This window comes from Glutamicibacter uratoxydans, assembly GCF_050753455.1.
GTDB lineage: Bacteria > Actinomycetota > Actinomycetes > Actinomycetales > Micrococcaceae > Glutamicibacter > Glutamicibacter uratoxydans_A.
Genome location: NZ_CP192736.1, coordinates 741,483 through 799,153 on the forward strand (window position 1 = coordinate 741,483; position 57,671 = coordinate 799,153).

Below are 57,671 nucleotides of genomic sequence, written 5' to 3' on the forward strand. Positions count from 1 at the left end.
GATTCTTGCTGTCCACCGCGGGCGATGCCTTCGAACTGCCCGCCTTAGTATTCCCGGGCAAGACCAGCAACCTGGTGATCGGCGTGCTGCTGGTTGCCGCCGCCGGTTATTCTTGGTTCCGTCGTTCTAAGGGGTTGGTGACACAGCGTTGGATCGTGATCATCTTTGCGATCCTCTTTGTGCTCTCCTTCTTGATTTGGGTGGTCTCCGGGGCCACCGTGACTAGCATTTCGTTAGCCGCACTCCTGGCCGGTGCCGTGGTTTTGGCGGTGCCACTGGTTTTCGGTTCGCTCTCCGGGGTGCTGTGTGAACGTTCCGGCGTGGTCAACATCGCCATTGAAGGTCAGCTGCTAGCCGGCGCATTTACCGCCGCCATCGTGGCCTCCACCACCGGTAATGTCTTCGCCGGGCTGATCGCCGCCGGTGTAGCCGGTGCACTGGTCTCGCTGGTCTTGGCAGTCTTCTCGATCAAGTACCTGGTCAACCAGATCATCGTCGGCGTGGTGCTGAACGTGCTGGTTTCCGGGGTCACTGGGTTCCTGTTCACCACCGTGATGCAGCGCGACCCGGAACTGTTCAACTCCCCGGGGCGCTTGCCAATTATCGAAATCCCCGGTTTGAGCGCGATTCCGGTGATCGGCCCGATCCTGTTCAAGCAGTCGGTGGTCGGTTACCTGATGTATATTGCGGTATTCCTCGTCTGGTTCGGGCTGTACAAGACCCGCTGGGGACTGCGCGTGCGTGCCGTGGGTGAACACCCAAAGGCCGCCGATACGCTCGGCATCAAGGTCAACGTCATGCGCTTCTGGAATGTTACCCTCGGCGGCATCGTGGCCGGTGTAGGTGGGTCTTTCTTCACCCTGGTGGCGATCGACTCCTTCACCAAGGAAATCTCCGGTGGTCGTGGATTTATCGCGCTGGCCGCGGTGATCTTCGGACGCTGGAACCCGATCGGTGCCTTCATGGCCGCACTGCTTTTCGGTTTTGCCGATAACTTGCAGGTCACCTTGACCATCATTGGTACCCCGGTACCGAGCCAGTTCATGGCGATGATGCCGTACCTGGTCACCATCTTCGCGGTGGCTGGTCTGGTGGGTCGTTCGCGGGGACCGGCGGCGGTCGGCGAACCGTACCACAAGGAATGACGACGATGAGCGATGCCCAACCCTGGCCGCGGCTGGAAGCCGCGGCCCGCGCCGCCCTGTCCAACGCCTACGTACCCTATTCGCGCTTCAGCGTCGGTGCGGCCGCACTGACCAGCGACGGGCGGATTGTTTCGGGATGCAACATTGAGAATGCGGCCTACGGGGTGACGCTGTGTGCCGAATGTTCGATGGTCGGCGAGCTCTTCGCCACCGGCGGGGGCACGCTAAGCCATTTCCTATGCTTCGGCCGCCTCGAAAACGACACCGAGCAGCTCATTACCCCCTGTGGGCGCTGCCGTCAGTTGCTCTATGAACACCGTGGGCAGAACCTGCAGATCAAGACCGCCAATGGCATCGTCGGCATCGAAACCTTGCTCCCTGACGCATTCGGCCCACACAACCTCAGCCTCTAAGCAAAGAAAGACCACTTCATGGCAATCGAAGCATTTGATGCAGTCCAGGTTATCCGCACCAAACGCGATGGCGGGGAACTCAGCGGCGAGATGATCGACTGGACCATTGACGCCTACACCCGCGGGGTCATCGCTGAAGAGCAGATGGCGGCCCTGAACATGGCGATTTTCCTCAATGGGATGAACCGTTCCGAAATTTCCCGTTGGACTACCGCGATGATTAACTCCGGCGAACGCATGGATTTTTCCACGCTTGCCGATCCGAGCGGGCGTCGCCTAGCCACCACCGATAAACATTCCACCGGTGGGGTGGGGGATAAGATTACCCTCCCGTTAGCTCCCTTGGTTGCGGTGTTCGGAGTCGCCGTGCCGCAGCTGTCGGGCCGCGGGTTGGGACACACCGGGGGCACCTTGGATAAGCTCGAAGCGATCCCGGGCTGGCGTGCCAACCTCAGTAACGAGGACATGTTCGCCCAACTGTCTGAAGTGGGTGCGGTGATTTGTGCTGCCGGTAGCGGGCTGGCCCCGGCAGATAAGAAGCTCTACGCGCTACGCGATGTCACTGCCACCGTGGAAGCTATCCCGCTGATCGCCTCCTCGATTATGAGCAAGAAGATCGCCGAAGGCACCGGGAGTCTCGTGCTGGATGTGAAGGTCGGTTCCGGCGCGTTCATGAAGCAGCAGGCCCAGGCTCGTGAGCTGGCTGAAACCATGGTGAACCTAGGCACCGATGCCGCGGTGAACACCGTAGCGTTGCTGACCAATATGGACACCCCGCTGGGGCTGACCGCGGGTAATGCTATTGAAGTGGAAGAGTCCGTTCAGGTCTTGGCCGGTGGTGGACCACAGGACGTGGTGGAGCTGACGGTCGCGCTAGCCGAGGAAATGCTGGCCGGCACCGGGGTGAAGGACGTTGATGTGCGTGCCGCCCTGCAGGACGGGCGTGCCATGGATAAATGGCGTGCGATGATCAGCGCTCAGGGTGGCGATCCGGATGCGGCGCTCCCAGTGGCTAAGGAATCACATACCGTGTACGCTCCGGCCGACGGTAGTGTCCTGAAGCTAGACGCCATGGATATTGGCGTCGCAGCCTGGACTTTGGGTGCCGGCCGGGCCCGCAAGGAAGACGCCGTGCAGGCGGCTGCCGGCGTGAAACTACACGTTAAACCCGGTGCTCTGGTGCGTCGTGGACAACCGATCGCGACTCTGCTGACCGATACCCCGGAAAAGATCGAGCGTGCCGCAGCACTGGTCGAAAAATCACTGCTACTCGGTGCCGAAGTGGATCGAGCAGACACCCGGTTAATCTTTGAGCGGATCTCGGCCCAGTAAGTTCCGCCCGATTATCCGTCGTCCAACGGACCACCACTGCCCTCAGGCAACGGTGGTCCGTTGGCTTTTAAGCCTCACGTACATCCCCGGTGTGCGCCGGAACTAATTTCCAGATTCGCTCGTTGAACCGAGTAACTCATCCGCTGGTCTGAGGCTCTGCGTCGCAAAACACCACCGACGAGGGTGTTTAGAACTGCTTAGCTGAGCGACAATGGAGTAAGAGCGTGGAAGTTCAAGCTCCGCGTGAAGTAAGGAAGCGACGTGCGCACTTATGGAATTGGTTAACGAGGCGATCATTCAGGCCGCAACCGCATGGTGGATTTTGCCGTTGCTATTCGCATTTTGCCTGATTGACGGTATTTTTCCCGTTGTCCCTTCGGAAACCTTCCTCGTTTCGCTCGCCGCCGTCGGTGTGAGTAGTGGAAACCCGAACCTCTTCCTGATTTTCGTCATCGGCGTCTCCGGAGCCATTATCGGCGACCAAATCACCTTCCGGATCGGCCGTGGTATCGGCTATCGACAGTATGCGTGGATGCGCCGCGGCAGGGCCAAACGGATCCTCGACTTTTCCTCGCGCAAACTTGAAACCTCCGGGGCGCTATTGATTTTTACAGCCCGGTACATCCCGTTGGGCCGCGTGGCGGTGAATATGACCGCCGGGGCTACCGGATACTCCTACCAGCGGTTTACCTTCTTCGACGTGATCGGGTGCATCACCTGGGGAGCCTATTCGGTGGGGATCGGCGCTCTGGCCGGAAATTGGTTGGCCGATAACAAACTCATTGGGGTGCTGGTTTCGGTGGTGATCGCCGTGGTGCTCGGGGTCATTATTGATCGAGTCGTCAGCCGAGTTCTGGAAGCAGTTCACCGGCGCAAGCTTCGCCAACTAGCCGCCGAACGTGGTGAGGAGCCGGGAAAAGTACTGGAAACCGTGCCGCCGAGGAATCCTAAACAGACTTAACCTCCGGTATCGGTAAACGTTCAAGAAGTTGTGGCCAGAACTTCAGCCGTGGTGGCTACCTGTCAGCCGGTTTTAAGACTAGGCTCAACACTGTGACTGAAGAACTGATTCATCTTGCCTATGATCCCGAATTCGACTTCCGCGATCTACCTAAAATTTCCCTCCACGATCACCTCGATGGTGGACTACGTCCACAGACCATCATCGAACTAGCCGCCGAAATCGGCCATGAGCTGCCAGCTAGCGACGCCGAGTCTTTGGGCGAATGGTTCCGTGACAGTGCCGACTCCGGGTCGCTGCCGCGCTACCTAGAAACCTTTGACCACACTATCGCCGTGATGCAGACCCGTGAGGGCCTCAAGCGAGTGGCCAGCGAATTTGTTGAGGATCTGGTGGCCGACGGGGTCATCTACGGTGAAGTGCGTTGGGCACCGGAGCAGCACCTGCGCAAGGGGCTGAGCCTCGATGAGGCCGTTGAAGCGGTGCAGGACGGTCTGGACGAAGCTACCGAACGCTTGACCGAGGAAGGTCACCTGATTCAGGTTGGCCAGCTCATCACCGCGATGCGTCACGCCGACCGCGGCAAGGAAATCGCCGAATTGGCGTTGCGTCACCGGGGCAACGGGGTGGTCGGCTTCGATATTGCTGGCGCCGAGGATGGCTTCCCACCTTCGCGGATGCGCGAGGCCTTCGACTTGCTGGCAGAGAATTTCTTCCCCACCACCGTGCACGCTGGGGAAGCCGCGGGCATCGACTCGATTAAAGAAGCGATCCTGATCGGCCGCGCCCAGCGTCTGGGGCACGGCGTACGCATCGCCGAAGACATCACCATCGACTTTGGTGGTTTGGACGATGAGGGTGAGCAGGTCGATGAGAATACCGGTTTGGTATCTCTGGGCACCGTGGCTAACTGGGTACGCGAACGCGGTATCCCGCTGGAAATCTGCCCATCCTCGAACCTGCAGACCGGTGCCACCGCTGGCTTCGGTGAGGGTATTGAATCGCACCCGATCGATCTGCTGGTGCAGACCGGATTTAATGTCACCATTTCCCCGGATAACCGGCTAATGAGTGGCACCACCCTGTCCGATGAATACGAGTTACTCGTTGAGGCATTTGACTACGATCTGGAAGATCTGCTGGATCTGACCCTGAATGCCGCCGAGGCCGCTTTCGTTCCCCTAGAAGTGCGCGAGATGCTGGTTGAGTACATCAACGATTCCTACGCCGACCTGATGGATGAGGACGACGTGGACTTTGATGATCTGGACTATGACCAGGACGATGAAGACTAATCAGCGTCACTGAACGGTCGCAGGTCAACGCGTAACCGCCAACACAACAGGCCGGTCACCACCTCCTCTGCGGGGGTGCTGACCGGCCTGTTGCGTGCTAGCTGCGTCGGACTATCGCAGACCGGCGCGGGGTTTTAGAACGGGTATTGTTTTTTCGTGTGTTGTACCCCGACCCAGTGATCGGTGGTGAACTCCTCGATGGCCCATTCGCCGTTAAACCGGCCCAGCCCCGAGTTCTTCTCGCCACCGAACATAACGTGTGGTTCGTCGTTAACCGTGATGTCGTTGATGTGGGTCATGCCGGCCTTGATACCGCGGGCAAAGCGCACACCCTTCTCCAGATCCTGTGTGAACACCGCCGACGACAGACCGTATTCGGTGTCGTTAGCCAATTCCAGAGCGTGTGCCTCGTCGTTGGCCCGAGTGATTCCGACTACCGGACCGAAGATCTCTTCGCGGAACAATTCCATCTGTGGAGTGACATCGGCGAAGATATGTGGTGGAACTACCCGTCCAACCGGATCACCCGCCACCACTTCGCGGGCGCCTTCGGAACGTGCCCGGTCGATTTTCCCGGTGATGGAGGACAGCTGGGCATCATTAATGATCGGCCCGATGAGGTTGGCCGGGTCCGCGGCATCCCCAAATTTCAACTGCTGCACCTGCGCGGCGAACTTTTCGACAAACTCCTCATATACCGGGGCCTCAACAATAATTCGGTTGATCGCCATACAAATCTGCCCCTGATGCAGGAACTTACCTAAGGCGGCGGCTTTGACCGCTTCGTCCAGATCTGCATCGGCAAGTACCACGAACGGGGCGTTGCCACCGAGCTCGAGCGAGACTCGCTTCATATGATCCCCGGAAATAGCGATTTCGCCGACCCGTCGACCGACCTGCGTGGATCCGGTGAAAGAAACCAACGATGGGGTGGGGTGCGCGACAAAATGATCCCCAATTTCGGAACCCGAACCGATGACCGCGTTGAGCACCCCGGCTGGGGCATCGGCCGCTTCAAAGGCCTTAGCCAGCATGAGCGCACCGGTCAACGGGGTATCGCTGGCTGGCTTGAGCACCACGGCATTGCCCAGAGCTAATGCCGGAGCCACCGAACGTGCCGAGAGTAGTAGCGGGAAGTTCCAGGGGCTGATCACCGACACCACGCCCACCGGTTCGCGGTACACCCGGTTTTCCTTGCCCGGAGTGTTGGACGGCAGAATCTTTCCATGGACACGGGTAGGGAAAGTCGCGGCTTCCCGGATCGCGGCAATGGTGCCACCCAGTTCGATGTTGCTCTTGAGCTGGCTGGATCCCGATTCGGCCACCAACAGTTGCAGATACTGCTGGTAATTGGCCTGTAGGTAATCGGCCGCAGCGTTAAGCACCTCCGCGCGTTTGGCGGGGGACAGGGCAGCCCAGCCGGGCTGTGCGGCGCGTGCCGCAGCGTAGGCCGCATCCACATCTTCGGCGGAGGCCTGACGGATTTGCGCGAGTGTGTCATCGTTGAACGGGTTGCGGCTGACCAACGTGGAACTGCTCGTGCCCTCACGCCACTGCCCATCGATGAACAGCTTTGCGGGCAGCTGCTGCAAAACCTCGGGGCGGGAAATGGTGTTCTGCTCGGTCATCGTGATCCTTTCCAGATGGGATAGGGGAGCCAAGAAAACGGATGGTGGACCCCTGGAATCTGTGGCGCTCACCATGGCTCCTACCTGCCAGCCTAGGTCAATTGCGCGGCAGAAACAGGATGTGTCGGACAAGCAGTGGTGAGCCGATAGCATAAAGCTATGAGCACCGCGCCACACGAAACCCAACGACTGCTAGAGATCATCGATAACTTGCGCACGCACTGCGCCTGGACCCGAGCTTTGGACCACGCATCACTGCGCCATTATTTAGTGGAGGAAAGCTACGAGGTAATCGACGCGATCGCCCACGGTGATGCGCAGGCGCTGGCGGAGGAACTCGGTGACCTGCTCTTGCAGATCCTCTTGCATGCCCGGATCGCTGAAGAAACAGGTGCCTTCGATTATGCGGATGTGGTGCGCGGATTGAGCGAAAAAATGTTGCGCCGCAACCGCCATATTTTTGATGCGCAGGGGCAGCTGCGGGAGAACGTAACGCAAGATATTGCAGAAATTATCCGAATTTGGGATGCTGCGAAGGCCGAAGAGCGGCAAGATCAGCGCCCGCGAGCCGGACTGCCGGCCGGGCTACCGGCCCTGAGCCTGTCACAAAAACTGCTTTCGCGCAGGCGCCGAAGCGCAGAATCCGCCGAAATCATCGCCTGGATGCCGACCCCAGAGCTCGAACAGATCACCGACGAAGCCTCGCTCGCTCGAATGCTCTTGGCGGTGACCACACGCGCCTCCGAGTTGGGTTTGGATGCCGAGTCGGTGCTGCGCGATGCCTTGCTGACCGATCCGGTGGGATCCCTCGATGAAACAACGTCGCCCGAAACACCTACTAAGCGCTAGGCTAGGAGGCAGGCAATGGTGCCAACGGTCGATCTAGACCGCTGGATCGACTTGCCCCTAGACCACCCCTTTATACAAGGAGTCCTTACTCATGGCATTGATTGACGCCATCCACGCGCGCGAAATTCTAGACTCGCGCGGTAACCCGACCGTCGAGGTTGAAGTACTGCTCACCGATGGCTCGCATGGCCGCGCCGCAGTCCCCTCGGGCGCATCTACCGGTGCATTCGAAGCGGCCGAGCGTCGCGACGGGGACAAGAAGCGTTACCTGGGCAAGGGTGTGCTGGGCGCCGTTGAAGCGGTAATTGAGGAAATCGCCGACGAGCTCGAAGGCATGGATGCCACCGATCAGCGTGCCATCGACCAGGCCATGCTGGACCTAGACGGGACCTCCAACAAGTCCAAGCTGGGCGCCAATGCGATCCTGGGTGTCTCCCTAGCTGTCGCCGTTGCCGCCGCAACCAGTGCCAACCTGCCACTGTTCAAGTACCTGGGCGGTCCGAACGCTCACGTACTGCCAGTGCCGCTGATGAACATCCTCAACGGTGGGTCGCACGCCGACTCCGATGTGGACATTCAGGAATTCATGATCGCCCCGATCGGTGCCGAGACCTTCTCCGAGGCGCTGCGTTGGGGAGTTGAGGTCTACCACAACCTCAAGGCCGTGCTGCAGGAAAAGGGCTTGTCTACCGGCTTGGGCGATGAGGGCGGTTTCGCTCCAAACCTGCCAAGCAACCGTGCAGCCCTGGAACTGATTACCGAAGCCATTAAGCGTGCCGGCTACACCCCGGGCGAAGACATCGCCCTGGCGCTGGACGTGGCTTCCTCGGAATTCTTCGAGAACGGCAGCTACCAGTTCGAAGGACAGGCACGCTCCGCTAAGGACATGAGTGACTACTACGCCGAGCTGGTTGCCGACTTCCCACTGGTGTCCATTGAGGACCCTTTGGATGAAAACGACTGGGATGGCTGGAAGACCTTGACCGATGCCATCGGTGACAAGGTGCAGCTGGTGGGCGATGACCTGTTCGTCACCAACCCAGAGCGCCTGTCCGAAGGCATTGAAAAGGACATCGCCAACTCGTTGCTGGTGAAGGTGAACCAGATCGGTACGCTCACCGAAACTCTGGACGCCATCACCATGGCCCAGCGCGCCGGTTACACCACCATCACCTCGCACCGTTCGGGAGAAACCGAAGATGTGACCATCGCCGAAATTTGTGTGGCCACCAACGCCGGACAGATCAAGACCGGCGCCCCGGCTCGTTCGGAGCGCGTGGCCAAGTACAACCAGCTGCTACGCATCGAAGAGGACTTGGGTGATGCAGCTCGTTACGCTGGTGCTAGCGCCTTCCCGCGTTTCAACAGCTAATTTTCAGCTCTAAGGATTAAGCTCGACGGTAGGGGACTACCGTCGGGCTGAGTCTTTTTAAAAGCACCGAGCTGGCGGTGCGGAGCAATGAATAAGACCTGAGGAGGAATAGGGGAGAGCATGGCGCAAAAACCACCACGGATGCCACGACGCCCTACTTCGAAGCACTCACCGGCTGACTCCAGCAAGGACCTGCCGAACACCGAACCGCAGAAAAGCTCTCCCAAGGTCATCAAGCTGCCAGCCGAGCAGTCCGCGGCAGCAGCAACCCCGGCCACCGAACTTCCCACCGACGCGATGAACGTCTTACCTGCCACCGATGCGAAAACTCCATCCGGTCGGCGGGCGAAGAACACCGCGCAGCAGCCCGCCAAGAAAGCCGGTCCTGAAAAGGCGGAGCGGCAACGGGTGCCACGTCTAGAGCGTGCCAAACAAAAACAATCACAGCGCCGCAAGGTAGACCGGGTGAAGTTCTCCGCCGCGGTCCGGCGCAAGCCCGGGGAAGCTGCACCGACAGCAGCCAAGGAAGCACACCCCGAGCAGAAACCTGTGGCGGCACATCGTTTTTCTGGACGAGTGGCTGCACTGTTGGTGGTCTTGGCGTTCTTCGCTGTGATGTTAGTCCCGACCGTGAACCACTACCGGCATCAGATGCAAGAGATTAACGAGCTTCGGGCCTCGATCTCGCAGTTAGAAACCGAACAGCAACAGCTGAAGGAAGAGATCGCGCGCTGGGACGACCCGCTGTACATCAAGCAGCAGGCGCGCGACCGGATAAACTTAGTGATGCCCGGGGAACGGGTTTATATGGTGGTCGGTGAGCAGCCTGCCGCCGAAGAGGCCATCGAACCCAACGCCAGCACTTATGAGGTCCGGCAGGAACTGCCTTGGGTTGATGCCCTTCTGGACTCGATCCACCGTTCCGCTACCGACTGACCGCACTTCCACCCCTGACCCCAGCGGAGAGCCTGTACACCATGACTGACCAGCGTATTCACGAAGCCCTAGACGCGACCGGACGCACCCCCAGCGAACAAGATCTAGACACTTTATCGCGCCAGTTGAATCGTCCGGTGCGCGATGTGGTGGAGATCGGTGCCCGCTGTGTGTGCGGCAACCCGTTGGTGGCAACTACCGCGCCGCGACTTTCTTCGGGAATTCCGTTTCCCACTACTTACTACCTCACCCACCCGGTAATTACCGCGGCGGTCTCCCGGTTGGAAGCCGCCGGCGAGATGAACTCGATGAATGAGCGTTTGGCCGACGATGCCGAATTAGCCTCGGCCTACCGTGAAGCGCACGAATCCTACTTGGCTAACCGCCAGGCCATCGGGCAGCGTTCGGGTACCGGCGAGGTCCCAGAAATCGACGGGGTGTCCGCCGGCGGGATGCCGACCCGAGTGAAGTGTCTGCACGTGTTGGTCGGGCATTCTCTAGCTGCCGGACCGGGAGTGAACCCGCTGGGCGATGAAGCGTTGGAAGCGATCAGCCAGTGGTGGAGCAAGGATCAGTGCGCTTGCCCCGGAGCCTGGGACACTGCCGGTGCAGCACCGAGCAATGACCGCTCACGCCATGTGAAAACCCAAGAACGGATAGATCCGGAACTAAAACGAGCCGAACGCGCTCGGAAGCGGGCCGCGGCGGCTGACGAAGAGGCTGCAAACTAGTGGCGGTTGCCGGGATCGACTGCGGAACGAACTCCATCCGACTGCTGATCGCCGATGTGCAGAACCCCGGTAGCGGGGTGCGCCTCGTCGATCGGGAACGCAGGATGCAAATCGTTCGGCTCGGACAGGGAGTGGATGCCACCGGTCAGTTCGCTCAGGCCGCACTGGAGCGAACCTATGCGGCGGTGCGCGAGTATGCGCAGCTGATCGAGCAACACGGGGTGAGCGCAACCCGTTTTGTAGCCACCTCGGCCACGCGGGACGCGGCCAACCGCGAAGAGTTTTTGGATACTGTCACCGAGATCCTGGGAGTACGTCCGGAAGTGATTAGTGGGCAGGAAGAAGCCCAACTATCCTTCGCTGGTGCCACGGGGATTCTTCCACAGGAATCGGGCAGCGAACGATTGGTCATCGATCTGGGTGGTGGCTCAACCGAATTCGTGGTGGGATCCGGAAACACCCCACGTCAGGCCCTGAGCATCGACATGGGTTGCGTTCGCATCACCGAACGTTTCTTTGCCGCCGGAGAACCCGATAGCGCAACGCTGCACCGCGCCGCCGACTTCATCGACAGTCAATTAGCACAACTGGATCTGCTGAACTTGCGGCAACTCCGCGATGTAGTGGGGGTGGCCGGAACGATCACGACTCTCGCCGCCCAGGCACTGGGACTAAGTAGTTACCAGTCCGATGTCATCCATGGGACAGCCTTAAGCTTCGAAGAACTACGTCGGGCCTGCGAGGTAATCACGACCATGAGCCGCGAACATCGAGCTCAACTCGGGTTCATGCACCCCGGACGCGTGGATGTGATCGCCGCTGGCGCCCTGATAGTCCAACGCATTACCCACTACCTCGAAAGGGTCACAGAGCGCGAAGTGAATAGGCTCCGCGTCTCCGAACACGATATTCTCGATGGAATTGCGTTGTCGGTGGCCGCCGCGCAGCGCAACTAATGGCAACGCCGACCCTGAAACTAGGTCCGAGGAGGAGTAGATGACTCCACGTAGCATCACTGGAATCCCACGCTACGTGTTGCTGGTGCTGGCCCTGACGATGAGCGTAGTCCTGGCGCTGGGAAGCAATCTGCTGTTGGCCCCGGCAGCCCGCGCCGACAGCATCCGCGACGCGCAGTACTGGCTGGACTCCCTAGGAATCCACCAAGCCCAGCAAAGCAGCAAGGGCAAGGGTGTGAAGGTTGCGGTCATCGACACTGGCATCGATTCCTCGCACCCGGATTTACGCGGCGCGATTGTTGGAGGGACCGATGTCTCCGGCGCGGGAGCCGCTGGTGGTGCTAAGCCGATCGGTGCCAGCAGTGAACATGGCACCTTGGTGGCGACGCTCTTGGCCGGACGTGGCAATAACGGTCAGGAGATCCGTCGGATCGAGGCCGAAAACGAGAAGCTTAAGAACGCTTGGGAGAAGGCCAAAGAAGAGGCCGAAAAGGAGGACGAGAGCGTTCCGGAGGAACCGCAATACGAGCCTGTCCCACAGCTGGGATCCGGGAATGACGGGGTACTAGGTGTTGCTCCGGAAGCCGAAATACTCTCGGTCTCACTCTGGATGGGAGGACAAAACCCCGCCGGTATCCCGGTGGAGGAACAAATCCCCCAAGCAGTGCGTTGGGCGGTGGACAATGGGGCTCGAGTCATCAACATGTCTCTGGGTTCCACCTCTCCAGCCTGGCCAGAGAGCTGGGATGCGGCGTTTAAGTACGCCGAAGAGCGTGACGTCGTCATCGTTGCTGCGGCGGGCAACCGCTCCGGTGGGATGACACAGGTTGGTGCTCCGGCCACCATCCCCGGTGTGCTCACCGTGGCAGGGGTCGATGAAGCAGGTAAGGCCTCTACGGATTCTTCCACCGAAGGAATTTCCATCGGGGTGGCGGCTCCGGCCGAACCGTTGGTCGGTGGCATGCCCGGCGGTGATTATGCACGCTGGTCCGGCACGTCCGGTGCGGCCCCACTTGTCTCCGGGGTCGCGGCCATGATCCGTGCCAAGTACCCTGAGATGAAGGCTCCGCAGGTGATTAACCGGATTTTGCAGACCGCCAAAGATGCGGGCAATCCCGGGGTTGATAACCTCTACGGCTATGGCATTCTTGATGCCAACGCCGCGTTGAATGCGCAGGTTCCGCTGGCCGAAGCCAACCCGTTGGGAACCATTACCGAATGGATTCGGATTCATCGGCGTAGTACCTCGCAAACCGATGATGACCTGAAAGACCCGGGGATTTCGATGGAGAAGTCCGATCTGAAGCAGGTTGCCGCCCCGGAACCGGTCCGTCAGGATGACCGTACCCCGGCACTGCAACCGGTGGTCGTCATCGGTGGCGTGTCCGTCCTGTTTCTAGTTCTTTGCGTGGGCGGCTGGCAGGTTTACCGAGCCCAGCGCAAGTACCTACGATCGCAACAGATCGACGGAGCTGCCATTAGTGACCTGAAGGTTCCTTCGCGTACCGGAGATCGGGACCTGTTCGACGACCTGCCCGAGTAACCCGAGGTAGGTTCACTATCCCTAGGCTGCACACTGCTCGGCAGCTGTTTGTGCGAGGCTGAAACGGTGAAATTCGCCACCCAAATTCCGCGTCAATCCGCCAGATATCAATAAATACGCCGATCGCTGATCGATGTGCGGCTCAGGCCCGGAAAAAAGTTAGTGAATGTTTTCACTAACTTGGATTTTCCGCGTAGAATCGGCCATATGTCAATCATCGAAAGCGCGCAAAAGCGTCCCCGCATCCTCGTTGTAGGCGGTGGCTACGTCGGACTGTACGTTGCCATGAAGCTGCAGAAGAAGGTCAAGGCCAACGGTGGCATTGTGACCGTGGTCGATCCGAACCCGTATATGACCTACCTGCCATTCCTGCCCGAAGTCGCCGGTGGACAGATTGAACCACGTCATATCGTGGTCTCCCACCGACAGCACCTGAAGCACTCCGAGCTGATCAACGGCCGAGTGACCGGGATTGACCATGCGAAGAAGACCGCGAAGATCGAGCCGGTAAACGGTGAGAGCTTCGAGCTGGAATACACCGATGTGGTGATGAGCGCCGGTTCGGTCACCCGTACCTTCCCAATTCCAGGCTTGGCCGAGGTCGGCATCGGCCTGAAGACCATTGAAGAAGCCAACGCGCTGCGCAACCAAGTTGCCGAGCGCATCGAATCCGCCTCGAACATGACCGACCCGGCCGCGCGCAAGCGTGCGCTGACTTTCGTCGTGGTAGGTGGCGGCTTTGCCGGTATTGAGACGATTACCGAAATTGAAGATATGGCACGTCACGCCATTGCGCTGAACGACCGCATCAATGAGGACGAAGCCCGCTTTGTTCTGGTTGAAGCTATGGGTCGGATCATGCCAGAAGTGACCGAAGACCAAGCCCTCTGGGTTGTGGATCACCTGCGCAGCCGGGGCATCGAGGTGCTGTTGAACACCTCCTTGGCCGACGCTACCGGCGGCACCCTGCAGCTGATCAACATGGCTGATAAGTCCCCAGCTGAAACCTTTGAATCGGACACCCTGATCTGGTGCGCCGGCGTAATGGCTAACCCCATGGTTCGTTCCACCGACTTCCAGATCGAACAGCGCGGCCGCATCGAGACTCGCACCGATCTGCGGATCAAGGACGCAAATGGCGAAGCCCTGGACGGCGCCTGGGCCGCTGGCGATATCTCGGCAGTTCCCGACGTCACCGGCGGCCTGCCCGATGGCACCTGTGTGCCGAACGCCCAGCACGCAGTGCGTCAGGCCAAACTGCTGGCGAAGAACCTATTCGCCAGCCGTTACGGGGTGGGTCGGATCAAGGACTACAAGCACGCGAACATCGGGGCAGTTGCTGGTTTCGGCCGTAACAAGGGTGTGGCGCGCATCAAGTCGATCAAGCTTAAGGGCTGGTTGGCGTGGATGGCGCACCGCGGCTACCACGGGATGGCCATGCCGACCTTCGAACGTAGGTTCCGTGTGCTGGGCGACTGGATGGTTGCTTGGTTCTTCACGCGCGACTCATTGCAGCTGAACAACCTGGACAATCCACGTAAGGCCTTCGAGGAATCGGCAGCACCAAAGAAGTAGTCCTAGCAAGACGATGATTGACCAGTTTCTGGACCGGTACTGCCAAGTGCCGGTCCAGAATCCGTCACGGCGGCCGTCCTGATTTCCTGAAATGGCAAATCATCGCGTAGGATTTTCTTGCTAGCCCCCATGGTGGAATTGGCATACACGGCTGACTTAAAATCAGCTGCCGAAAGGCTTGTGGGTTCGAGTCCCACTGGGGGCACCAAATAATGGCCGCTTAGCAAAACATCGCGTTCTGCTAAGCGGCCATTGTGCTGTCTGAAATCCGAAAGCAGTAATTGCCGACAGGGTTGCCGCATGTGGCCGGAGCAATGACTGCCCTAGCTGCAGGCTGTGAAAGTTCTGAGATTTTGATTCGTATTCGCTGTTTTGGGTCGTTTTAAGCTGCCGGAGGAGGGATCTCATCCCATCTGATGAGTCACTCGGAGCAAAATTACCGTAGGCTTTAACTAAGTACCTGAGGCCACACCGCATATGTGCTTTACACATTGACCTTATGAGGGGAATAGACCTTGAACGGAAACCCGATCTTCGACTCCAAGAACCAGGCACAGACCTGGGGAACACAGAAGTCCCAGAATCCTGTGGGCTTCCACAACGCACCGCAGATGAGCGCTGGCCAGCTGGAAGACATGTACCAGCAGCCCGCAGCCACCGGTGCAGACACCGGCCGCATGACCATTGGCGACACCATTAACAAGACCATCGTCACCTTGGCTTTGGTTGCCGTGGGTGCCGCCTTGGGTTGGATGATGCCAGCACTGATGCTGCCAGGCGCGATCGTCGGTTTGGTTCTTGGTCTGGTGAATGCTTTCAAGAAGCAGCCGTCGCCACCGCTGATCCTTGCATACGCCTTGGCTCAGGGTGCTTTCCTCGGCGGCCTGTCGATGTTCCTGAACTCGCTCTACGAAGGCGTGGCCATTCAGGCGCTGGTCGCCTCGCTGGCCGTGGCTGGTACGACGCTGGCGCTGTACCGTTCGGGCAAGTACCGGATGACCCCAAAGCTGAACAAGATGTTCTTCGTGGCCATGATCGGCATGATCGTTTTCTCGCTGTTGAACTTTGTATTGATGCTCACCGGCGCCGTCGACGGCATGTTCGGTCTGCGCAGTGCCGGTGGCGGCATGCTGGGTCTGATCATCGGCGTGCTGGCCGTACTTCTGGCTACTTACGCTCTGGTCTCGGACTTCACCATGATCGAGGATCTGTCTAACCGTGGCGCACCAGCCATTATGGCTTGGCGCGGTGCCTTTGGTCTGACGATGACCCTAATCTGGATGTACGTCGAGATCCTGCGCATTCTGTCTATCCTGCGGGAACAGTAATAATCATATTGAACGACAAAACCGGAAGCAGTATCTAATTTGGATACCGCTTCCGGTTTTTTGTCACAATAGGTTCATAGATCACACGTCACAGGAAGCGAAAGGGTAGCTTAGAGCCATGAAGAGCAGGAGGTTTTCGTGGGTTCGCAGGCTGAGCGTTAGCCCGCCGACGAGGCCTGTCGCGCAGCTGGAGGATATCGAACCGAATCCTGTCCCCTTCGAACAAAGCGAAGACTTGCCCTACGCGGTGCGTATTGCCGCCTCCTGGGCTTGGCGGTTCTTAGTCATCATCATCGCCGTGGGTGTGGCCATCTGGCTACTGTCCAAGATTTCGCTGCTTCTGATCCCACTGATGATTGCCGCACTCCTCACCGGCCTGCTCGGTCCGTTGGTAGAGCTCCTGCATGGAAAACTCAACGTTCCGCGCGGCCTAGCCGTCGGGATCACGGTCATCGGATTCTTGGCGGTGGTCGTCAGCGGGCTGACCATGGTGGGGCAGCGGCTGGGAGCCGGGTTTAGCGCCCTGTGGAACCAAGTAGTCATTGGCATCTATCAGGTGCAGGACTGGCTCTTCAACGGCCCGCTACAGCTGAGCAACGACGATGTGGCCAGCGTCATCAACGACACGTTATTGCAGTTGCGTTCGAACGCCTCAAATATCCTCGGTGAGGCCCTGAGCTGGGGATCCTATCTGGGTCAATTCCTGACCGGGGTGCTGCTGGCGTTGTTCGCCCTCATTTTCTTGCTGCTTGATGGCCGACGGATCGGCACCTTCCTGGTGAACTTGCTGCCCCGCCGCGCCCGCCCAGCGATGGACGGAGCCGCGACCCGCGGCTGGAACTCGATGATCCGTTACGTTCGCGTACAGGTGCTGGTCGCATTCATCGATGCCGTGGGCATCGGCATCGGAGCTTTTTTCCTCGGTGTGCCCTTAGCACTGCCGTTGGGTGTGCTGGTCTTCCTTGGCTCCTTCATCCCGATTCTTGGCGCGTTGGTCACCGGGGCACTAGCCGTGCTCTTGGCACTAGTTGCCAACGGCTGGGTGAACGCGCTGATCATGCTGGCCGTGGTGCTGGTAGTGCAACAAGCCGAATCCAACATTCTGCAACCGCTGGTGATGGGCAAGGCCGTCAGCCTGCACCCACTGGCCGTGGTGATGGCGGTGGCCGGAGGCACCATGGTTGCAGGCATTGCCGGAGCCCTGTTCGCAGTACCGATTCTGGCGGTATTGAACTCCGTGGTGAAATACCTGGCCCATCGGGCATGGGAGCAAGACCCCTTCGTTTTTGAACGCTACGGCAAACAAGACCGTGGCCCACGATTCCGGGAACCAGCACGCGGCACACCCGCCACGGTTCACCGACCAACACCCACCGCAGATTTCGCCCCGACGGCCTCCACACCGCCGGCCAGCGGGGAAGAATCCAAACCAAACGAGGACCAACCGTGAGCAAAACCGAACACCTACCCGTGACTCTGGCGGATATTGAAGCAGCCCGCGAGCTGCTGGAACCGATTATTTCGCTCACTCCGGTGGAACATTCCCGCGTGCTTTCGCGGCAGGTGGGATCCGAGGTGTTCCTCAAATGTGAAAACCTCCAACGTGCCGGGTCTTTCAAAGTTCGTGGCGCCTATGTGCGCATGAGTAAGCTCAGCGCCGAAGAAAGAGCCCGTGGTGTCGTTGCTGCCTCGGCCGGTAACCACGCTCAGGGTGTGGCTCAGGCGGCCTCGCAGCTGGGGATCCGCGCCCGCATTTATATGCCAGTCGGTGTGGCTCTGCCCAAGCTCACCGCCACCCGTGACCATGGGGCCGAAGTGATCCTGCACGGAAACACGGTGGATGAGGCCCTGGCCGAGGCGCAACATTACGCTGAAGAAACCGGTGCGGTGTTCGTGCACCCTTTCGACCATCCGGATATCATCGCCGGGCAGGGCACCATCGGGCTGGAATTGCTCGAACAGCTACCCGAAGTGGACACCGTGCTGATGGGTGTGGGTGGCGGCGGGTTGCTGGCCGGTGTGGCGGTCGCACTGAAAGCCAAGGCGGAGCAGTTGGGTCGGGATATCAAAGTGATCGGTGTTCAAGCCGAGAACGCTGCCGCCTACCCGCCGTCGTTGGCCGCGGATGCTCTGGTGCCCTTGGATACCGTGCACACCATCGCCGACGGTATTGCGGTGGGTTTGCCCGGTCAGTTGCCGTTCCAGATCATTAAGACCTTGGTCGATGACGTGGTTACAGTTTCCGAAGATGCGTTAGCGCAAGCCTTGGTACTGATGTTAGAGCGCAATAAGTTGGTGGTGGAACCGGCCGGTGCGGTGGGTGTAGCCGCACTGATGGAAAACCTATTGGAAGTCCACGGGATCGAATCGAAGAACTGCGCGGTGATTCTCTCCGGCGGAAATATCGACCCACTGTTAATGCTCAAGGTGATTCAGCGGGGTCTGGCCGCGGCCGGCCGTTACCTCACCATTCGGATGATGCTTCCGGACCGGCCTGGTGCGTTGGCCAGTATTTCTCGTATCATCGCCGAATCCGATGCCAACGTGACGCGGCTGGACCACACCCGCATCGGTGGGGCGCTGTCGATGGGCGATGTGGCAATCACCGTAGATATGGAAACTCGTGGCCATGCGCATTCGGAAATGGTGCTGAACAATTTGCGTGCCGAAGGTTTTGAACCGGTCATTACCAGCTCCGCCGGAGGTTCGGTGGCCTAAAATTTGAACGGTTAAACACCAAGTCCCGGTGCCGCATCATGATGCGGCACCGGGACTTGATGTTTAAGTTAGAAAATTACATGGAGTACGGCTTCGCGGAGATAATCTCCACCGAGATGTCGCGGCCGTTGGGGGCCACGTAGCTCAGCTTGTCGCCGACCTTCGCGCCATTGACGGCGTTGCCAATAGGGGACTGCTCGGAGTAGACCTCAAGATCCGAGTCTCCGGCTACTTCGCGGCTACCGAAGAGGAAAGTGGTCTCATCGCCAGCAATCTTGGCAACCACCAGCATGCCTGGTTCCACCACGCCATCATCGGCAGGGGCCTCACCCACGTGCGCGCGGCGCAGCAGATCCGTCAGGTATACGATGCGCCCCTCGGCCTTGCCCTGCTCTTCACGTGCGGCGTGGTAGCCGCCGTTCTCCTTTAGATCACCTTCGGACCGGGCCTGCTCAATACGGGCTACGATCTCAGCACGTCCCGGGCCGGACAGGAAGGTCAGCTCCTCTTTCAGCCGATCGTAGGCTTCCTGAGTCAGCCACACTGCAGGTTCGTTGGTGCTCACGTTGTACTCCCTTACGGTAATTGAAAGACTTCGTCGCGTCAGGAGCCAGCCCCCTCACGGAGGAGCTCACGAACACATGCACCATGGTGGTGTGCCTGCGACGAAGTCAGTTTTCTTACGGTTTGTGCCGGGCTCGACACCTACGGCATCTAATAAGCAAAAGACCCCGCAGGAGCAATGAATGAATCGCGCTGATTCAATCACTGAGCCGTTGCGGGGCAAAACGTACTTTCATCGATAATAGTCGCCAACGTCCAAAATACCCAATGCGCCGATCGCTGTGGGTGAAATTAACCGGAATTATTACCGGCTTAGAACTCGTGTGGAACCGTGTAGCATTCTTCGATGCCGGCGGTGGTCGCTAGATTCTCGGTGCGCAGTGGCACGTCTAGATTCACCCGGACATGGCGTGGATTTTCTTCGGCCTCAAAGACTAAAGACTTAAAGCCCACGATGGCGTAGCTATCATTCATCGCCCGCACATCACATTGAATGCGGTCCTTGGTGTTGTAGGAAACCTCGATGCTGGCTACCGCCTCGGTGTCCGAAGTGATCCGGAAGCCCACATCGTTGGCGGAGATCTGCGAGAAATTATTCAGTCCGATGTACCCGGCGCCGGCCACACCCACCGCTAAAGCACCAGCGATAAGCCAGTTACGCGTCTTTCGGTTGAGCCGTTTCTTGGGCGTATGGTAACGACCCATTAAGCTGGGATCAGACATAAAGGTGCCTCTTGCTACTCTCTGCTGAAATGACGGGGAGCCACCAACCAGTCTAGTCCCCAAAGGGGACAAAGGAATATTCGGCCCAAGGTGAGAGTTGTCATTGAGGGTAGCGAAAGCAGCATAGACTGCACCGGCTTGTAGCGAATTCAAAAGGAAGAGCTTAGTGGAGATTCACAACGTGAAAAAAATGCCGCCATCTCAGGGGCTGCGACTGCTAGCGATCCATGCGCATCCGGATGATGAGTCCTCCAAGGGTGCGGCGACCATGGCCGCCTATGTGGAAGCTGGGGCCGAGGTGATGGTGGTGACCTGCACCGGCGGTGAACGCGGCGACATTCTCAACGCGGCAGCCGGTGAATTGGCTCACGCGCACCGTGACCTGCCCGGGGTGCGCCGTGGCGAAATGGCCGAGGCCGCGAAGATCTTGGGCATCCAGCACCGTTGGCTGGGTTACGTTGACTCCGGACTGCCCGAAGGGGACCCGCTTCCGGAGCTACCCTTTGGCGCCTTCGCCGCGCAACCGGTTGAAGTTGCCGCGGCCGGGCTGATTAAGCTCATTCGCGAATTCCGTCCGCACGTGATTACCACCTACGACGAAAATGGCGGTTACCCTCACCCGGATCATATCCAAACGCACAAGGTTTCGTTGTTCGCCTTCGAACACGCCGCCAATCCGAAGATGTACCCGCATCTGGGGGAGAGCTGGGAAGTACGTAAGCTGTATTACGACCGGGCATTCGCACCGGACCGTTTCCGCTCCTTGCATTATGCAATGCTCGACGCCGGATACGAATCCCCGTACACCGAGCGGGTGCAACGTTGGGAAGAAGACCAAGACGACCAGATGTTCAGCTGGGTTTCGCCGCACACAACCACCACTCAGGTGTACTGTGCCGATCAATTTACCAAGCGTGATCAGGCTCTTTTGGCACACCGTACGCAGATCGACCCGGAGGGTTTCTTTTTCGCGGTACCCGAGCACATCTACGCCGAACATTGGCCGTGGGAGGACTACACCTTGATTACCTCCAAAGTTTCCACCGAACTACCCGAAACCGACCTCTTTGCCGGACTAAGATAGTACTAGGCGACAAAGTTCCAGAAAAGAGTTGTACTACACCGTGAACCACCTTTACCTACTCTTGGCCAGTGCACCGGTCAACGAGTCAACCTCTAGCTACAATCCGGTCAGCCAGTCCGGCCCCGGTTTCTTGGGCTTCGTTTTCACCGCGTTGCTGGTGATTGCCGGGATCTTCCTGATCCGCGACATGGTACGTCGGGTACGTCGGGTGCGTTACACCTCCGAAGCCGAGGCTCGTCAGGAGCGTTTGGTGACGCGTGGGCAGAACCGTCCACTCGAAGAACCAACAACCGAAGTCGACCCGAAGACCCGCGAAAACTAAGTCGGTTCACTTCTTTCGATATCCAACGCAAACCCCCGTCACCGGATCACGACGATCCGTGGCGGGGGTTTGCGTTATCAGGATAGGAACAGGCTGAGAACCCAGGAATTTTCGGAGAAACGTACCCGGAAGCGGCTAGCATGGCCATGTGGCTCAACGACTTGCGAACACTTCTAGCCTGTATTTGCGGCAACACCAACACCAGGAGGTGGATTGGTGGCCGTATTCCGCGCGACCATTTGCGGCAGCCGAAGAACAAGACAAGCCCGTACTGATTTCCATCGGCTATGCCGCCTGCCATTGGTGCCATGTGATGAGCCACGAATCCTTTGACGATCCACACGTCGCCGAATTCATCAATGAGCATTTCATCGCGATCAAGGTGGACCGAGAGGAACACCCGCTGGTGGACGACACCTATATGCTGGCCACCCAAGCCATGACCGGGGCCGGCGGGTGGCCGATGACGGTGTTCACCCTGCCCGATGGTCGGGCCTTCCACACCGGAACCTACTATCCGGCCACCCCGCGCGGCAAAATGCCATCGTTCACTCAGGTACTCAGCGCGGTGCATGAGGCTTACACCCAACGCCGTGAAGCAGTCCAGCAGCAGGCCGCGGCGCTCGCCGCACATCTGGCACAACTGAGTAGTGGGCACCATCAGCTGGCTGGGTTCACCAGCCAACAAGCCACACAGACCGATGCCTTAGCAGCAGCGGAAACGAACTGGATTCAAAATACACAGCCCACCGGCGGGTTCACTCCCGCGCCAAAATTCCCGCCCACCCAGTCGCTCACGGTCATCTGGCAGCGAGTGCTCACCTCCGCGGATCCCAGAGAGCTCTTCGAAGCAGCCTGTACCACCACCGAGGCGCTGCTGCTTGGCGGGTTGCAGGATCACCTGCGCGGCGGTTTCGCCCGCTATTGCGTGGACGAAGCGTGGGCGGTACCGCACTTTGAAAAAATGCTTTACGACAATGCGCAACTGCTGCGGATGCTCACTAGCGCCTATGCGGTGTGCACCGAAGTAGTCGGCCAATTCAGTGACCCTGCCCTGCAGCAGCGCGCCACAGATCTGGCCAGAGCCGCCGAGCGAGCCACCCGCGGCATCGTGCAATGGCTGGACACGCATATGTTCACCGGAAGCGGTCACGGGCTGCCCGGGGCTTTTGCCGCCTCCCTGGATGCGGATTCGGTTCGTGGTAACGGTACTGCCGAAGGCGCCTACTACACCTTTAGCGATGCGCAACGGCAATGGCTCCTGAGCGAGCTGGGCCAGCCCCTGCCGCAGGGCTTGATCCGTTGGGTGGAGGTGGCCGATGACCCTGGACACTACTGCTTGTCGCTCGCACGGATGCCACAGGCCACCGAATGGCCAGCATGGGATGCGCTCTTGGATGCCGCGCGCGGCTTGAGCGCACAGCGCTCCGTTCCGCAACGCGATGAAAAGGTGGTTGCCGGCTGGAACGGGCTCGCGGTTGAGGCTTTAGTACATGCCGCGCAGATCATGAACCGTCCCGAATATCGGCAGCTGGCCGAAACGGTGGCTAACTACCTGTGGACGCAGCATTTTGATGGTGACACGGCACAGTTAGCGCGCACCAGCTTAGCCGGTCAAGCGGATCACTCCAACCAAGGAACCTTGGAAGACTATGCGGGGCTGAGCCTCGGGTTTTTAGCCTTGGCCGGGACTGATGACGCCGGGGTGTGGAGCGAGCGAGCACAGCAACTCCTAGACGGAGCCCTGAACTTCGTCGACACTCAGGGATTAGCGCGCGACATGGTGGAACTCGATCCCGTGCTGCACGCCCAACGCGGCGAGCAGCCGGCGGCGAACCTGCTTGATGATGCTATTCCGGCTGCCGGTTCCTTGCTGGCCAGAGCTTTGAGCGTGCGCGCACTGGACTTACTGAGCCACGATGACAATATCGAGCGTGCGCAGAGTTACCTGGATCGGGCCGCGTCGCTGGTATCTCATGCACAACTGCTGGCCGGAAAATTTCCGACCGCTGCCGCCGGGGCACTGGAAGTTTGGGCGCTTCATGAGTCCCCGGTGCAATATCTGCGACCTTCAGATCCCCAAGCGCCGCAGCTGGGTACGTGGCGCAGCTTAGCTGGCGTTTTAGGGCTTGCAGTCGGAAGCCCCGGGGCCGAGCATAGTGCCCATCCGGATGGAAGTTTGCGGATCTACCCCTGTCGGGATACCAGCTGTCAGGCACCGGTCACCGAGCCGGCGCAGCTGCTCTCCATTTTGCGTGGCGACCGGCCGCAGTGGGCGACATAAACACCCTGCACGCCGATGTGCGCGCCACTGTCAGTTCCAGACGGTAAATTAGGGTTGGAGTGCGTTTTCGCTCGAGATCTAGTGGAGGAGGAACAGGTGGGGCTACTTTCTCTTGCCTACCGCGTGTACGAGCGACGGTTGGCCCGTTCCTTACCCAGCGATAAATTGCCACATCATATCGGCGTGATGGTGGACGGAAACCGGCGCTGGGCCAAGTTAGCCGGGAGTCCCACCGCAGACGGCCACCGAGCAGGCGCCAAGAAGATCCTGGAGTTCCTCGAATGGTGTGATGAGCTGGGGGTGAAAGTGGTAACCCTGTATATGCTTTCCACCGATAACCTCAACCGCGAAGCATCCGAACTGCGTGACCTGCTGGTCATCATCGGCAATCTGCTCGATGAGTTAGGGCAAACCAACCGTGTTGCGGTGCAACAGGTTGGCGCCCGGGACCTGTTGCCGGAAGACCTGAGCCAGAAACTCACCGAACTGGAGCAAAAAACCGCCAACCGGGACGGCGTACACGTCAACGTGGCTATTGGTTATGGGGGACGCCGGGAAATCGTCGACGCGGTTAAATCTCTACTTTCCGACGCGGCTACGCAGGGGCGAAGTCTGGAAGAGATTGCCGCGGATCTGGATGTCGGCTCCTTGGAATCCTACCTGTATACCAAGGGTCAACCGGATCCGGACTTGGTGATCCGCACCAGTGGTGAACAACGTCTGTCCGGCTTCCTGACCTGGCAAAGTGCCTACTCCGAGTTTTACTTCTGCGAAGCGCTCTGGCCGGATTTCCGCCGGGTTGATTTCTTGCGTGCCCTGCGTGACTATGCCGACCGGCAACGTCGTTTCGGCGCCTAAATTCCTGAGCCAACACGCGGCACACCGAGATGAAAATCCTCCGCATGACGTCGTTCTTTCACCTCAAACCACTGTCGAATCGTCTAGTCACACCCGGTTGCGCGGTCACGTTTACCAAAAAGCAACCTTGGGTTTAGCCGGTAGCGCAGTTGGCGGGGTTATGGTGGGCACACAGGAGGAACCGATCAGGTTCCGCCTCACCGAAAGGTTCGACACTGGATGGTTGCCCGCACGCACGACAGGGCCGCCCACCCGCGGCTCGAGCGGATCTCTGGTGAGTGCTTTTCCCACATGCGCGTGGGGAGAGCCCCCACGCAGAATTCGAGAACGGGTGAATCGTCATGGCCGAACAAACCGAACTGACTCCACGAACCTACGTACTGGACACCTCGGTCTTGCTCTCCGACCCACATGCGATCTTCAACTTCGCTGAACACCCCGTGGTGATCCCGTTGACCGTGGTGACCGAGCTGGAGCAGAAACGTAAAGACCTCGAACTGGGGTTCTTCGCCCGGCAGGCGCTACGCAATCTCGATGACCTGATTCAGGAACACGGTGGCCTGGGTTCGGCGGTTCCGGTAGGCCAGCGCGGTGGCACACTACGGATCGAATTGAATAACATCGCCCAATCGGTGCTCCCGGTGGGGATGCGCAGCGCCGAGAACGATAGCCGCATTCTGGCAGTGGCCAAGGCGCTGCTTGATGAAGGGTTGGAGGTCGCGCTGGTGACCAAGGACCTGCCGATGCGGATTAAAGCCTCGGCGATGGGTGTCCAAGCAGAGGTGTATCGCAATGAACTCATCGCGGGTTCCGGGTGGAGCGGGATCGAGGAATTAGAGCTGGAGGCTGAAACCATGGCCGAGCTCTACGAAACCGAACGAATCAGTGCCCCTGCGCAAACCGCCGAGTACCCGGTGAACACCGGCTTGGTGATTACCTCGGCCCGCGGTTCGGCGCTGGGACGGAAGCTGTCCGATGGTTCCATCCGGTTGGTACGCGGAGACCGGGAAGCTTTTGGTTTACACGGACGCAGCGCCGAACAGCGCATCGCCCTAGACTTCCTGATGGACCCCAGCGTCGGGATCGTCTCGCTCGGCGGTCGGGCCGGCACCGGAAAATCCGCGCTGGCGTTGTGTGCCGGTATGGAAGCGGTGTTGGAGCGACGCGAACATCGTAAGATTACCGTGTTTCGTCCGCTCTACGCGGTGGGAGGCCAGGAATTGGGTTATCTTCCGGGGTCAGAGGGCGAAAAGATGAACCCGTGGGCACAAGCGGTCTTTGACACCCTCGGGTCGGTGGCCTCGAAGAACGCCATTGATGAGGTGGTGGAACGTGGGATGCTCGAAGTGTTACCGCTGACCCATATTCGTGGCCGGTCGCTACACGATTCCTTCGTGATCGTTGACGAGGCACAATCCTTGGAACGCAACGTTCTACTCACCGTGCTTTCCCGCATTGGTCAAAACTCCAAGGTGGTGCTTACCCACGATGTGGCGCAGCGCGATAACTTGCATGTGGGACGTCATGACGGGATCGCCGCAGTGGTGGAGCAGCTGAAAGGAAATGAGCTCTTCGCCCACATCACCCTGACCCGCTCGGAACGTTCGGCCATCGCAGCTTTGGTTACCGAGCTGTTGGACGCCCGGACCAATTAATCCTTACGCTGCGCATCGCGATCGGTGCGTAGCGTCCACGGGCGCGGGCTACGCACGTCGACCAAGGTGGGGGTGGGGGCGGTAAATAAGGAGTCGATGTAGTACTCGTTGTGACCCAAAATCCGCAACCGAAGGTCAGCCGCCCGGGTACCGCTGAGCACGATACGTTCGAGCAGCACCCCAGTACGTCGATCAAGGGTCACCAGCACGCGCGCGCCAGCCGGTATCAGGCTGAATCCGGGTACCGCGGGTCGATAACTATGTCCCGCGCTGAGAACCGCTTGGATGATCTCTCGACCGTTAGCATCGGTGGTTTCGCGTAGTTCGTGGATGTACGTGGGGTGGTTGAAAGCCAGATCCAATGCCGCTGGCTCCTCACCGGCAAGTTCCACCGGATCAAGCATCGCAGCGAGGAAGGGCAGCGGGATCAAATTGCCGAAACCTTGAATAGCGGGTCGCCGGTGAACCAGATGTTCATCATTGAATACCGGGGCTACCAACGAGGCTGGCAGTTTCCACGAGGCAGCGCTCGCCGCCACATAGTCCATTCCACGATCCGCGGTGAACAGCTCACGCTGAAAGAGCAGTTGCTCATCGGCCGAGGAAATGGCGATGGCCTCACGGCCACGCAAAAGGACAGTGAGCTCGGAGGTCAGGTTAAGATCGGGGCGGGCGAGTTGCTCGGGAACGTGCACGCTAAACCGCAAGCTGGTGCTCAGCCACGGAGCCGAACGAGCCAAAGCACGAAAACGACGACGCGCAGTGGAATCCGGTGGAACCGTTTCGGGGAATTGTGGCGTGGCGGAAGGCTGATACATACTTCCAGTGTAGGAGGCGCTACTCCGTGCACAATAGGGCCGCGCCTCTGCCGCAACGGTGAAACGCTAATTATGCTCGGTACATGATGGAGTTGTTTCACCAAGGACTGCTGCTGCAGGTGGTTGCAGCGCTCTATCTTGCTGGTTTTGCGTTCTTTGCGGTGAGCCTGAGCATCGCTGATATTCGTTGGCACCGTCTGCCTAACCGTTTGGTGCTTGCGTGGACGCTATATTCCGTGGCCCTGTTGCTGGGAGTTAGTGTGCTGCGCAGTGACTATCAGGCGCTGCTGTGGGCTTTGCTGGCCTCGCTGATACTTGGTGGCTGCTATTTGTTGCTGAGTATCTGTGGGGGTGGGGCGATGGGCATGGGGGATGTGAAGTTGGCGGCCGTGCTCGGGCTGAACCTCGGATATTTTTCGCTTGGCTCGGTACTTTTCGCCACGATCGTGGCCTTTATTTCCGCCAGCCTCTTGGTGCTGATTGGCATGTTGCTGCGCAGACTCACCTTACGCTCGCGTGTCCCCTTCGGCCCCTTCATGATCTTTGGCGCGGGCCTCGCCTTGTTTATGACAACATGAAACCATGGCTACCCCGGAATTCATCAGCAAGCTTCGCCAGCACATCGGCACCGACCCGCTGTGGCTCTCGGGGGTTAAAGTGGTGGTGCTTCACGACGCGCAAGTCTTATTGGTGCGTCGGGCCGATAATGGATTGTGGACACTGCCAGCAGGGATTATTGACCCGGGCGAAGAAGCCGCCCACACCGCGGTCCGTGAAGTCCGGGAAGAAACCGGAATCGAATGCGAAGTCACCCATCTCATCGGGGTGGGAGTCACCGCCCCGACAACCTACCCCAATGGGGACCAAGCTCAGTACTTAGATGTGGTGCTCAGAGCGCGACAAATCGATCGACGTACCCCGCAGGTCAACGACGAAGAAAACCTGGAAGTGCGCTATTTCCCCTTAGCTGATTATCCGAGCCTGCCACCGTTACACGAACGCGCCCTGCGGTGGGCCCTGCAACCCCGGACCGGTGGCTACTTCGGAACCTAAGACTTCGCGGTGAAACCGACAGCCGATAGGGCAGTGAAACAGCACCGGCCGGGCAGCTGTCTTTGCAGAACAGCTCCCCGGGCTGTGCGAGAGAACACCTACGATAGGTGCGGCAGCTTAGTGCTTGCCAGTCATGGTGGAGACGTCGAGCAACTCATCGAGTTGTGCTTCACTAATTTCTCCACGTTCAACGAAACCCAGAGCGATGGTCGCTTCCCGCACCGTCAGCTTTTCATTCACGGCCTTCTTGGCGATTTTCGCTGCATTTTCGTAGCCGATCAGCTTATTCAGCGGAGTCACAATCGACGGGGACGCTTCGGCCAAGAAACGGGCCCGTTCGGTATTTGCGGTGATTCCGTCGATCATCTTGCTGGCCATCACCTGACTGACATTGCTCAACAAGCGGATGGACTCCAGCAGGTTTGCTGCCATCACCGGGATGCCGACGTTTAGCTCGAAAGCACCGTTGGTTCCGGACCAGGCGATGGTGGTGTCATTGCCGATGACCTGAGCTGCAGCCATGATCGCGGCCTCGGAAATCACCGGATTGACCTTGCCTGGCATGATCGAAGATCCCGGTTGCAGATCAGGAATCGCGATTTCTCCTAACCCGGTGTTCGGGCCCGAACCCATCCAGCGCAGATCATTGTTGATCTTCATCAGTGAAATCGCGATGGTCCGCAGCGCTGCGGAGGCCTCGACCAACCCGTCACGGTTAGCTTGCGCCTCGAAGTGGTTCCGCGCCTCGGTGATCGGCAAACCGGTGTCTTCGCGCAGGAACTCCAAAACCTTTTCTGGGAACCCGTCGGGAGTATTAATACCAGTACCTACCGCGGTTCCTCCTAGCGGAACCTCGGCTACCCGGGGCAGTGCTGCGTGAATGCGTTCGATTCCGTAACGGACCTGGGCGGCATAGCCGCCAAATTCCTGCCCCAAAGTGACCGGGGTGGCGTCCATCAGGTGGGTACGTCCCGACTTGACGATGTCCTTGAACTCGCTGGCCTTGGCTTCCAATGATTCAGCCAGACCGTCTAGGGCGGGGACGAGCTTGCCCAGCAGTGCGCTGGTTGCCGCGACGTGGACGGAGGTCGGAAACACGTCGTTGGAGGACTGTGAGGCGTTGACGTGATCGTTGGGGTGGACTTCGCTGTCAGACCCGGAAGCGGCGAGATGGCGGTTGGCCAGCTCGGCCAAGACCTCATTGGTGTTCATATTGGAGCTGGTGCCAGAACCGGTCTGGAAAACATCAATGGGAAAGTGCTCGTCGAAGTTGCCGGAGGCTACCTGATCGGCGGCCACCACGATGGCCTCTGCACGTTGCGCATCGAGGACACCCAGCGCCTGATTAGCTTGCGCGGCTGCCTTTTTCACCTGCGCTAGGGCCTTGATATGTTCGGCCTCTAGACGCTTGCCAGAGATCGGGAAATTCTCGACGGCGCGTTGCGTCTGAGCACGGTACAGAGCATGCTTGGGCACGCGGACTTCGCCCATCGTGTCGTGTTCAATGCGGAAATCATCGTTGGTAGTCATATGTCTAACGCTACGCCGCAAGGAGATTAGGTAACAATAATATGTCCTAAAAATCACTGCGAATTCGTCAGCCGCGAACAGCTAACGCGCTTCATGCTGGGTAAATTTCCCGATGAAAGACACGATTGGATGCCTGTAGCCGAGACGTCGCACCTGGGAAGGAGCTGGGTGATACCTCAAACCCAAGCTCTCAACTGAGGTCCCTTGACCCAACTGATTATCTGCACGCCCTGCGTGCTCACCCCGGGGAACGGCGGCTGGCTGCCATGCATAGGTTTTCGGGGCCACAATCTTTATGGCTGGCGAACTCCGTGCGAGCCACGGCAGAGATCAGCGGACGACTATTTGACCTGTTGTTGTGCAGCTTGGGCGATACTCAACAGTTGTTCTTCGGAGGTATCGCTAGAGAGGACCAGAGTGGAATCTTCACGTTCGGAAATCAGGTAGACCTGTTCATCCTTGGTCCGTTGTTCCCACTCGGTTCCATCAAGAATTAAAGTATCGGTAGGCACTGCATTGTCAGTTAGCGCCGCCAGCCAGCTGGGGTTGAACTCTGCGTTAGATATTTGCCGAACCCATACGAAGTCGCGCTCCTGCATGACCAGACCAAATTCCCAGTAAGAGACTTCCTGAACCCGGGAGGTCTGCCACCGAGCAAAGTTCGCGTACTCGCCTTCGCCGAGGGTAGGCGCCCAGGGCTCAAAATCGGCCGCAGGAGCGGCTTGTGCAGCCACGGCCTCTAAATCGACTGAGCGCTCGTTCTCACCACCACTGTTGATGGGGTTCAGGAGCAAAATGGGAATGACAGCAGCCAACGTGAAGAGCAGCGAAAGCACCATTCCCTTGAAGGTTTGGTTCGCGCGCTTCGCCTGACTTTTGGTGAGTTGCGGCTTGTACGGCAGATCCTCAAAAGTTGCGTTGGGATCGTTGATATCACGACGACCAGTGACGGAGGCGTCCGAAGCGGAGGCTGGCTGTTGATTCTCAGGTGACTGCACCCCTATATTCTCCCCGATGTTGCCGCACAAATCGAACCACCGTGCGATAGAGCACATCACATTGTGAAGCCATGCGGAAACACTTCAGGAATTCAGTGGCGGACGAAGACAAGCGATATGATGAGACTGTTTGTATAGGCGCTAGAACATACGACCGAAGCGATGGGAACTTTCGTGACCGAAAACAGCAACTTTACCCACCTATCACCGCGACTGTCGGTTTCCGAAGCGGAACCGGATCGCAACTTGGCACTGGAGTTGGTGCGTGCAACCGAGGCCGCGGCCATTGCTTCCTCGCCTTGGGTAGGGTTCGGTGACAAGAACGCCGCCGATGGGGCCGCAGTCGATGCCATGCGTGGGCTGCTCTCCACCGTGAACTTCAACGGCGTGGTAGTCATCGGTGAAGGTGAAAAAGATGAAGCACCCATGCTTTTCAATGGTGAAAAGGTGGGTTCCGGGCAAGGCGCGGAATGCGATGTCGCCGTTGACCCGATCGACGGAACCCGGCTGACCGCTCTTGGCTTGAACAACGCGCTGTCCGTGTTGGCGGTTGCCGACCGCGGCACCATGTTTGATCCATCGGCGGTGTTCTACATGGAGAAGCTGGTCACCGGTCCGGAGGCCGCGGAACTTGTGGATCTTCGCTTGCCGGTGAAGCAGAACCTACATCTGATGGCTAAGGCCAAGGGCAAGAAGATGAGCCAGATTACCGTGACCGTGTTGGATCGCCCACGCCACGAGAAGCTGATTTCCGAAATCCGTGAGGCTGGCGCCCGCGTGAAGCTGATCATGGATGGCGATGTGGCCGCCGCTATTGCTGCCACCCGTGAAGGTACCGGGGTGGACGCTCTAATGGGTGTCGGTGGCACTCCCGAAGGTATTGTGACCGCCTGCGCGATCAAGTCCCTAGGTGGTGTGATTCAGGGCCGTTTGTGGCCCACCGATGAAGCCGAACGTGAAGCTGCGCTGGCCGCGGGGCACGATCTTGATCGCGTGCTGACCACTAACGACTTGGTGACCTCGGATAACTGCTATTTTGCAGCCACTGGTATCACCGATGGCGATTTGCTGCGCGGAGTACGCTACAAGAACAATCGAATTCACACCCAGTCGATCGTGATGCGGTCGAAGTCCGGCACCATTCGCTTCGTCGAGGGTGAGCACCAGCAGGACAAGTGGGAAGCTTATACCCGCTAGATAGCCGGTAGCTGACATGCAAGTGGGTGCGGGAACTTCCCTAGCGGAAGTACCCGCACCCAACTTTTTTAACCGTGTGGATGACTCAGTGGCACTGTGCCGATGCGCTGGCGATGAACAGGGAGCTCTTCGCGGCGGTGGCGCGGGCACGATAGTTTCCTGCAGCGGGCAGGAAGACCGACTCACCGCGGCTAATGCGCAACTGCTCGTCATCGCCGATGAGCACAAAACTTCCAGCGGTGCACAACGCGATTGCCCCACCGCTACAGTGCACTTGATGCTCCAACTGTTCAGCTTCCGCCGAGCTTTCTAACACCTGAAGTTGAAACTCATCAAAATCAGGGGTGTATAACTTATTGCCCGGTTCCACAGCGTGGGCGGTCAACCGTTCGGGGAGCCCAGGTTCGGTGATGGTCACCGCCAACAGCTCTGGAACATCAATGTGTTTGCTGGTCAGTCCGCCGCGCAGTACGTTATCGGAGTTTGCCATGACTTCGATACCGACACCGCGCAGATAGGCATGAATTTTACCCGCACCCAAGGAGATCGCTTCCCCGGCCTGAAGTCGTACGACATTCATTAGCAGGGCCACCAACACGCCCGGGTCCTTCGGGTAGAACTGCGCGGCCCAAGCGACTTCGGCAAGCTGTGGCTGCTCCCGCAATGCTGGGTGTGCGTTAATCGAACTCACTAATTCCTCGCAGAGTTGATGTATCGGCTCACCGCCGGTCAAAACGAGTTCCAGCGCGCGCCCGAGGGGCTGCTGCGCACTGGAAAGGGCCTGCACCAACGCGGCATGCGTTTGCTGCGCTGGGGCCGATAACTCGTCACGGAGCTGCGCCAGATCCGCCAAGATCTGCGCCGGGGTACGGAAACCGCTTAACGCCACAAAGTCGCCTAAGGCGTAGAGCATTTCGGGTTTGTGATTGTCATCCTTGTAATTACGCTGCGCAGCAGCTCGGTCGATCTCGGCTGCATCTTCACGCTGATACCCTTCTCGTGCTTGAACTAGGGAAGGGTGAACTTGGATAGACAGCGGCTGACTGGCAGCCAACACCTTCATCAAGAACGGAAGCTGGCCGAAACGCGAACTGACGCACTGTCCCAAGAACTTTACGGGTTGCTGTTCGATCAGGATATCGAGCCCCTGCCCGGTGGTGCTGTGCTGGCTGGGATTGCCCGGGTGGGCGCCCAACCACAACTCGGCCTGCGGAGTAATTTCGGCGCTATGGCCGAGCAGTTGCGTGATCGCATCCGTTGAACCCCAGTGGTAGGCACGGATGCCATTCTTCAGGTGAAACATGTACGTCTGCTGACCTTTCATCATGAGGGAACATGTTCGGGGTTCGGATTTAGGGTAGGGAGGGGAAAACTTTTAGGGAATCGAACATTCATCGTTGTTCGCGGCGATCTCGCTAATTCGACCGGTCGCACCGATAAGTTCCAGTCGTACCAGATAGTCCTCATCGATCGCGCTGCCATCGGGTTGCGTGAATACCTCGTCACCGGTGTTGGACAGCGCCCGATCATCAGCCTGTGCCGAAGTCTCAGTTTCCTGCGCCGCGCCGGCTTGAGTGGTTGGCGAACTCTCCACCGCGGACTCCGAAGCACTCGGCGCAGGCTGGTTAGGTTCTTCGCCCTGGGTATCTTTCGGCTTTTCCGGGGTGTTCTGCTTGGCGATCAACGAATCAATACGTTGCTCGATGAGATCAAAATCGGGGTAAGTGGAGAACCGGTCTGAGGCGCTACCGAAGTCCGGGGCACCCAAGGTCAACCGCTCAAAGGGGTACTTGCGTGCTTTTTCGGCCAGTGACACGAAGGAACCCAACTGGTTGGCCGGGATGTCGGTTTCCACCAGCTGCTCACCGGCATCCATGATGCTGGTGAAACGGCTAAGCACATTCTGCGGGGTGATCTGCTGGATCAGTGCCTGCTGCAGGCACTGCTGGCGCTTAATCCGGTGGTAATCACTGGTGAAGTCGCGTGAGCGGGCAAACCATAGGGCCTGTTTGCCGTCAAAGTGTTGCAGTCCCGGAGCGAACCAGTGGGTCCGGATATTTGTGCCTTCCCACTTTTTCGCGTTGTACGGAACCCAGCCGCCGGAGATGATCTTTACCCCGCCCACCGCGTTAACAAAGGATTCAAAGCCGGCCATGTCCACCATCACATAACCCTGAACTTCAAGCCCGGTGCTACCGGAAATGGCATCCATGGTGGCTTGGGCGCCGACGTTCTTCACCGTTGCCGGGAAACGATCCGCATAGTTGTCCTCGGCCTCGCGGTAGATGGCGTTGAAAAGGCATTCATTTCCGCAGTTATAACCCTCGGGGAATATTTCGGCCATCGGAGTGCCGGACGGGAACCGTGCGTTCTGGAAGTTCCGCGGGATCGAAATCATGATTGACTTGCCGGTCTTGGCATCGACCGAAAGCAAAGCGATTGAGTCGGTGCGAATACCATCACGGTTTGAACCGGAGTCCGCGCCGAAGATGGCAATATTGTAGCGACCTTCAACCGGATCAAACGCCGGCCCCTCATCAAAGACCTTAACGATGGTTTCGCGTCCGGTATTCAGCAGTGAGGCGCTGTAGACGAAAATACCACTGGTGCCGGCTATCGCTAGTACCGTAAACAGCGCCACAATGCCGCGCATCCCGGGAGCTAACAACTTGGGTCGGATGATCACCATGGTGTTCAAGAAGATCAGTAGCCACCCCACGGCGAAGACCGAGAGCACACTGATGAGGAACAACTGGAAATTTGGGTGGCCTGCCCACGAGAGCAGGATGGAATAATCCACAAAGTAGATGACCACTAAGGCGATGATGGCCAGCCAGCACAACATGGTCACGCTGACCAAAAAACGTCCCAGCTTCCGGTTGCCAGCGATCAGCTGGGCACTTCCCGGGAACACGATCGACAAAAAGACCAGAATGAGGGCGCGCTTGGAACGCGCCGGACTGGTTAATTTTTCCGGGTGGCGCAGCGGGCTCGGTGCGCGGTGGCTGGGAGAACCCATAAAGTTGTGACTTTCCTCGACGGTGGCTTAGGCGAAATTTTCGCCCGCGACTTCGGCACGCAAGGCAGCACCCTTGGCGTAGGCCGACTCACGTAACGAATCCGCGAATTGAAGCAGTTGATCTTGTAACGATTGAGCCTGCTTATCGGTTCCCGAAGCTAGCATGCGTACCGCCAACAGGCCCGCATTACGTGCCCCACCAATAGAAACAGTGGCTACTGGAACCCCGGCAGGCATCTGCACGATAGAGAGCAGCGAATCCATTCCATCCAGCTTGTCTAAGGGGACAGGAACCCCAATGACCGGCAGCGGCGTCACCGAGGCAAGCATACCCGGAAGATGCGCGGCACCTCCGGCACCAGCAATTATCACCCGGATGCCACGTTCGTGAGCTTTTTTGCCGTACTCAATCATTTCGGTGGGCATACGGTGGGCCGAAACCACATCGGCTTCGAAGGGGATACCGAATTCGTTCAGGGCCTCGGCAGCTAAACGCATGACCGGCCAATCCGAATCGGAACCCATGACCAGACCGACCAGTGGTGCTAATGAAGTCATCGAGAATTTCCTTGAAGTTGTCCAACGAGTAGCCAAGACTACCCGTAATTGGCCCTAGATTATGCTTTTTCAGCGACCCCGTCACGGATCAACCCGGCCACGAGGTCTGCTCGTTGTCGAAGTTCATCCACGGTTTGCCCGTTGTTCGCCACCACATTAACGTGGCCGATCTTACGTCCAGGACGCACGGACTTCCCATAGGCATGAACCTTGACTTCCGGAGCTGCGGCCAAGGCTGCTTGGAAAGCAGAGAAAAGATCTTGGTTGGCACCGCCGAGATAGTTTTTCATCACGGTAACACCCAACGCGGCTGTATCACCCAGCGGTAAATCTAGTACGGCACGCAGATGCTGCTCAAATTGGCTGGTGATCGAACCGTTCATCGTCCAGTGACCGGTGTTATGCGGACGCATCGCCAACTCATTAATAACGAAACCGTCCCCGACTCCGGGAGTTTCGAAAAGTTCGGCGGCCATGACACCGGTGACCGAGAACTCGGTAGCGATCTTGATCGCGGCTTGAGCGGCAGCCTGGGCCACGGTTGGATCAATATGTTGTGCCGGGGCGATGACCTCATCGCAAACACCATCGACCTGAATGGTGTGAACTACCGGCCAGGCTTTGACCTCACCCGAAGGAGTACGGGCGACCAACGCGGAAAGTTCACGGCTGAAATCTACTTTGTCTTCGGCCAGCAGGGCTCCATGGGCGAACCAATCGCTGGCTTCGGTAGCTTGCTCGGCGCTATCCAGAATTCGTACACCCTTGCCGTCATAGCCTCCGCGAGGGGTCTTGAGCACAATCGGCCAACCAATATGGTCACCGAAGGCGATGAGCTCGGCAACGGATTCAACCTTCGCCCAGGCCGGATTGGGTAGGCCGAGCTCCTGAATGGCTTGGCGCATAATGAGCTTGTCCTGGGCGTGAATCAACGCTTCGGGACGCGGCTGGACATTGACTCCCTCATTAATAAGGGTCGTCAGATGTTCGTTGGGTACGTGTTCATGGTCGAAAGTGACGACGTCCTTGCCGCGGGCAAACTCGCGTAAAGTCGCTAAGTCTTTGTAATCGCCTACGGGGGCATCCGGGACGCTGCGCGCGGCGGAGACATCGGCGCCCTCGGCAAGCACATGTAGTTCGAATCCGAGGTTTAGGGCCTCGGGGGCCATCATGCGGGCCAATTGCCCGCCACCAATTACACCAATTTTTGGGAAGCTCACCCCTCTAGGGTATCGAAACTATGGCTTGAAACCCGATTGTGAGTCCTGAGTAGCCCACGACACACGGCGGACTATCAGGAAGAACGGATATTATTAACTGCCAGTACCCCGCGGTACAGGTGATTTCAAGGCCGGCTGTGGCCAAAGTGTAACTACGATCTGAACCGTGGCCCGACGCTAATCAGCGACTACCTGAAGCAGAATCGCTAAGGGGCGGGGATACGGCAGGTCTGGAGGATTATGTTTCAACGCATCAGTACCAAGATCCAGGGACTGGTTTCCCTGGTATGGCGGGAAGTAGCAAAATTCGGGGTGGTGGGTGGCGCTGCCTTCGTGGTCGACTCCGCCATTTACTTGTGGATGCTCTCCGGACCGATGAGTGACTCACCGGTTAAAGCCAAGATTGTTGCTGGTGTTGTCGCAACCATGTTCTCCTGGGTGGCTAATCGCTACTGGACTTTCCGGCACCGTCGCCAAGCTAACGTGGCACGCGAGCTGGTGATGTTCTTGGTGATGAACGCCATTGGTCTGGGTATCGCCGCCGCCTGCGTTTGGGTTACGAAGTATATTCTGCAGCTGACCGATACAACCAGCGTATTTATCGCCGGTTCGGTGGTTGGTCTGATCCTTGGAACCATTTTCCGGTTCTTCGCTTACCGTTTCTGGGTCTTCGGCGATAAGAACATCGCCCCAGAATTGCGAACCGACAAAGCTCTGGTGCTGGCGACCGGTTCAATCCCATTGGTCGACTCGGTGGGCACCGACTCGGCGGATGCGCGCACAGGACATCCGGATAATGACAGTATGCCGCGGGTTTAATCGCACAAAATTCTTACGCTGACTTAACGGGGCACCCCTTCTGTAGGAGGGGTGCCCCGTTAGCTTATGTTACTGGGTAGGGTAACGAGCGCTGACGCGTTCCCCGCTCAGCAACCGGTCAGTGACCTGAACCTCTGCTCCGAGTAGCACTAGCGCATCACCCCGGAACCACTGGGCGATGGCAAAGCGTAGAACCTCATCCAATGACAGTTCTGCCGAAATTAGGATGGTGCCTTGGGCGGAGTTGGCCGGAGCGAATAACTCGGTGTAGCTCAAGGTGCGGTGCTCGGTAGCCAGCGCAGGTTGTGTTCCGATGACCGGCTCCGGGAAGTAATCGTCGGCAAAGGTTCGCACGTTAGCGTTGTAATCTTCGGCCGGGCCTAGGTCGCCGGAGAACTGCAAGGCCAGGGCAGCGAGATCCACTGCTAGGACATCAGTACTTGGGGGAATATGATCGCCAGCTGGGTTGTCGCTGACCCAGAGATCCGCGGTAGCGGCCTGCGGGTGTCCGGGGGAGAGTACGCAGGCTCCGCTCTGGAAAGCAGCCAGAGAGATTACTAAGGATTTCCAGTGAGTGGGTAAATCCATCACGATCTGGCTGCCGTGGTGCACATCGAACAGCTCGTTGAGTAGATGGGCTGACTTGGAAACCCAGTTGTCAAACACCCGACCGCTGAGTTCAATGCGTTCTCCGGATGCTGAATGCCAGACCAGCCAGGGGGTTGGCTCGTCTCGACGCGGGGCAAGTAGCTTTTCAGCGAAAAGTAACGAATTGGTATCAAACGGCATGTCGTCCTCAAATATTTACTGGGAATTCACCGAGAAAGCGCGGAAGTCGCGACTCGCCCGGTTTGGCGCGGAACTTTCCCGGCGTGTTGTGATCAGAAATTGCCGAGAACTGTCCATAGAATATCCTCCCCGCTTGACTATGAACGAGTTACACGGCTGTAATTAGATGGTGCGCCGGCCCGGCTGGTCATTCGATAAATCGATGGACTAAATGGGTGGCAGCTTATGAGCGTCGCTAGCCGACGTTTGTATTCAGTAGACGTGTAGCGAAAGGGACATCATCACCATGGCGAAGATGGAGCAGGGGTACTCCGAGTATTCGACATCGGCTGTTGCGTCCGCCCAATATGGGGTCCAGGGCGCTCCGTCCGATTGGTTTATCGATCCACAGGCTGACACCGCGTCGCAGACTTCGGTGGCAGCTGACTTAGAGAACGCAGCCGACGCATTTTTGCGTGAGCATGCTGCGCCACAAGAGGTGGCCGACGAGAGCGCCGGTTCTTGGGCACCACAGCTTGACGAAGACGATGAGGTTCGCGAGAGCATCAAAGCCGTTTGGCTGGGTATCGGTGGGGAAGTCGATGAAGGTGAATTAGGTTGGCAGTCGCGTGCGCTGTGTGCGCAGACCGACCCAGAGGCGTTTTTCCCAGAAAAAGGTGGCTCCACCCGCGATGCCAAACGTGTTTGCGGCGCCTGTGTTGTACGCTCTGAATGTCTTGAATACGCGTTGAGTAACGATGAGCGCTTCGGGATCTGGGGAGGTCTGTCGGAGCGCGAACGCCGCCGCCTACGGAAACGAGCAATCTAATTCGCCCGCAAGTACATGTCACCGCCATCGTTGCTACGCACGATGGCGCTGACTTTTTACCACGAACTTTAGCCGCCTTACGTAATCAGAGCCGTCCGGTGGAACGCTTTATCGGAGTTGACGCAAGTTCAACCGATTCCTCGGCTCAAGTACTGAGCGCTAACTTGCCGTCCAATGCCTCGTTAATTAAGGCCGAAAAACATTCCCTCGGGGTGTCTGTGGCGGCGGCCGTGGCCAGTTTGCCCGATGCTCGTGCGGACCGCGACGAATGGCTCTGGATCATTCACGATGATTCGATGCCGGCCCCCGACGCGTTGGAAGCGCTGACCGCCGTGGTCGAGGCAAATGAGTCGGTTACCATCGCCGGTTGCAAGGTGTTGGACATTGACTCCCCACGTCGTCTGGTTGACGTCGGGTTGAGCACTGATCGCAAAGCCGAACGACTCACCTTGATCGATATCGACGAAGTTGATCAGGGGCAATACGACGCACGTAGTGACTATTTTGCAGTGTCTTCGGCCGGCATGTTTATCCGCCGGGATGTCTTCGAAGAACTTGATGGCTTTGACCCGGCGTTACCCGGTCGTGGCGATGATCTTGATCTGTGTTGGCGTAACCGGTTGGCCGGGCACCGTGTGGTGGTGGTTCCGGCTGCCAAAATCTATCATCACACCGATGTCCATGAACCGCTGGCCGGGCCACGTGAAGCCCGCCGCGCAGAGGTGTACCTGCGGCTGAAATATACTCCGGCCGCAGTGTTGCCGTTTAAGTGGCTCGGGATTCTGCTGGCAGGACTCGGACATTTCTTCCTCTCGCTGCTGGCCAAAGATCCCGGTCATGCCTTCAGCCACTTTGGAGCAACCCTACGAGGTCTGTTCAGCCCCGCGAAGATGCTCGCCTCACGGCGTCAAGCGAAGCGAACCCGGGTCGTGTCTCGTCGACAAGTCTCGCGGATGATGCTCAGCAACGCCGAGGTGCGTGAGTATCGACGTAATCTTGCGGCGAAAGCCGAGGAGCTACAGGTCTTTGGAGATGGTAGTGGCGTGGAAGCCGCTGCGGAACCCAGTGGGGATAACTTCTCCGACTTTGTGCGGATCGCCGGTCCACCAAAAACTACCGCGGTCTTTTCCTTGGTGCTAGCCCTCCTGCTTACCGCCGGACTTTCCCTCGTGGCGTGGCGTTCGCTGATCGGTGCCAACGCGCTTACCGGCGGTGCCGTGAAGCCGTTCTCCATCAGTCTGGCTGAAATCGGGCGGAATGCGAGTTCCTGGTGGCAACCAGCTGGTAGCGGGTTGAGCGCAGCCCCGGATAACAGCGACGTGCTGTACTGGCTTTTATCGGTACTCAGTTTCGACCATGCCAATCAGGCTAGCGCCATCTTGTTTATCGCAGCCATGCCGTTGGCCGCGCTCTTCGCCTGGATTGGGGCGACCGCGCTGACTCGTTCGCGTGCTTTACGTTTCTTGCTAGCCGTCTTTTGGGGTGTGCAGCCGGCCTTGTTGGCCGCACTGGCCTCGGGACGTACCGGTAGCGTGATCATTCACCTGCTGTTGCCACTGTTGTTCATGGCCGTCTTGCGGGCAATGAAAACCGGACTGGGCAACGACGCAAGTACCCCTGGACGTGCGCCATTGAGCAACGCCTCGGCGTGGACGGCCTCGGCCTGCGCAGCCTTGCTGATGTTCGTGATTTCGGCCAGTTCTTTCCCGTTCTTCCTGCTACTCACGGTGCTGCTCTACATCCTGGCGGTTACCCGGATTCGGCGGGTCAAGACTCTGTGGTGGATCCCGGTCCCCGCGTTACTGTGGAACCTACCGCTATTACTTGAAGCTGTAGCTAACCCACGGTTGTTGTTTACCGAGCCCGGCATGCCGCTGGCCTTTACCCCTGCCGCTCCGTGGCAGCAGGTGTTGGGTTTTCCTGAAGCCTTTGACGCGTTAACTACTCCGATCGGATTTGGTTTCCTCCCCGAAGGGCCTTGGGCCTTGGTGCTGGCGTTGCTTGTCGGCGCTCCACTGTTGGTCTTGGCGCTGATCGGGTGCATCGGAAGCGCCGCGGTGGCTAACCGAAACCTGCGCTCGAACGTGCGGTTGATGGTGCTCGGTGCGTTGCTCGGATTGTTGGCTAGCTGGGCCATAGGGTTCGTACCGGTCCGCTTGGATTCGGAACAGCTGGTCACCGCCTATACCGGGCCCTTCGTCTCCTTCGTGGTTTTTGCTTTGCTGGCCGCCGCAACACAGTCCGTGGCCGCTTTGCGTCGGGAACACCTAAACACCGGTATCCAAGCAAATGTTCCGCGCAAGACACTCGGGGTACTTTCGGCTTGTGCCACAGTGAGCTTGCTAGCGGGCTCGGCCGTGGCTGTGGCACCCCAATTAGAGTCCGGTGAGTCCGAAGCTGCGCGGACGGCCCTGGTGTCGGAGTTACAAGTCCGTGCCTCGACCGAACGCACCATCCCCGCCACGGCAGCCGATGCTGGTCGCGGCGCGTTGCAGGAGCGAACCTTGGTGTTGCGCCCGCTACCGAGCGGAAGCTTTGACACCGAACTGGTCTCGGGATCCGGGACCACGTTGGACTCGCTGAGCCGTTTTTCGCAGGTGGGACAACTAACCGGTCCTTTGCTCGCCCCGGAACGACAATTGACTTCGGTAGCGCAGTCATTGCAACGTGAAGCGGTGGCGATGCTCTTGGCTGAGTCCGCCGTGGATGCGCGGGCGAATCTGCGCGAGCTCGGTGTGGGATATGTGGTGTTGGATCAGGCAGGCGAGGCATCGGCTACGGTACGTACCTTGGATTCGGCCACCGGGTTAGCTGCTATCGGGCAAACCGATAGTGGTTGGCTCTGGCGTGTTGACTATGCCGAAGGTACGCCTGCCGGAACCGGTTTCGCTCGCTTGGTATCACAAGACGGACAAATCCAGATTGTGGATTCCAAACGTGGCACCGTGCAATCCGTCGAGATTCCCGCCGCTGACCAGTCCCGAACCTTGGTATTGGCTACCGGCTATGACAATCGGATCAAAGCCAGCCTCAACGGTGAGCCACTGCGTGCGGTATCTTACCCACTGGAAGGGGAGAACCGCTGGGCTCAGGGGTTTGAAATTCCGCAGTCCGGGGGTGAGCTGTCGGTCAAACATCAGCAGTTGCTGGCTCTTCCGATCCTAATTCTCGGTATCTTAGTGCTGCTCATCACCGCTTTATTGGCTATTCCCGTGCCGAATATTCGCACCCGCGCCGGATACCAACAAACCGAGTACCGTTTCCGCACTGACTCCACGGCACCGAGCCCGACGGACGGCGTCGTCCAGCCGGAACAGCAGTCCGATACCGTTACCGACCAGAACCCGCCGGAGCGTGAAGAAGCGCCGGCTGCGACCCCGTTGAGCCGTCGCGAGGCGCGGGAACGTGCCCGTGAACTCCGCGAACAACTGACTCCACGAGCCAGTGACCGTTTGTCGGAGTCTCCCGGGGAGCAGGAGAAGAACTAGTGGCTGAAGATTCACAGAACCCAAACCCCGATACGCCTGAACCGCAGCTTCCGGCGCCGCGACCGGCCAACGGTGCAGAGCCCGCGGCAGCATCTAAGCCTGCGGCTGATGCCTCACCAACTCCGGCACCGAGTGAGCCCGGTGACCAAGCTTCGGTGAACCCGCCGAGCAAATCCACCTCGACGAATGCCGCGGCTGCGGCCCAGTCCGCTGAACCGGCCGATGCGAAAGCCACTAAACGTCGGGCCAAACGGGAGAAGGTTCAGCGTCGCGCCAAGGCTAGGGAAAGTGCGGCGGGTGAAGCTGTGGCAGCTACCGCTACCGCGGCCGACAGCGCAGCCGGCCCGACACAGAAGAAAGCTGCTAAACGTCGGGCCAAGCTGGATAAGGCGCACGCCGCGGTGCACCGGGAGGCACAGACTGGATCACGCCGGAAGAAGAGTGCAATTCTTGGTAGCACACTGATCGTGGTGCTCAGCGCCGCCGCGGTGACTGCTGGTTCGCTCTACGCGCCGACGGTGCAGAACACCATTTTGCCCAGCGCGGTCACCAGTTTGCCTGCAGGAGATAGCATTTACACCTGCCCGGCCGTCCCACAGCTCCTACGGGGTGTGGATGGTACCGACCCACAGTTCGCACCGGGTGCCGAGGACGTTTCTACCACCATCCGGACCGCGGTGGTTTCCGACTTGGCTAAACGCATTCCAGGGTCCAGTTTGGGGCCGCTGGGAGAGGACCCACCTCGACAGTTGACCGATCGGCTGGATGACGCCGAGGCCAGCGAAGCACGTGGCTCGGATGATCAGGGCCTGACCGGGCGAAGTGCAGCGGTCCAGAACAGTGCAGACCTCGATCCCTTACAGGTGCTGCGGATCCAACCTTTGGGTGAATTGCCGTCCATCGGTTCGGGGATGCGAAGTTACCAAGCTCAGGATGGGGATCTAGCCGGACTGGCGGCCAGTACCTGTGTAGCGGCCGAAAGCACTTGGCGTTTCACCGGGTTGCAGACTACCACCGGAGCTTCCTCCGTGCTGCAGCTGGCAAACCCGACCGCGACGACCGCGCAGGTTTCGCTGGAACTCCGTGGCGCTGACGGGCTGATCGACACCTCGACGTTACAGGAACTCGTTATCGCGCCCGGGGCGAGCCGGGCTATTGTGATCGGTGGCTACGCCCAAGGTCAAGAGTCCGTGGCTGCCACCGTGCGTTCGGTGGGTGGCAAGGTCACCGCCAGCGTCCAACAGTCGGCGCTGCGCGGACTGACCCCATCGGGAGTGGACTTCGTGGCGGCCAACGCGCCAGCAGCCACCACCCAAGTCATCCCGGGAGTGTGGATTGACGAGAAGTCGAATATTGATCAGCTCACCGCGGGGGATGGGGCAGGATCCCTGGTGCCGCAACTACATGTCTCAGCCACCGGCAGCGAAGGAGCGGGCTACACCATCAAGGTGTTGAATGCTAACGGTGAGGTTGCCGTGGATTTGGGAACCCACCATGCCGCGTCCTCGGACGCCACCAGTGTGGTGGATTTGCGCGCCCTCGCTGCGGGGCATTACAGCATCGTGGTGGAATCGGATAACCCGGTGACCGCTGCGGTGCGGATGGTGCGCGGGCAGAACCCGGAGGACTCCTCGGATACCGCGTGGGCGGTCAGTTCGCGTCCGCTCAGTGGTAACCAAGTGGTGCCGCTCGCGGCGCAGGGGAACGCCACGTTCAGTCTGGCAGCCCCGCAAGGTGCAGCCAGTGTGAACGCGATCGTGATTTCCGCCGATGGGAGTATGGCCGATACGCAGACCCTTGACATCCCTGCCGGGACATCGCGGACCTTCAACCCGCGTGATATTTCCGAGGATGCCGCTGCCGTGCTCTTCCAGGGGGATTCCAACGCCTACCTTGGGCAGAGCCTGCTAGGTGCGGACCGGTCGGTCAGCTGGGCACCAATGCCACCGGCCACCGCAAGCCGGGACGGCATTGTGGTTAACGTCGTCGGCTAAAGTGCGCCGGGTTAGTGTGGATCATCCGGGAAATACTCCGGGTCAACCTCTTGCATCGAGATCATCCACAGCTGCGCCACCTCATGCACAATGCATTGGTGCACGATGTCTACCAGCTCCGGGTACGATTCGGCGATCTGCTCGATAGGTAGCCGGTAGATCGTGACCTGAGCCGGTCGGCGCGCGCCGGCCGAGCGGGAGGATGCCAGCGGGACCCGGTCTCCGGCGGCTTGCGCCTGATCCAGAAGCTTAGTTTCTGGTACTGGCAGAATCTGAAAATCGATGCTCTCCAAGCGGGTGCCCCAACGCTCGCTGAGTCGTTGCGCGCTGGCGACCACCGCGTCATCAAAGCGTTCGGGGCGGTTACGGAACCCGGGCAGATGCATGGGCACCAACGGCCCGCGGCGGGAGCGGCCGTGCCGGCGTCGCCGAGCTGGGCTGGATCGTGGAAAGATACCATCTGAACGCTGCTCCATGTTCGAAAGCATACAAGGAATCTGGCGCGTCGCAGGTGCCGCCGGTCGTTCCCGGATTTGCGGCGTGCTCACGAGTAGACTTAGGCACGTGCAAGCCCTTCGATTATGCTCTCGCCCTGCGTGCCGCGAATCGGCCCGAGCCACGCTGACCTACGTGTATGCGGATTCCACCGCAGTGCTTGGTCCGCTGGCAACCTACCCCGAGCCGCACTGCTACGACCTTTGTGCCCGGCATGCGGACCGTTTGACCGTGCCGAGCGGCTGGAATCTGATGCGTGTGCAGTTGCCAGAGGTTCTCGATGCGGCGGCCGACTCACCGGACGAGCTGTACGCTTTGGCCCATGCCGTGAAGGAACAGCCAGAGAACCAGCCGGAACCACCTGCCCAGCAACGCACCAGCAAGGGCCCAAGATTAGACGCGCGGCCGCGCCTTGCCGTGCTGCCTCAGGATGATGAACCTTCCGGGCGATAATTCGTCACCTGATTATTCGCCGACCCCTCGGGTTGGTTAGCATTCAACACAGAACCGCTGCCGAGAAACGACCCAGCGGACCGCGCCTTATTTTTTCTGCCGACCGCTAGCCGCGAAAGTCTGGAAACCCATGAGTATTGACTACAAGATCGCCGACATCACCCGCCACGAGGAAGGACGCCACCAGATACGTTTGGCTGAGCAGGAAATGCCCGGGCTGATGTCCCTGCGCGCCGAGTTCGGTGAATCCAAGCCACTGGCCGGAGCTCGGATTGCCGGTTCGCTGCATATGACGGTGCAGACCGCGGTGTTGATCGAAACACTCGTGGCGCTCGGTGCTCAGGTTCGCTGGGCGAGCTGCAATATTTTCTCCACTCAGGATGAAGCCGCAGCCGCCGTCGTCGTTGGTTCTGGTACCGCCGAGGAGCCAGCCGGTGTACCCGTCTTCGCGTGGAAGAATGAAACGCTGGAAGAGTACTGGTGGACCGCCGAACAAATTCTTACCTGGCCAGGTGCCGCTGAGAATCCGGAACTAGGCCCGAACCTCATTCTGGATGATGGTGGGGATGCGACCTTACTCCTGCACCTGGGGGTGGAATACGAAGCCGCCGGTCAGGTCCCTGGACCGGAGGCAGCAGAGAACCACGAGCACGGGATCATTCTCTCGGTGTTGCGTGAGGCGCTAAGTAAGAGCCCGGATAAATTTACTCGCATTGCCAGCCAGATTCAGGGTGTTTCGGAAGAAACCACCACCGGTGTGCTGCGCCTAAACCAGCTGGCCGAACGCGGGGAACTGCTCTTCCCGGCCATCAATGTCAATGATGCGGTCACCAAATCCAAGTTCGATAACAAGTACGGTATCCGCCACTCCCTGCCCGACGGCATCATGCGAGCTACCGATGTGCTCATCGGCGGCAAGGTTGCCGTGGTTTGTGGTTACGGTGATGTGGGTAAGGGAGCCGCGGAAGCTCTGCGTGGGCAGGGCGCGCGCGTCATCGTGACCGAAATTGACCCAATTTGTGCATTGCAGGCCGCTATGGATGGTTACCAGGTGGCTCGCTTGGAATCCGTCGTGGCGCAGGGCGATATTTTTATTACCACCACCGGCGGCAAGGACATCATTCGCCTCGAACACATGCTCGCGATGAAGGATAAGGCCATCGTGGGGAACGTGGGCCACTTTGATAACGAAATCCAAATGGCCGAGCTAGCCGCGGTGCCCGGGGTACAGAAAATTGAGATCAAACCCCAGGTGCACGAGTGGGTGCTGGATGCTGGCAGCGACGCTGAGCGTTCCATCATCGTCCTATCTGAAGGACGTTTGCTGAATCTGGGCAATGCGACGGGGCATCCGTCGTTCGTGATGTCTAATTCCTTCACCAACCAGGTGATGGCGCAGATCGAGCTATTCACCAAGGCCCAGACCGGGGAATACCAGAAACAGGTTTACGTCCTGCCCAAGGCCCTGGACGAGAAGGTGGCGCGACTGCACCTTGGTGCGCTCGGAGTTGAACTGACAACGCTCACCGAGGCGCAAGCCGAGTACCTTGGCGTGAATGTGCACGGCCCGTACAAGCCGGACACCTACCGCTACTAAATTATCGACGAACCAGCCAGCCGCCGGATATCCGTATGTGGATCACCGGCGGCTGACTGACTTAACTAGGTCGCAGCCGGTGCGAGGTGTGGTAATCCGAGAAACTGCGCTGGTCACTGGATAAGCTGACTTTATTAACAGTCTGCGCTGTTACTGGCACTGAATCATCACTTATCGCGCTCACCCGGGAGGCTATCTCATGGCACAAACGCCAGAGAACAAAAAAGCGAATGACGGCGCGGCCGCTCAAGCTAAACCCACGACTCCCACCGCTGCCGAAAAGGCTTCACTGAGCGAGAAAGCCGAAAAGCTTGCGGCCCGGCTAGAAGAGCACAAAAAGCAGCAACCTCGACCCAGCGATAGTACTCCGGCAGCTGACGCGGCGAGGAACCATGATGCGAACTCCGCCGCACCGAGCTCCGGGCCGAGCGCACAGCCTCAGACTGCCGCGGTAACGCAGACGACGAAGCCCACACCGGCCGCCAAGACACCAGCGAGTCCCGCCGCTGCCAGCAAACCAGTGCGCCGAGCCGAGACGCCAACCGAACCGGTCGAAGATGTGATCCGTGCCATTAAATTGCCACACGAAATTCAGCCGGAGCAGAGCAGCGCGGCCAAACCAGCAAGCGCAGGAAAACCAGCAAGCGCAGGCAAATCAGTTGCCGAAGCCAAACCAGCTGCCCAAGCCAAACCAGTGGTGAACAAACCAGTGGTCGCCAAGCCGGCCACCAGCACCGAACCCGCACAACAACAAGCCGTGGTCCCACCGGTTACTGTAGCTGCGCCCACCGCCGAGAAGCAGAACTCTGCTTCCGCGGCAGCGGTAGCCGAGGCCCGCAACCGGGTATTTGGTAGCTACACCCCCGAGCCGGAAAGCTCTGAAGCCGCGGTCAAGCGCCGGGTGGCTCGCGAACGGGCATTGAGTTCTAAACCGCCGCTGGCTCGCACCGCTCAGGTGCTGCTGGCTGTGATCTTCCCGGTGCTGGCACTGATCGCCGCCGTCCGTTTAGTGGCAACCCCCGGGTTTCTCGCCCTTGCCTACGGCAGGCCCGGCTTCCCGGCCGACAGTTTCGGCTTCGACTGGCCCGAACGATTGACCTTCGCCAGCTACGGGGTGGACTACCTGAACAACTTCGCCGGACCCGAGTACCTCTCCGGGCTCCGAACCGACTCTGGCGCGGCACTCTTTAGCGCCGCAGAAGTGCAACATATGGTCGATGTGAAGAACCTGATTGGTATCACCTATGTTGCCGGTGCGATCCTCGCGGTATTGGCCATTATTCTGCTGGCCTACTTGGCACGTCGCTATGCTGGCGGGGTGCGGCGCGGACTCTTCGCCGGAGCACTGGTGACTTTGGGACTGATTCTCGCGCTGGCGGTTTCTGCGATTCTGGGGTGGCAGAGCTTCTTCACCGCTTTCCACCAGCTGTTCTTCACGGATGGTACTTGGACTTTCTCGGTTAGCGACACGCTGATCCGGCTTTACCCCGAACAGTTCTGGATCGATTCGGCGATCGCCGTGGCAGCACTGGTACTCATTACCTTGGTTGTGGTGCTGATTTCTTGCTGGCCAACGGGGCGCCGCCGCGAGGCATCGCGTTTGCGTCAAGATGCCCGCGTTTTTGGGCTGGGCAACAGCTAATCGATTACCTGTTGGCTCCTCCGTTTGTACTCCACGGAACTACATAGAGTACGAATGGAGGAGCCATTTTGGCCGGACCGCAGAGGGACCTGCGAGCTGATCTCTAGCTTCGGTAGAGCTCTTCGATGAGTTCCGGGTAACTGTCCAGCACCGTCTGGCGTTTGAGCTTAAACGAACTGGTGAGATGCCCGGAGGCTTCGGTGAGCTCTTCGGGAATGATCTTAAACTTTCGGATGGACTCAGCCTGTGACACGGTGCGATTCGCCGCGTCCACCAACTGTTGGACCTCGGCGATGACCTCGGGCAGTTGCGCGGCCCGAGCTAACGGTAGATCCCCCAAGTCACGGTTTCGGGCCCAGAGCGCTAGCTCCTCGGGATCCAGCGCAACCAGAGCCGAGACGAAGGGCCTGTTATCGCCGATGAGCATCGCGTGCGCCACCAGACGTCCGGAACGTACCGTTTCCTCCATCGGCCCCGGAGCCACATTTTTCCCTCCGGCAGTGACAATGAGTTCCTTCTTCCGGCCGGTCACCTTCAGGAAACCAGCGGCATCCAATTCGCCGGTGTCACCGGAACGGAAATATCCGGACTCGTCGAACGCCTCCGCGGTCGCCTGGACGTTATTGTGGTACCCGGCGAAGACACCGATGCCTTTAATCAGGATCTCACCGTCGTCTGAGATACGAATACTCGTCCCCGGCATCGGACGCCCCACGGTGCCGACCTTAGTATGTTCGGCTTGATTTACCGTCGCGGGTGCCGTGGTTTCGGTCAGTCCGTACCCCTCGACGAGCTGCACGCCGGCACCGCGGAAGAAATGCGCCAGATCCTCGTTCAGGGCACTGGCTCCGGAGATCGCATACCGGCAGTTACCGCCGAAAACGGCCCGCAGCTTGGGGTAAAGCAAGATATCAAAGAGCTTATGTTTGGTATGTAAGGCTAGCGAAGGACCCTTGCCTGTGCCGTGTTGTTTGGCCTGCAACGCCCGAGAATAGGCGATCGCCACCTTCTCCGCCTTGAGGAATAACTCAGCCTTTCCGCTCTGCTCGGCCTTGGCCAGCGCAGTATTGCGGATCTTTTCGAAGACTCGGGGGACAGCTAAAAGGAACCCGGGCTTGACCGCGGCCAGATCTTCGACCAAGGTTGCGGTGCTGGCCGAATGCGCCAGAATTGCTCCACCATGGATGCAGACCTGTTGGACTGCTCGGGCCAGTACGTGGGCCAAGGGTAAGAACATGAGGGTGCGTTGTTCATTCCCCAACACGGTGGTCATGTGTGCGGCCAGGTTATGGGCGACGAGGCAGAAATTCGCATGAGTGATCATGCAACCCTTGGGCCGGCCCGTAGTGCCCGACGTGTAGACCAAGGTGGCCACATCATGCAGTCCGGCGCTACGCCGTGCCTCAGTTAGCAGCCGGTCATTAACTGTGTCGGGATGGGCGAGTAATTCGGTGAGCTTGCGGGAGGGGATATTCTGTTCGGTGTCCGGTCGCGGGCCATCAAAAAGATAGATCTCCACCGGCTCGGCCAACTGCGCCGCGGCCTGACGGATGACCGTCTGCTGATCGGCATTTTCGGCAAAAACGATGCGCGCCCCAGAATCCCGTAGAATCCATTCAATCTGGAAAGCGCTACTGGTCTCATAAATGGGTACGGTGATACCACCGACGAACCAGATCGCTTCCTCCACCAAGGACCATTCATATCTGGTTCGCGAAACGATCGCCACCTTCGAACCGGGAGTGACCCCATTGGCTAGTAGCGTGGTGGCTAGCCGTTTCACATCGACAAGGAAATCATCGGCACTAATATCGTGCCACTGGTTTTGACGCTGAACCGAGAAAAGGGGTTTAGCCCCCGCGGTTTTGACGCGTTCGAGTAGTAGATCGGTAGTGTTGTAGTCGGTTTTCAGATCATGGAGCATCTCGACGGTCTGTTCAAACATTTGCTATTTCTCCTCGCCGGCGCAGCGCCCGACCTCAAACACTAATTACTCAACGGTAATATAATTTATTAGCTCCAGCTCGGAATCCATACTCGAGAGCGCCAAGCCGTGTCCGGGATTTGCTCTCCGCTCCAGATGGGCCAGAAAAAGGCCGAGGTGAGCAGTAGGAGGGCCAAGAACAGCGCCACCAAAATGATCCGTCGCTGATAGGCCCGTGGTCGTTGTCTTGCCCGGGGAATGAACTTGCCAATGACAAAGGTCAACGCCAGCATCATGAACGGGGTCAGCGGCAGCGTGTAGAAGAAGAACATCGTCCGTTCGGGGTATAGCAACCACGGGAGGAAGCCTGCGGCCACGGCAGAGAGGATGGCACCGGCCCGCCAGTCACGGGCACCGATCCACCAAAAGACCAATAAGAACATTGACAGTGCCGCGGCCCACCACATCACCGGGTTAGGCAGATCGGTGATGACTTCGGTGCAACGGGAAACCGTGCACCCGTTGACTCCCTCGTCATAGCCTTCGAAATAGAACAGCACCGGACGTCCGGCAAAAACCCAGGTCCACGGGGGTGATTGCCAACTGTGTGGGGAGTCCAGTCCGGTATGAAAGCCATAGGCGGAGTTATGGTACTGCCACAGTGAACGCAAGGCTTCAGGCAGCCAAAGTACTCCTTCGCCGGGATTCTCTGCGGCCCAGTTGCGGTAGCGTCCTTCACTGCCGGCCAACCAGCGGACCCAGGTGGCTAGGTAGGTCAGCGCCATCAGCGGAATGATGGTCAAAAATGCGATGATGCCATCGCGCCAGAGTCCGGAGATCACCCAGTTGCGGATCCCTGCGGTACGTCGGGCCGACATATCCCATAACACGGTCATAATGCCAAAGACCGCGACGAAGGAAAGGGCCGACCACTTCACGCCCACCGCTGCGCCGAGTAGGAGTGCCGCCACCAAGCGCCAAGGGCGGAACCAGACCACCGGTCCGTAGCGCAACGCCCAGTAATCGAGGCGGTTTCCCGGTGGCACCGCGAGTTTCTTGATCAGGCGGCGGCGACCATCGGTGCGATCTAGGAGCAGCGCATAGAAGGCTGCTAGGACAAAGAACATCAAGAAAATGTCGAGCAACGCGGTGCGTGACATGACAATCGAGTGACCGTCAATGGCCAAGAGTAGCCCGGCGATGGCCGCTAAGGCGTGCGAGTTAAACAGCCGTTGGGCGCACAAGGTAACCAGCAATACCGCCAGCGTGCCAAAGAGTGCCGTGGCAAAACGCCAGCCGAAACCATTGAATTCGCCGAAGAGCAGCATGCCCCCGGCGATCAGCCATTTACCCAGCGGGGGGTGCACAACGTAGGAGGGGCCGCCTTCCAGCTGCGGGTTACCAGCAATGAATTGTTCGTTGCTATCTTCCACCCACTCCATTTCGTGCCCGTAATGCAATAACGCGTAGGCGTCCTTGACGTAGTAGGTCTCATCAAAGATCAGCATGTGGGGGTGGCTGAGGTTGATAAAACGCAGCAGGCCACCTAATACGGTCACCACCAGCGGCACAATCCACAGTAACTTCCCGGTCAACGTCAGGTTCGGCAATAACCGGGCACGCAAGGCAGCGGCACTGAACGCCTGGTACGGAGAAATGACCGCAGTGGCGGATGGGGGAGTGGAAACACGTTGGCTCATCGCTCTAAATGCTACCGGTGGATAAAAGGAATCTCGCGAGATACACACCTGGCGTAGGCTAAAGACTGTGCAGAACACAGAAAATACCGGGCAAATCGTCCTCGGCGCGACTCCCATTGGCAATCTCTCTGATGCTTCCCCTCGATTACGCGAGATTATGGCCAGCGCGGATTTGGTAGCCGCCGAGGATACACGCAACTTCCACCACCTAGCTCAAGCCTTGGGGGTTCGTCCCACGGGACGAGTGATGAGTCTGCACGAACACAATGAGCAACACAAGATTTCCGAGGTGCTCGACGCGGTGCGTGGTGGTGCTACGGTACTGGTTGTCTCCGATGCCGGAATGCCAGCGGTCTCCGACCCTGGATTCCCCTTAGTGGAAGCGGCGCTTGCTGCCGGTTTGCTCGTGACGGCAGTACCCGGACCTTCGGCGGTACTGACCGCCTTGGCGCTTTCGGGCTTGCCTACCGGACGTTTCACCTTCGAAGGCTTCCTGCCCCGCAAGGCGGGGGAACGCCGCAGACGGTTGGAATCGTTGGTGAGCGAGGAGCGCACCATGGTCTTCTTTGAATCTCCGCATCGTTTGGCCGCATTCCTCACCTCGGTGGCCGAGGTGTTTGGTGGTGAACGTCAAGTCGCGGTGGCGCGGGAGCTGACCAAGAAGTTCGAAGAGGTTAAACGCGGACCCGTAGCGGAAGTGCTCGACTGGGCGGCTGCTGGCGTGCGTGGTGAAATCGCAGTGGTGGTTGCCGGTACGGATGAAGTGAACGATGCGCAGCCCGAAGACCACGTAGGTCAGGTCGAAGAATCGGTGGCCGCCGGAATACGTTTAAAGGAAGCCGTAGCGCAGGTGGCACAAAAACAGGGGCTGAAGAAGCGTGAGCTCTACGAAGCAGTCTTAGCACAACGTCAAAATGGTGAAAACTAAGGGTTTACCCCTTAGGCTATTTGCACAATAGGATCGTATATTATTCGTGCAGTGCGTGCTTTACACCACGGTTTGCGCGCTATTAGCGTTGAACACAGACAAAGTGTTCTACAACGAGTACAGGAGTAGCCAGTATGAGCATTACCGCCGAACGCGAAGCGGAGCTGCTAGCCAAGGTCCCGACAGGCCTGTTAATTAATGGCGAATGGCGGGAGTCCTCGGATGGTGGCACCTTCGATGTACTCGATCCAGCCACCGGTAACAAGCTACTCACTTTGGCCAGCGCCACTTCTGAAGACGCGTTAGCCGCCTTGGATGCGGCCGATGCCGTACAGTCCAAGTGGGCTTTGACCGCGCCACGCGAGCGCGCTGAGATCCTACGCCGTGCTTTTGACCTGGTGACCGAGCGCAAGGATGACTTTGCGCTACTGATGAGCCTAGAAATGGGTAAGCCACTGGCCGAGGCCTACGGCGAAGTGACCTATGGTGCAGAGTTCTTGCGTTGGTTCTCCGAAGAAACCGTGCGCCACTACGGCCGTTACGTGACCACCCCGGAGGGCAAGAACAAGGTCCTCGTCCAGCACAAGCCAGTTGGCCCGTGCTTGCTCATCACCCCGTGGAACTTCCCACTGGCGATGGCCACCCGTAAGGTCGGCCCAGCTATTGCTGCAGGCTGCACCATGGTACTCAAGCCAGCTAAGCTCACCCCGCTGACCAGTCAGCTGTTCGCCGCCACCATGATGGAAGCTGGCCTGCCAGCAGGTGTGCTGAACGTGGTCTCCGGGTCATCGGCCTCGAAGATCTCCGGTCCGCTGATGGCAGACGATCGTCTTCGCAAGGTGTCTTTCACCGGCTCCACTCCGGTTGGTAAGCAGCTGATGAAGGATGCGGCAGATAAGGTGCTGCGTACCTCGATGGAGCTCGGTGGCAACGCCCCATTCATCGTCTTTGAAGATGCCGACTTGGATGCTGCGGTCGAGGGTGCCATGGCTGCCAAGATGCGCAATATGGGTGAGGCCTGCACCGCGGCCAATCGCTTCTTGGTGCACGAATCGGTCGCCGAGGAATTCACCGCCAAGTTCGCTGCCGCGATGAAGGAACTGAAGCCAGGTCGTGGTACCGAGTCTGACTCCACCGTCGGTCCGCTGGTTGAAGAAAAAGCTCGCGATGAGGTACATGCACTGGTTGAGGCAGCGGTGGCCGAAGGCGCAACGGCCGTGGTCGGCGGTGCACCGATTGATGGGCCGGGGTACTTCTACCAGCCAACCGTACTCGGCAATGTGGCTAACGGTGCGACCATCTTGAGCCAAGAGATCTTTGGCCCGGTGGCTCCGGTGACTTCGTTCCGGGATGAAGCTCATGCCATTGAGCTGGCCAATTCTACCGAATACGGACTGGCTTCGTACATTTACACCAAGGACTTCAACCGCATGTTCCGGGTATCGGAGCAGATTGAATTCGGTCTGGTGGGCTTCAACGCCGGGGTGATCTCTAATGCTGCGGCTCCATTTGGTGGGGTGAAGCAGTCCGGTCTGGGTCGCGAGGGCGGCGCGGAAGGCCTTGAGGAGTACACCACCGTGCAGTACATCGGCATCGCCGACCCTTACGCTGCGAAGTAGGCACCACTTTCGCAAAACCTCCCGATCACCCCTCTTGCGGGTGATCGGGAGGTTTTCTGTTTCCGGGCGCGCAACCAACGGAACTACGGGGTGGGTGCCTCGCGCTCACGCTCGACGCGCTCGCCGGGGGAGGAACGGCGCGGCCAGAGCACGGCACGGATCCGTTGCACCAGGTTGGCCCGGGTACGCAACGCGGCGTGGATGCGCTGCAGATCCTCGCAAAGCTGCTTGCCTTGGTCGGCGCTTGGATGGCGTAAGGCATAGAAGGACAGCATCAAACATTCGTTCAGCCGAGCTAATTCGGCGGCGTGATCCGCAATCACCACGCTCAATGCCGTGGTGTAATCGGTTTCCGACTGCCCAGGACGATGCGGGAGACCAAAATCCGCCCCAAGGACTCGTAGCTCATCCCAGATGGCTTGGGCCGCGCCCTCACCGCCGGAGGCAATCCGGGCAAGCCGGCGCTGGCGTTCGGTCCGCCGGCCGATGATTGGCAAGGTCACAGTCACCATCAAGAGTGGGACGCTTAGCCACAGGAGCCACCACCCGTTGCTGGTGGGCGCACCACTTCTTTCGGCAAGGTTCTGCGGTGCGTCATCCGGAACATCGCTGGGTGCTGGAGCACTGGGCACGAGCTCTTCGGGCGTCTCGGGCAGCGGATCCAGTGCTATGGGTTCATCCATCTCACTGTCGGCTGCTGGGGCATATTCCGGTGGCACACCGCGTCCCGGTGTGGGCTCAAACGCGGTCCAACCCAGCCCCGGTAAGTACAATTCAGGCCACGCATGAGCCTGTTGTCCACTGACTCGATAGCCGGTAAGTTCAAGCTGCTCAGCCTCGGCTGTACCCGGTAGGGCATCCACGGCTTCAATGGGTTGGCTACGCGTCTGTTCAATACGCTCACCAGGTGCATAACCGATGACTACCCTGCTTGGGATTCCGCTGGCTCGGGCCATGACTGCCATGGTGCTGGCAAAATGCGCACAGTAGCCGGCTTTGCGATCCAAGAATGCGGTGATGACATCGAGATTGGCGCCATCATAGCCCTCTCGCAGGGGTGTTTGTTCGGAATACCTGAACTGTCCCGAGCGCAAGTAATCTTGGATCGCTACCGCACGGTCAAAGTCACCGGTTCCGGAGTCCGTGAGCTCAGGGAGTAATTGCAGATGCTCGCGAAGGGCTTGGTTCAGTTCCTGATCTGCATCGTCAGGAAGTTCGCTCAAACTCGGATCGACTTCGGGACTAAGCTGCGGGAATTGGGCGAAGTTACGTGCAATGTCGGCATCCAACTCGAGTTCGCTATAGGACACCCTGACTTGCGCGGTGGATGTCCGCGAATCCCGGGTGAACTGGGCGATTGAGGTGAGCGGTTGCCACTGCCATTGCCCAACGACTCCCTCGATGAGATAACTATCGGCCGGTAACGGCAGCTGGGTGTCTCGCGGTGGGTCGGCCCAGTCTATTTCAACGTACTCCGACCTCGCAGCGAAGGATCGATATGCTTCCCTGATGGCGGTCGTTCCCGCAAAGCTGCGTGTCACCGGATCCGGATCAGGTTCCCAACGTTCGGCCTGCAGATTCGAAATCACATGGGTACGTAAGTAAGGTGCCCGTTCAGCGGAGGTGAAATAGGTGAAGGCCGTAGCCGAATTATTGCTCCGTAGGTCACGGCCCAGATTGAGCAGCGGATCGAGATTGCTGGCAAAAAGCTCCCCGGCAGGACGACTGCCTTCGGGCAACATGCCCTGACGAAACCCCGGAACCCAGGCGCTGGCAGCCACGAGCGTTCCCGTGGTCACCAGTGCCAGGACACCCATCATTCCCAGCCGACGTCGATTCGGGAGCGTGGGGACTTCGTTACCCGGCCACAAGTAGGGAAGGAAAGAGAAATAGCAGATCATTGCGGTGAGGATAATTGCCACGTAACCGGTCCCGGCACCGCTGAGTTTGAACAGGGACGCTAGTACTGGGGCGAAGGCCAAGGGGATAACCACCAAAGAAGCCAACCGGCGCGCACTGGCAAGAATCTCAATCAGTAACGCTAAGCTCAGTGCCAGAATAAAGAAAACGAAGTCCACCGCCGGGGTGAAAGCAACTTCCGGAACCTGTGTTGCGAACTCCAACGTCGCATCTGCGACCAGCTGCTCGAACCTTTCGAGCCGATCGGTACCGAAGCTACGATTATGCAGTGACGGATGGAACCATAAGGCCGCGAAGATCACCAAGGCGGATGCGAACGGTGCTGTCCACGAAGGAAACCTGCTGCCGCGGATGAAGCCACCAACGCCATGTATCAGTAACAGCGGAAACCAGATGGAATATAGCCACCCGTAGCCCTCAACCACCCCGTTGAGGCTAGCCATCCCAGCAAGTAGGGCGATGTAGAGGCTGGTGCTGGTGGCCAGCAACGCCAACGGATGCGCGGTAGCTGGTGTGGGCTTCGCGGTTTCAGCTGGCAGGTTTGGTGCGGCAGGAGAACGCTCGAGCAAGGTACTCATAGCGAATCCCAGATCTCTCTAATGCTTAAAGCTCTGCCCGGTAGGTGTACGCGCCAGCTGGTGGCGGCGAAAAACGTCTCGAGTTGGCGGAACTGTTGCGGGTGTTCGCAGAGCAGAATGAGGTCGACATTGCGTACCGTGACTGCCAAGCTCGCCAACCAGCGGGCTTGTTCCGGGGTCAGCTGGCCAAGAATCAGATAAACCGGTTCATTAGCGAAACTTAGCAGGTTCTTGGCTAAGGAATCGCTCAGT

Annotated in this window: 48 protein-coding genes and 1 tRNA gene (2 of these 49 cut by a window edge); 33 read left to right on the forward strand and 16 right to left on the reverse strand. The window is 58.9% G+C overall.

Translation table 11 applies throughout. The features are described from left to right. The 5 genes from ACQQZ8_RS03535 to ACQQZ8_RS03555 form a co-directional block, all read left to right on the forward strand. A protein-coding gene (locus tag ACQQZ8_RS03535) for an ABC transporter permease (RefSeq protein WP_431711320.1) crosses the window boundary here: on the forward strand, window positions 1-1,145 show its 3' portion. 136 nt of this gene lie to the left of the window's left edge; the window shows 1,145 of its 1,281 coding nt (coding positions 137-1,281); the start codon falls outside the window, past its left edge; its stop codon occupies window positions 1,143-1,145. A gap of 5 nt (window positions 1,146-1,150) precedes the next feature. Beyond that, window positions 1,151-1,558, forward strand: a complete 408-nt coding sequence (locus tag ACQQZ8_RS03540; protein WP_431711321.1) for a cytidine deaminase — start codon at window positions 1,151-1,153, stop codon at window positions 1,556-1,558. A gap of 18 nt (window positions 1,559-1,576) precedes the next feature. Next, complete coding sequence (locus ACQQZ8_RS03545; RefSeq protein ID WP_431711322.1) at window positions 1,577-2,890, forward strand: thymidine phosphorylase; 1,314 nt, start codon at window positions 1,577-1,579, stop codon at window positions 2,888-2,890. 271 nt (window positions 2,891-3,161) lie between these two features. Continuing rightward, a complete protein-coding gene (locus ACQQZ8_RS03550) occupies window positions 3,162-3,851 on the forward strand; it encodes a DedA family protein (protein WP_431711323.1) in 690 nt (229 codons plus the stop codon). A 92-nt stretch (window positions 3,852-3,943) separates the two neighbouring features. After that, on the forward strand, window positions 3,944-5,146 hold the full coding sequence (locus tag ACQQZ8_RS03555) for an adenosine deaminase (protein WP_431711324.1): 1,203 nt from the start codon (window positions 3,944-3,946) through the stop codon (window positions 5,144-5,146). Between the two features lie 134 nt (window positions 5,147-5,280). On the opposite strand, the gene ACQQZ8_RS03560 is transcribed toward ACQQZ8_RS03555, so the two are convergent. Then, window positions 5,281-6,774 carry an aldehyde dehydrogenase family protein gene (locus ACQQZ8_RS03560; protein ID WP_431711325.1) on the reverse strand — a complete coding sequence of 498 codons (1,494 nt, stop codon included), beginning with the start codon at window positions 6,772-6,774 and terminating at the stop codon, window positions 5,281-5,283. A 159-nt stretch (window positions 6,775-6,933) separates the two neighbouring features. On the opposite strand from ACQQZ8_RS03560, the gene ACQQZ8_RS03565 reads away from it, so the two are divergent. From ACQQZ8_RS03565 to ilvA, 11 genes are all read left to right on the forward strand, one after another. Continuing rightward, a complete protein-coding gene (locus ACQQZ8_RS03565) occupies window positions 6,934-7,623 on the forward strand; it encodes a MazG nucleotide pyrophosphohydrolase domain-containing protein (RefSeq protein ID WP_431711326.1) in 690 nt (229 codons plus the stop codon). A gap of 91 nt (window positions 7,624-7,714) precedes the next feature. Next, window positions 7,715-8,995 carry a phosphopyruvate hydratase gene (gene eno, locus ACQQZ8_RS03570; protein ID WP_431711327.1) on the forward strand — a complete coding sequence of 427 codons (1,281 nt, stop codon included), beginning with the start codon at window positions 7,715-7,717 and terminating at the stop codon, window positions 8,993-8,995. Window positions 8,996-9,115: 120 nt separating this feature from the next. Beyond that, a complete protein-coding gene (locus ACQQZ8_RS03575) occupies window positions 9,116-9,931 on the forward strand; it encodes a septum formation initiator family protein (protein WP_431711328.1) in 816 nt (271 codons plus the stop codon). A 41-nt stretch (window positions 9,932-9,972) separates the two neighbouring features. Beyond that, on the forward strand, window positions 9,973-10,662 hold the full coding sequence (locus ACQQZ8_RS03580; RefSeq protein ID WP_431711329.1) for a DUF501 domain-containing protein: 690 nt from the start codon (window positions 9,973-9,975) through the stop codon (window positions 10,660-10,662). Then, window positions 10,662-11,618 (forward strand): exopolyphosphatase, encoded by a 957-nt coding sequence (locus tag ACQQZ8_RS03585; protein WP_431711330.1) that lies wholly within the window; start codon window positions 10,662-10,664, stop codon window positions 11,616-11,618. The genes ACQQZ8_RS03580 and ACQQZ8_RS03585 overlap by 1 nt, the downstream gene beginning before the upstream one ends. 40 nt (window positions 11,619-11,658) lie before the next feature. After that, window positions 11,659-13,161: a S8 family serine peptidase gene (locus ACQQZ8_RS03590; protein WP_431711331.1), complete on the forward strand. Its 1,503-nt coding sequence runs from the start codon at window positions 11,659-11,661 to the stop codon at window positions 13,159-13,161. 207 nt (window positions 13,162-13,368) lie between these two features. Beyond that, entirely contained in the window at window positions 13,369-14,736 is a 1,368-nt protein-coding gene (locus tag ACQQZ8_RS03595) for an NAD(P)/FAD-dependent oxidoreductase (protein ID WP_431711332.1), read from the forward strand. 123 nt (window positions 14,737-14,859) lie between these two features. Continuing rightward, window positions 14,860-14,944 (forward strand) — tRNA-Leu (locus tag ACQQZ8_RS03600). A gap of 307 nt (window positions 14,945-15,251) precedes the next feature. Continuing rightward, entirely contained in the window at window positions 15,252-16,064 is an 813-nt protein-coding gene (locus tag ACQQZ8_RS03605; protein WP_431711333.1) for a Bax inhibitor-1/YccA family protein, read from the forward strand. Between the two features lie 118 nt (window positions 16,065-16,182). Further along, window positions 16,183-17,514, forward strand: a complete 1,332-nt coding sequence (locus ACQQZ8_RS03610) for an AI-2E family transporter (RefSeq protein ID WP_431711334.1) — start codon at window positions 16,183-16,185, stop codon at window positions 17,512-17,514. After that, a complete protein-coding gene (ilvA, locus tag ACQQZ8_RS03615; protein WP_431711335.1) occupies window positions 17,511-18,782 on the forward strand; it encodes a threonine ammonia-lyase in 1,272 nt (423 codons plus the stop codon). Before ACQQZ8_RS03610 ends, ilvA begins: the two co-directional genes overlap by 4 nt. Window positions 18,783-18,858: 76 nt before the next feature. Here the strand turns inward: ilvA and greA are convergent, their stop codons facing one another. Further along, the gene (gene greA, locus ACQQZ8_RS03620) at window positions 18,859-19,347 is read right to left on the reverse strand and encodes a transcription elongation factor GreA (RefSeq protein ID WP_431711336.1); all 489 of its coding nucleotides are present in this window, start codon (window positions 19,345-19,347) and stop codon (window positions 18,859-18,861) included. Window positions 19,348-19,658: 311 nt separating this feature from the next. Then, window positions 19,659-20,069: a DUF4307 domain-containing protein gene (locus ACQQZ8_RS03625; protein ID WP_431711337.1), complete on the reverse strand. Its 411-nt coding sequence runs from the start codon at window positions 20,067-20,069 to the stop codon at window positions 19,659-19,661. A gap of 190 nt (window positions 20,070-20,259) precedes the next feature. On the opposite strand from ACQQZ8_RS03625, the gene mca reads away from it, so the two are divergent. From mca to ACQQZ8_RS03650, 5 genes are all read left to right on the forward strand, one after another. After that, window positions 20,260-21,153, forward strand: a complete 894-nt coding sequence (gene mca / locus ACQQZ8_RS03630) for a mycothiol conjugate amidase Mca (protein WP_431712122.1) — start codon at window positions 20,260-20,262, stop codon at window positions 21,151-21,153. Between the two features lie 40 nt (window positions 21,154-21,193). Continuing rightward, window positions 21,194-21,475: a hypothetical protein gene (locus ACQQZ8_RS03635; RefSeq protein WP_431711338.1), complete on the forward strand. Its 282-nt coding sequence runs from the start codon at window positions 21,194-21,196 to the stop codon at window positions 21,473-21,475. A 148-nt stretch (window positions 21,476-21,623) separates the two neighbouring features. Next, on the forward strand, window positions 21,624-23,759 hold the full coding sequence (locus tag ACQQZ8_RS03640) for a thioredoxin domain-containing protein (RefSeq protein WP_431711339.1): 2,136 nt from the start codon (window positions 21,624-21,626) through the stop codon (window positions 23,757-23,759). A gap of 96 nt (window positions 23,760-23,855) precedes the next feature. Next, complete coding sequence (locus ACQQZ8_RS03645; protein ID WP_431711340.1) at window positions 23,856-24,617, forward strand: isoprenyl transferase; 762 nt, start codon at window positions 23,856-23,858, stop codon at window positions 24,615-24,617. A 341-nt stretch (window positions 24,618-24,958) separates the two neighbouring features. Beyond that, entirely contained in the window at window positions 24,959-26,272 is a 1,314-nt protein-coding gene (locus ACQQZ8_RS03650; RefSeq protein ID WP_431711341.1) for a PhoH family protein, read from the forward strand. On the opposite strand, the gene ACQQZ8_RS03655 is transcribed toward ACQQZ8_RS03650, so the two are convergent. After that, window positions 26,269-27,090, reverse strand: coding sequence for a hypothetical protein (locus tag ACQQZ8_RS03655; protein ID WP_431711342.1), 822 nt, complete (start codon window positions 27,088-27,090; stop codon window positions 26,269-26,271). The genes ACQQZ8_RS03650 and ACQQZ8_RS03655 overlap by 4 nt on opposite strands. Window positions 27,091-27,173: 83 nt before the next feature. Between ACQQZ8_RS03655 and ACQQZ8_RS03660 the strand changes: the two genes are divergently transcribed. After that, a complete protein-coding gene (locus ACQQZ8_RS03660; RefSeq protein ID WP_431711343.1) occupies window positions 27,174-27,668 on the forward strand; it encodes a prepilin peptidase in 495 nt (164 codons plus the stop codon). Window positions 27,669-27,672: 4 nt separating this feature from the next. After that, entirely contained in the window at window positions 27,673-28,143 is a 471-nt protein-coding gene (locus ACQQZ8_RS03665) for an NUDIX hydrolase (protein WP_431711344.1), read from the forward strand. A gap of 117 nt (window positions 28,144-28,260) precedes the next feature. On the opposite strand, the gene ACQQZ8_RS03670 is transcribed toward ACQQZ8_RS03665, so the two are convergent. Together ACQQZ8_RS03670 and ACQQZ8_RS03675 are read right to left on the reverse strand one after the other, a co-directional pair. Beyond that, window positions 28,261-29,673, reverse strand: coding sequence for a class II fumarate hydratase (locus tag ACQQZ8_RS03670; protein WP_431711345.1), 1,413 nt, complete (start codon window positions 29,671-29,673; stop codon window positions 28,261-28,263). Window positions 29,674-30,014: 341 nt separating this feature from the next. Continuing rightward, a complete protein-coding gene (locus ACQQZ8_RS03675; protein ID WP_431711346.1) occupies window positions 30,015-30,671 on the reverse strand; it encodes a DUF4245 domain-containing protein in 657 nt (218 codons plus the stop codon). A 162-nt stretch (window positions 30,672-30,833) separates the two neighbouring features. On the opposite strand from ACQQZ8_RS03675, the gene glpX reads away from it, so the two are divergent. Beyond that, window positions 30,834-31,868 (forward strand): class II fructose-bisphosphatase, encoded by a 1,035-nt coding sequence (glpX, locus tag ACQQZ8_RS03680; protein ID WP_431711347.1) that lies wholly within the window; start codon window positions 30,834-30,836, stop codon window positions 31,866-31,868. A gap of 85 nt (window positions 31,869-31,953) precedes the next feature. On the opposite strand, the gene manA is transcribed toward glpX, so the two are convergent. From manA to ACQQZ8_RS03700, 4 genes are all read right to left on the reverse strand, one after another. After that, a complete protein-coding gene (gene manA, locus ACQQZ8_RS03685) occupies window positions 31,954-33,171 on the reverse strand; it encodes a mannose-6-phosphate isomerase, class I (RefSeq protein ID WP_431711348.1) in 1,218 nt (405 codons plus the stop codon). Between the two features lie 72 nt (window positions 33,172-33,243). Then, on the reverse strand, window positions 33,244-34,887 hold the full coding sequence (locus tag ACQQZ8_RS03690) for an LCP family protein (protein WP_431711349.1): 1,644 nt from the start codon (window positions 34,885-34,887) through the stop codon (window positions 33,244-33,246). Window positions 34,888-34,914: 27 nt separating this feature from the next. Further along, window positions 34,915-35,445, reverse strand: a complete 531-nt coding sequence (gene purE / locus ACQQZ8_RS03695) for a 5-(carboxyamino)imidazole ribonucleotide mutase (protein WP_431711350.1) — start codon at window positions 35,443-35,445, stop codon at window positions 34,915-34,917. 59 nt (window positions 35,446-35,504) lie between these two features. Continuing rightward, window positions 35,505-36,617: a 5-(carboxyamino)imidazole ribonucleotide synthase gene (locus ACQQZ8_RS03700; RefSeq protein WP_431712123.1), complete on the reverse strand. Its 1,113-nt coding sequence runs from the start codon at window positions 36,615-36,617 to the stop codon at window positions 35,505-35,507. 288 nt (window positions 36,618-36,905) lie between these two features. Here ACQQZ8_RS03700 and ACQQZ8_RS03705 point away from each other — a divergent pair, with 288 nt between their 5' ends. Then, the gene (locus tag ACQQZ8_RS03705) at window positions 36,906-37,484 is read left to right on the forward strand and encodes a GtrA family protein (RefSeq protein WP_431711351.1); all 579 of its coding nucleotides are present in this window, start codon (window positions 36,906-36,908) and stop codon (window positions 37,482-37,484) included. 69 nt (window positions 37,485-37,553) lie between these two features. On the opposite strand, the gene ACQQZ8_RS03710 is transcribed toward ACQQZ8_RS03705, so the two are convergent. Continuing rightward, on the reverse strand, window positions 37,554-38,273 hold the full coding sequence (locus ACQQZ8_RS03710; RefSeq protein ID WP_431711352.1) for a TIGR03089 family protein: 720 nt from the start codon (window positions 38,271-38,273) through the stop codon (window positions 37,554-37,556). A 286-nt stretch (window positions 38,274-38,559) separates the two neighbouring features. On the opposite strand from ACQQZ8_RS03710, the gene ACQQZ8_RS03715 reads away from it, so the two are divergent. Genes ACQQZ8_RS03715 through ACQQZ8_RS03725 form a run of 3 tightly spaced genes read left to right on the forward strand, consistent with a single transcriptional unit; the run spans window position 38,560 to window position 44,563 of the window. After that, a complete protein-coding gene (locus ACQQZ8_RS03715; protein WP_431711353.1) occupies window positions 38,560-39,081 on the forward strand; it encodes a WhiB family transcriptional regulator in 522 nt (173 codons plus the stop codon). Window positions 39,082-39,107: 26 nt separating this feature from the next. Beyond that, window positions 39,108-42,569, forward strand: coding sequence for a glycosyltransferase (locus ACQQZ8_RS03720; RefSeq protein WP_431712124.1), 3,462 nt, complete (start codon window positions 39,108-39,110; stop codon window positions 42,567-42,569). Then, window positions 42,569-44,563 (forward strand): DUF5719 family protein, encoded by a 1,995-nt coding sequence (locus tag ACQQZ8_RS03725; RefSeq protein ID WP_431711354.1) that lies wholly within the window; start codon window positions 42,569-42,571, stop codon window positions 44,561-44,563. The genes ACQQZ8_RS03720 and ACQQZ8_RS03725 overlap by 1 nt, the downstream gene beginning before the upstream one ends. 11 nt (window positions 44,564-44,574) lie before the next feature. On the opposite strand, the gene ACQQZ8_RS03730 is transcribed toward ACQQZ8_RS03725, so the two are convergent. After that, window positions 44,575-45,039 (reverse strand): metallopeptidase family protein, encoded by a 465-nt coding sequence (locus ACQQZ8_RS03730; protein WP_431711355.1) that lies wholly within the window; start codon window positions 45,037-45,039, stop codon window positions 44,575-44,577. A gap of 88 nt (window positions 45,040-45,127) precedes the next feature. Here ACQQZ8_RS03730 and ACQQZ8_RS03735 point away from each other — a divergent pair, with 88 nt between their 5' ends. The 3 genes from ACQQZ8_RS03735 to ACQQZ8_RS03745 all read left to right on the forward strand — a co-directional run bounded on the left by ACQQZ8_RS03735 (window position 45,128) and on the right by ACQQZ8_RS03745 (window position 48,750). Then, window positions 45,128-45,511: a DUF3499 domain-containing protein gene (locus ACQQZ8_RS03735; RefSeq protein WP_431711356.1), complete on the forward strand. Its 384-nt coding sequence runs from the start codon at window positions 45,128-45,130 to the stop codon at window positions 45,509-45,511. A 130-nt stretch (window positions 45,512-45,641) separates the two neighbouring features. Continuing rightward, window positions 45,642-47,108 carry an adenosylhomocysteinase gene (ahcY, locus tag ACQQZ8_RS03740; protein WP_431711357.1) on the forward strand — a complete coding sequence of 489 codons (1,467 nt, stop codon included), beginning with the start codon at window positions 45,642-45,644 and terminating at the stop codon, window positions 47,106-47,108. A 199-nt stretch (window positions 47,109-47,307) separates the two neighbouring features. Beyond that, a complete protein-coding gene (locus ACQQZ8_RS03745; protein WP_431711358.1) occupies window positions 47,308-48,750 on the forward strand; it encodes a TIGR01906 family membrane protein in 1,443 nt (480 codons plus the stop codon). Between the two features lie 103 nt (window positions 48,751-48,853). On the opposite strand, the gene ACQQZ8_RS03750 is transcribed toward ACQQZ8_RS03745, so the two are convergent. Both ACQQZ8_RS03750 and ACQQZ8_RS03755 read right to left on the reverse strand, forming a co-directional pair. Continuing rightward, the gene (locus tag ACQQZ8_RS03750) at window positions 48,854-50,695 is read right to left on the reverse strand and encodes an AMP-dependent synthetase/ligase (RefSeq protein ID WP_431711359.1); all 1,842 of its coding nucleotides are present in this window, start codon (window positions 50,693-50,695) and stop codon (window positions 48,854-48,856) included. A gap of 68 nt (window positions 50,696-50,763) precedes the next feature. Further along, entirely contained in the window at window positions 50,764-52,374 is a 1,611-nt protein-coding gene (locus ACQQZ8_RS03755) for a dolichyl-phosphate-mannose--protein mannosyltransferase (RefSeq protein ID WP_431711360.1), read from the reverse strand. Window positions 52,375-52,441: 67 nt separating this feature from the next. Between ACQQZ8_RS03755 and rsmI the strand changes: the two genes are divergently transcribed. Together rsmI and ACQQZ8_RS03765 are read left to right on the forward strand one after the other, a co-directional pair. Then, a complete protein-coding gene (rsmI, locus tag ACQQZ8_RS03760; protein WP_431711361.1) occupies window positions 52,442-53,302 on the forward strand; it encodes a 16S rRNA (cytidine(1402)-2'-O)-methyltransferase in 861 nt (286 codons plus the stop codon). A gap of 134 nt (window positions 53,303-53,436) precedes the next feature. Then, the gene (locus ACQQZ8_RS03765) at window positions 53,437-54,921 is read left to right on the forward strand and encodes an NAD-dependent succinate-semialdehyde dehydrogenase (RefSeq protein WP_431711362.1); all 1,485 of its coding nucleotides are present in this window, start codon (window positions 53,437-53,439) and stop codon (window positions 54,919-54,921) included. A gap of 83 nt (window positions 54,922-55,004) precedes the next feature. Here the strand turns inward: ACQQZ8_RS03765 and ACQQZ8_RS03770 are convergent, their stop codons facing one another. Together ACQQZ8_RS03770 and ACQQZ8_RS03775 are read right to left on the reverse strand one after the other, a co-directional pair. Further along, window positions 55,005-57,419: a transglutaminaseTgpA domain-containing protein gene (locus ACQQZ8_RS03770; RefSeq protein ID WP_431711363.1), complete on the reverse strand. Its 2,415-nt coding sequence runs from the start codon at window positions 57,417-57,419 to the stop codon at window positions 55,005-55,007. Beyond that, window positions 57,416-57,671 carry the 3' portion of a DUF58 domain-containing protein gene (locus ACQQZ8_RS03775; protein ID WP_431711364.1) on the reverse strand. It continues 1,073 nt past the right edge of the window, so only the last 256 of its 1,329 coding nucleotides appear in the window; its start codon lies beyond the right edge, outside the window; it ends in the stop codon at window positions 57,416-57,418. Before ACQQZ8_RS03775 ends, ACQQZ8_RS03770 begins: the two co-directional genes overlap by 4 nt.

Bases quoted from the DNA above. Each gene is read 5' to 3' on its own strand.
- manA (WP_431711348.1), bottom strand. From the start codon at position 33,171: ATGTTTCACCTGAAGAATGGCATCCGTGCCTACCACTGGGGTTCAACG.
- ACQQZ8_RS03660 (WP_431711343.1), top strand. From the start codon at position 27,174: ATGATGGAGTTGTTTCACCAAGGACTGCTGCTGCAGGTGGTTGCAGCG.
- ACQQZ8_RS03560 (WP_431711325.1), bottom strand. From the start codon at position 6,774: ATGACCGAGCAGAACACCATTTCCCGCCCCGAGGTTTTGCAGCAGCTG.
- ACQQZ8_RS03745 (WP_431711358.1), top strand. From the start codon at position 47,308: ATGGCACAAACGCCAGAGAACAAAAAAGCGAATGACGGCGCGGCCGCT.
- ACQQZ8_RS03625 (WP_431711337.1), bottom strand. From the start codon at position 20,069: ATGTCTGATCCCAGCTTAATGGGTCGTTACCATACGCCCAAGAAACGG.
- ACQQZ8_RS03590 (WP_431711331.1), top strand. From the start codon at position 11,659: ATGACTCCACGTAGCATCACTGGAATCCCACGCTACGTGTTGCTGGTG.
- purE (WP_431711350.1), bottom strand. From the start codon at position 35,445: ATGACTTCATTAGCACCACTGGTCGGTCTGGTCATGGGTTCCGATTCG.
- ACQQZ8_RS03610 (WP_431711334.1), top strand. From the start codon at position 16,183: ATGAAGAGCAGGAGGTTTTCGTGGGTTCGCAGGCTGAGCGTTAGCCCG.
- ACQQZ8_RS03545 (WP_431711322.1), top strand. From the start codon at position 1,577: ATGGCAATCGAAGCATTTGATGCAGTCCAGGTTATCCGCACCAAACGC.
- ACQQZ8_RS03705 (WP_431711351.1), top strand. From the start codon at position 36,906: ATGTTTCAACGCATCAGTACCAAGATCCAGGGACTGGTTTCCCTGGTA.
- ACQQZ8_RS03565 (WP_431711326.1), top strand. From the start codon at position 6,934: ATGAGCACCGCGCCACACGAAACCCAACGACTGCTAGAGATCATCGAT.
- ahcY (WP_431711357.1), top strand. From the start codon at position 45,642: ATGAGTATTGACTACAAGATCGCCGACATCACCCGCCACGAGGAAGGA.
- eno (WP_431711327.1), top strand. From the start codon at position 7,715: ATGGCATTGATTGACGCCATCCACGCGCGCGAAATTCTAGACTCGCGC.
- ACQQZ8_RS03540 (WP_431711321.1), top strand. From the start codon at position 1,151: ATGAGCGATGCCCAACCCTGGCCGCGGCTGGAAGCCGCGGCCCGCGCC.
- ACQQZ8_RS03700 (WP_431712123.1), bottom strand. From the start codon at position 36,617: ATGATGGCCCCCGAGGCCCTAAACCTCGGATTCGAACTACATGTGCTT.
- ACQQZ8_RS03595 (WP_431711332.1), top strand. From the start codon at position 13,369: ATGTCAATCATCGAAAGCGCGCAAAAGCGTCCCCGCATCCTCGTTGTA.
- ACQQZ8_RS03765 (WP_431711362.1), top strand. From the start codon at position 53,437: ATGAGCATTACCGCCGAACGCGAAGCGGAGCTGCTAGCCAAGGTCCCG.
- ACQQZ8_RS03710 (WP_431711352.1), bottom strand. From the start codon at position 38,273: ATGCCGTTTGATACCAATTCGTTACTTTTCGCTGAAAAGCTACTTGCC.
- ACQQZ8_RS03690 (WP_431711349.1), bottom strand. From the start codon at position 34,887: ATGGGTTCTCCCAGCCACCGCGCACCGAGCCCGCTGCGCCACCCGGAA.
- ACQQZ8_RS03580 (WP_431711329.1), top strand. From the start codon at position 9,973: ATGACTGACCAGCGTATTCACGAAGCCCTAGACGCGACCGGACGCACC.
- ACQQZ8_RS03770 (WP_431711363.1), bottom strand. From the start codon at position 57,419: ATGAGTACCTTGCTCGAGCGTTCTCCTGCCGCACCAAACCTGCCAGCT.
- ACQQZ8_RS03715 (WP_431711353.1), top strand. From the start codon at position 38,560: ATGGCGAAGATGGAGCAGGGGTACTCCGAGTATTCGACATCGGCTGTT.
- ACQQZ8_RS03655 (WP_431711342.1), bottom strand. From the start codon at position 27,090: ATGTATCAGCCTTCCGCCACGCCACAATTCCCCGAAACGGTTCCACCG.
- ACQQZ8_RS03670 (WP_431711345.1), bottom strand. From the start codon at position 29,673: ATGACTACCAACGATGATTTCCGCATTGAACACGACACGATGGGCGAA.
- ACQQZ8_RS03550 (WP_431711323.1), top strand. From the start codon at position 3,162: ATGGAATTGGTTAACGAGGCGATCATTCAGGCCGCAACCGCATGGTGG.
- mca (WP_431712122.1), top strand. From the start codon at position 20,260: ATGCCGCCATCTCAGGGGCTGCGACTGCTAGCGATCCATGCGCATCCG.
- ACQQZ8_RS03665 (WP_431711344.1), top strand. From the start codon at position 27,673: ATGGCTACCCCGGAATTCATCAGCAAGCTTCGCCAGCACATCGGCACC.
- ACQQZ8_RS03650 (WP_431711341.1), top strand. From the start codon at position 24,959: ATGGCCGAACAAACCGAACTGACTCCACGAACCTACGTACTGGACACC.
- ACQQZ8_RS03755 (WP_431711360.1), bottom strand. From the start codon at position 52,374: ATGAGCCAACGTGTTTCCACTCCCCCATCCGCCACTGCGGTCATTTCT.
- ACQQZ8_RS03730 (WP_431711355.1), bottom strand. From the start codon at position 45,039: ATGGAGCAGCGTTCAGATGGTATCTTTCCACGATCCAGCCCAGCTCGG.
- ACQQZ8_RS03575 (WP_431711328.1), top strand. From the start codon at position 9,116: ATGGCGCAAAAACCACCACGGATGCCACGACGCCCTACTTCGAAGCAC.
- ACQQZ8_RS03750 (WP_431711359.1), bottom strand. From the start codon at position 50,695: ATGTTTGAACAGACCGTCGAGATGCTCCATGATCTGAAAACCGACTAC.
- glpX (WP_431711347.1), top strand. From the start codon at position 30,834: ATGGGAACTTTCGTGACCGAAAACAGCAACTTTACCCACCTATCACCG.